We start from the raw sequence: 57,671 nt of genomic DNA on the forward strand, positions 1-57,671 counted from the left end.
AAAAATAGCAGTGATTGGGAGTCAAAGCTTTCAAATAAACTAAATGAACTTATACTAAAAAATCCTGAAAATCAATATAGCGGAGACATTTTATCTGAAATAACCGAGCAATCTATTTTACCAATTAATGAAATAGAATCTCTATTTAAAAAATTGGATTTAGAAAAACAATCGAAAAACAGTATTTGGAGAATTAAAAAAATATTATATCCTATTGAGAAAATTAATGTTGGTCAAAATATCTCGGATTTTGAATTACCAAATAATAAAGGTTTTCTAATTAACACAAACTCATTTAGAGGAAAATATTTGCTCATTGATTTTTGGGCTTCTTGGTGCATACCTTGTCGAAAACAAAATATTGAATTATTGAAAGTGTATAAAAATCATAAAAACAAAGATTTGGAAATTCTTGGTGTTTCAATAGACAATAACAAAGCCAACTGGTTAAAAGCTATTGATAAAGATTCTATCATTTGGCAAAATGTTATAGAAATAAATGGCTTTGAAAGTGATATTTTGCAAAAATATAATGTCATTTCAGCGATACCTCATAATTACCTAATTGATCCAAACGGAAAAATTATTAAAGAAAATATTTCGATTAATGAATTGGAAAAATTATTAAATGAGTAATAAAAACTGCTTACAACACCGTATAAAATTAATTGCTAGTGATAGTGTACTTACGAAAGTCCTCTCGGACTTTCTATCTGTGGTTTATTTGCTAACTTTAGTGTTTAAACCACGCAACTAATCTTATACAAGACCGTTACCCAACATTTTGAATTATGAAATTCACATATCAGTTATTAATAGTTGTCATTATTTTAGCTTACGCACCAAGTTACGCCCAAAAATCACCAGAGTTTCAAATCAAAAAACCTTGGCAAAAATTATTTTGGGGAATTACAATTAGAGATACCTCTGAAGTAAAACAGGCTCTTAAAATAGGGGCCGATATAAACCAATCCGTCAATGGATTAACACCAATAACTTTCTTTTCACTAGGGATTGGAAACAAAGACGAATTGGATGTAGAAAAAGATTTTTTTGGTTTTTTAGTAAAAAATGGAGCTCTTTTAAATATTGGATATTTAGATGCCTTAACTAACACAATTACCTTGAATGAACAAGCGTATGATGACAAATACAAAGGTCATTTTTATGCAACATTAGATAAAACAATCAACGAAGAAAATGAGATAAAATGGAGGCACCATTTAAATTATCATAAAGTGGCTCTTTTTAAGCAGTCGCTTCAACTAAATGAAGATTATCAAAGACTGTCCCCAAAGGAAAAAATGGAGCTTATGGAAGACCAGGAAATATATTATTCCTATACAGTAGAAACAAATTTTTTATTTTTTCACACAAAAGAAATAGACGATTATATCGTCAACCTTAATGCTCTTGATTTCATCTATGGGTTAAAGCTTGAGGAATATTTTGAGTTACCAGAAAAGAAAAAACAACTTCAGGAGTTGATAGTGAAAAATGATGTGCAGGGACTCAAAAAAAAATATCAACAATATAAACTTCCATTTTCCAGCAAACACAATCCTAAAGCACAATATACCCTTTTCAACTTTAGCCCCAATCAATTTGAAGTTTCTAAGGAAATTCTGGAGTTTGCGATTCAAAATGGCTTTGATGTCAACGCAGCATTTGAAGACCAATATGAAAATTTCAAATACGGTCGACTAATCGAAAGTATCTACCACTATAAAGGGAAAAATTATTTGCCAAGTGAACCAGAATTCGAGTTTTTCAAGGCTATTTATGGTATGTGTTTAGATGCTGGTTTGGATATGAACTTTACATACGAAAATGATTGGAAAATAGAGGGCTTGATTTTGGATATCATTAGTAGAGGTAATGAAGAATTGTTCGATATGATCCCCAAAGATCAATTAAAAGCCGACTATCATTTTTTAAGATTTGCCTTATCTAGTCAGAATAACCCTTTACTAGATAGAGTTTTAGAACTTCCATTCACACCTGAGCAGCTTACGGAAGGAATATTTAAAATAATAGATGATCAATTCACCTCACCAAACATGGCTACCTTAGAAAAGCTTCTTAAGAAAGGGGCTAATCTGAAAATACGAAAAGATGGTGTAGATGAAAGGAGCTATAAGAAATATACAGTTATAAATGCAATTTTAGAAAACAAGAAAATAGAGAATAAACTGGCTTATATCAAACTAATGGTAAAATATGGAGCAGATATTAATCAGCCTGACATAAAAACCTACGGTCAAAAAAAACCAAGTAGTAATCCTATGTATTACGCATTGACCAATTTGCGCAACACATCTCAGAAATTAGAGATTTTATCTTACTTCTTAGATATGGGAGCATACCCTTATTCAGATGATTATGATTCAGAAGAAGATATTTTCGAAGTTGCACTACAAGGATCTAAACAAGACTTATGGATTATGATAGATTTTTTGATTGAGCGTGATATAGTAGTAACTCCGAAAGCAATAGAAAGACTGGAAGATATCATAAAACCAAAAAATTGTAAAACTTGCAAAAAACGTCCAGAGCTGAAACCCTATTTGAATAAATTAAGGGAAAGAATCGACTAAAACGTTGGGTAACAAACACTAAAATGAATATGCGAACTGAGCTATCTGATAGGACAATGTAAACTAGGAAACTTCGGTACTTCTGGCAACAGGGGCGCATACTCATTTTAGTTAGACGTTGTGGTGCATTTGAACTAATGAAGAAGACCGACAAATTTTTGAAGATAAATAGAAAAATTAAGTGAGAAATTAGATTCTAATTTTGAGCTCAATTTACAATTTAGACATATGATCATATGCTTTCAATAGAACAGATTAAGAATGAATTCTCTTTAGTTGAGTCCATCTTTGGAAACACTATTAACTATCATAACATTTATACCTTTCCAAATCAGGAGATTCATTGTGAATTGTGGTTCTCAGCTCAAAAAAAAGAAATCACTCAAAATCAGGTTGATAGGTTTAATTCATTTGTTGAAGAATGTGTATCATATTTTAGTGAAATTGACCATTTTATTAATCATAATCTAAAGCAGAGCGAATATAGAAAAACATCTAAAATTGCACAGTCAAAAATCGAATTTGAAGTAATCCAAGTTCCACAGGGGAAACTCAAATATGACTTTGTTCTTATTTGTTCAAAGAGTTATAAGAGCCTGTTTAAAACAAAATATATTGTTATTAGAGTTGAATTTATGGATGGGAAAATAATAAGAATGAAGAGATCAAAAGATACAATGCAGGATATCAATCTTTAAATTGATGAAAACGCACCACAACACGCGGTACATGCAATGCTAGGTTTTGTGGGTAAATGAAATTTTGTACCTTTAATAAACATTGTACTGATTCGGGTGGTAGTCGCTTCGAATCCCGCATTGCACATACCGCCTTAACGTTGTGCGGCAGCTAAAACAACCAACTAAAATGAAAAAAACACTCGGACTTTTAACATCGGCTTTGTTAGTGTTTTCATCTTGTAATAACAAAACTGACAAACAGCAAAATCAACAAGAAAAAATGAGAACCTTAAAAATCGTTAGATCCTTTGACGTGGAACCAGAGAAAGTTTTTGGAGCATTTACAAATCCAGATGATATGATAGTTTGGTGGACACCTGATACTAAATTTGATATTGACCTACGAGTTGGTGGACAATACTCAATAACAAGAAAGGAAGGTGAAACAACTTATGTGATGTCAGGAAAATACTTGGAAGTAGAACAACCAAGAAAACTCAAGTACACTTGTGCAATGCTTGACTTCTCACCTATAATTGATACACTTTCCGTAGAAATTCAACCAGATGGAAAAGGCGGCTCACGGTTAACTTTTATTCAAGAAGGTGAAGGTATTAACGAAGAATTGAAACAACTACCAGAAGGAACTATTTCGGAAAGAGAAAAAGGATGGAATCTAGGGTTTGACTTGATGGCGCAATCTTGGAAAAAAATGGAAAATTAAAAAAGCCGCCCGCACAACAACGTATAAAATTAATTGCTTAGTACGAGCCTGCTTACGAAATTCCTCGCAGATTTTCTATTCGGTTTCTATTTACTAAATTCATTTGCCAAACCAAGCAACTAATCTTATACAAGACCGTTGCCAGTAATACCCAAAACACAAATCTAAACTAATATTCAACTGAATGGAATTTTCAAAAGATTATAGAGAACTTGGAGAAATAATCGTGAAAAAATTACGCGATGAAAACTTTGAATATTATATAAAAAATAGAGATTTTGGGAAATCTATGACTGTAAAAGAATACTCTGAATTACCAAGAAATCCGAATTTAGCACCTGAGTTTCAAAAACTGAAAGACGAACGATTTGAGTTTTTTAACGGACTGAATGAAAAGCAAACAGAAGCTCTAAACCGACTTATCCTTAATATTTTAAACTCTACTGCATTTAATTTCTTGAGAAAAATTGAAGAAAATTTAGACGACAACAAAAGTTTAGGTTTGACAATAAACGGAAAAAAATTGAGAATATAACGACCGAATTATTATCTGGAACTTTATTTGGAGAATACTTTTTATGGACTGAAAAGAATAGCAAATTTGGAGAGTTTCAGCAATAAAAATGAAGTACTACTGGCAACAATGCTATTTTATTCCTCAAGCTAAGGGCTGTGTTTTGTTTGCTAACTTCTGGTTTTCCTTCGGAAAATCAGTCGCACTCAAATCCGCACTATTCTTATACTAACACGTTACCCACAATATGAAAAAACCAATGTTGACATACATTTTAATCGGAATAGTTTTAATTGCAGGAATTGGAATTCTAATCAGTTGCAAAAACAAACCGAAAAAAGAAACTACTGAAAAAATACAGCAAACCGAAAAAAACGCTGAACAGAATCCTTTTATGGATATGCGAAAAATGGCATTAATAGTAACAGCTGAACAACTTGGATTTCAAATTCCAAAGGACTCTATAAAAGTTTATGGAATTGTATCTGATTTGGATATGAGTGGCGGAACAGCAACTGTTATGACTTATTTAACTGGAGATGCAAGTATATACTTAAGTTCTGGTGGTGGATTTATTGGAGCTGGGCAACACGAAAGTGTTCAAAAAGTAACTAAAGAATTTGTAGAAAACGGACATTTGATTTCTTTCAAAGGGAAAAAATTTGAGAATCCTGATTTGCCGACAAACGGAAATGCAAATTTTTACTTTTTGTCAAATATGGGACAAACTCGAATTACAGAAAGTATTTCAAAAATGGAAAGTGGAGAATCGGAATTTTCCAAACTGTTCGCTGATTTGAATAATGTAATGACTGAAATCCGACTGAAAAGCGAAAAGTAAATACTGTGGGTAACACCGTATATAAAAAATTGCTAGTTTTACCTAAACCAAAGTTTGTTGCTCGTTTACTTGCTTCTGATTTTCCTTCGGAAAATCCTCGCACTCAAACACGCAACTTTCCATATACAACAACGTTAGCTGTTATTGAAATAGAACTATAGAAAATGAACCTTTGAAATGAATTCAATAAAAAAAGACTCAATAGTCGAAATTGAAAAAGAGATTTTAGACGCAATGAAAAATTGTAATGTTGAAAAATTGAATGAATTATTGCACGAAGAATTACTTTTTAATATTCCTAATGGACAAACTATAACTAAGGCTATCGATTTAGAAACATATAATTCTGGAAATATGTTAATTAGCGAAATTTCATCTTCAGAACAAGAAATAAATCTGATTGGAGATACTGCAATTGTTTCTGTAGTTATAGAAATGAAGGGAGCATATTTTGATTATTCTTTTGATGGAAAATATAAGATTCTAAGAGTTTGGAAATTATTGAATAATCAATTGAAAGTGATAGCAGGAAGCAGTATTGGAATATAAAAACAAGAAGAAATAACTATTGCCAACAAAGTATCCTATGATCCATTACTTGTTTATCCTTTAAAAGAAAATGACTAACTTTATTTCGTGTTGAGTATATTTAATCTATAATTGACGCCACAATAGATATCCAAAAACACTTGTCATAACTAATACATAAGCCACTAAAACATAAATCCATTTTCCTGAAAATTTATTTATTGGTATTGAAGATAAATTAAGTACAGCTAGAATGATTATAACGCTATAAAGAAGTATAGAAAAAGTAGAATGCTGAAAGATGTTTTTGAATAAAAAGACAAAAGCAAGAATAAGCGCATTATTATCGACAGAGAGCCCCATATAGGTTTCACTGTCAATAAGACCATAAATATTAAAATAGCTTAAACGTATTGCACTGGCAGCAATAATTACAAATGCACCTGGTATAAACCATATTTCATAATTTCCATAGCTTAAAAGTAATATTGCAGGGTAAACGCCAAAACTAACAATATCTATCATAGAATCAAACTGTACACCAAAAACGCCTTGTTCTTTAGTCCTTCCTTTCATTTTACGAGCTATAATACCATCATACCAATCAAATAATACTGACCATAATATGGCTATAATTGAACCTAGAAACTGTCCTCCTATTGCAAAGTAAATGGCTAATACTGTGCAAAACAGCCCAACTAAAGAACAGATATTGGGTAAGTCTTTAGCAAAGCTTAACATACTTGCTTGCTTATTTTTATTCATCTTAACTCACGCTTTAAGTACATTATCTCTTTTAACGCGTCTATAAGTGTAGCGTTTTCTTCTTTAGTACGACTCGCAATCCTAATATATCTATCAGCATCTGGTTGGGTTTTTCCAACATTATGCTTTATATAAATATTGTATTTAATAAAAAGGCGCTTTGTTACTTCTGGTCCACTTAAAGCAATATCGGGTAAACGACAATAAATATAGTTTGCTTCTGGTTTAAAGACCCTCATCCCATCTATAATACATAAATTTTTATAAAAGGTATCTCTATCTGCCTTAACTAATTTACAACTATCTTCAAATTCTTGCTTGTATTGAGGTAGTATTTTAAGAAACTCTTCTGCAAAACCATTAATATTCCAAATATGAACACCATTGCGAACAGACTCGGCTAAATTTGCATTAGCCGTTAATAAATAACCAATTCTAAGACCACAAATTCCGTAGGCTTTACTCATACTTTTAAGTATAGCCATATTGGGATATTTGGCAATGTCTTTCTCCAAACTTATTTGCTCATTATTATCAGCAAAGTCAAGAAAAGATTCATCGATAATAAGCATACATTTACTTGGCTTAAGCTTTTCAGCCAATCGAATTAAATCGACTTTAGGAACTAACAACGATGTAGGATTATTAGGCGTCACCACAACAGCCATATCTGCGCCAATTTTTATGGCTTCAGCTGCAAATTTATCTACATCTAATTGAAATGAAGGAAAATCAAGAGGAAACTCTACTACGCGTCCTTCTGGTGCCGCATTAGCATATTCATTAAAAGAAGGTACAGGTACAATTAGTTTTTTAGCTAAGCTTCCAGATAATATTTTTATAATCTCTGCACCCCCATTACCTACTACAATTCTTTCTGTAGGTTGATTAATGACATTTCCAACAAGCTCTGCCAATGCACTTTGTGCCATTGGGTAATTTAAAACCAAATTGTTAATATTAGCTTTTAAATGGCTAAATACTGCCTTTGGTGGAAAGTATAAATTATACAAATAAGCATGGTCTGTAAAATGATGCCTATAATAACCTCCATGCTGTTTTGATATGTATTCGTATTTTTCTTCTTGTGTTGTATATTTACTTACCATTATAATTTTTGCTTAATTAAATTATTCCTGCTTCATTGTTTAAACCAACTATGCCAAAATGGTTTCTGGCTCTTCTACTTCAATCAATTCCTTAGGAAATAACAATTCGGCTTTGGCTAAATCTTTAAGAGTATCAATTTCAAACCATGGTTGATGATCAAATGAAACTGATTCTAAAACTAAACTCTTGCTGTGAGTCATTTCTGCAAAAATGCTCTCATAATAACAATTTACATTACCATCTAAAATATATTGATTCAACAGTTTAATGATAGATTTCCAAGATAAAAGTGAAAAACTATAAATATTTACTGTTTTATATCGGGTATCTGAATAGGCTTTATTAGTTCCTTTTTGAAACGCTGTAACTTTATTTGCTTTATCTATAGAAACCGTGGTACCGTTAAGCCAAGGCTGCATGAGTGCAACAGCCATTCTATCTGGATAAACCATATTATCTAGTAGCTTAGTATTTAACACTAAATCACTTTCAAAAAGCACAAATGGCTCATTTATGATATGACGTGCCATCCAAAGCGAATAAATATTATTGGTTGTTTTATATAGAGAACTATGAATATATTCAATAGAAATATCTCCTGATTTTTCGCCAAGATTATCCATAATACATTCTTTTAAGTGACCTGTTACAATTACAAGTCGTTTAAACCCTTGGCTTTTTAAATTCTTTAAAAGTCTATTAATAATAGATTTGTCACTTACTAACGTAAGGCACTTTGGGGAATTTTCTGTTAATGGAAAAAGGCGGCTTCCAGTACCAGCCGCAAGAAGTAATGCTGTGGTTATTCGATTTTGACCACAATCATTAACTGAATCATTATTCATAAAAAATGTATTAATGACACCAAAAAAAACTAAATATGCGTTGAAGCATCTAGTGCACTAATTATTAGCACTCTGATGTTGGACTAGTTTCCTGATAATTCAACTAAAGTATGAAGTTTGTTAATGTGATGATTATGCCCCTAGGAGTTATCAACAAAATTGATAGTGAATGATTGATACTAAAAAGATTAGTAATCCTTTTGCAAAGATACTCTAATAAACAAGAATAACTAATACTTGTATTTTTGTCCCAATCAAAAAATATAATAGAAGCTTTCTTTTTGTAAAAATAGAAGTACGAAAACCTAATAAGGAACCCTTATGAAAAGCCTTAGCCTAGTTCTTCAAATGTTAATATTTATTTTTTAATTATCTCATTTTAATAATATTTAGATGTAATGAACAAAACTTAATGAATACCTGTTTAAAAGTGCAAAAGAAAGATGAAAGAACTTAGAATTAAAGAACTAAAAAAGGAAATCGAACAATTTAAAAACTATTACTAAAAAAGGGTTTGGATGCGATGGTAAAATTAAGTTTGGAATAGACCACCTAACAACAACAGCAATCGTTGTACAAGATAAAAAACACAGAACCTAACCCAAAAGCTCCTTTTAAGGGGCTTTTATTTGTCACATTTTATAAATCCAGGAAGCTGGGTTTTCTGTTTTTGTGCCTTTAGATATTGTGAAACTTAAAATTGTTTCTCCATTTGAGGGGTTTGTAAACACCTTACCAATTACTTGCTTTGTTAATACTTTATCCCCTTTTTTCACATTAACGCTAGATAAATTTTTATATATAGTTAAATAATCTCCATGACGAATCATCACAATGGGATTTACATTTTTCATTTTAAGTATTTCACTTACTTCACCATTAAAAACAGCTCTAACTTTAGCTCCTTTTTGTGTAGCTATACGTACACCATGACTCTTAATTGTTAATGATTTATCTATAGGGTGTCTTTGCGTACCATATCCTAATCTTACAACGCCTCTTTCAACTGGCCATGGTAACTTACCTTTGTTTGCTATAAACTTAGATGCTAAAACTTTTTCTTCGGCTGTAAGCACAAAACTTTTTGAACTAGTTACTTTACCTGCTTTTCTATTAGACTTAGCTATAGCTGCTTTAATAATACGGTCTATTTCATTATCAATTCTATCGGCCTCTTTCTGTTTTCTCCTTATTTGAGATGCATATAATGATAAGTTCTTTTTTATTGATTTCATTAAAGCTTCATGCTCCTTGCGTTCTGTTTCTAATGTTTTTTGAATTACTTTATTATCAGCAATCAATCTTTTTTTATCTTCTTTTTGACCTTGTAAGCTTCTATTTATATTCTGTAATTCTAGCGTTTTGGCCTTTATCGTTTCCCCTTGTTGTTTTTGGTGATCTGAATATTGTTTTATGTACTGTAATCGTTTATAAGCTTGTTTAAAATCATTAGAGGACAACAAAAACATGATTCTACTTTGCTTATTTTTGCTTTTATAAGACTTCACTATCATAGCAGCGTAATCTTGCTTTAGCTGCTTTAATTCATCTCTAAGCGTACCTATCTTCTTTTGATTTGAATTAATTTTACGTGTTATTAAATTAGCTTGTTGATTAGTAACCTTTATAAGATTAGATAACACACTTATTTTATAATTAAAATCTTCAATTAATGATATTTGCGATTTTTCTTTAGACTTGTTCTCAGCACGTAACTCATTAATTTTCTGAATTTCTCTACGTAATTCTTGTCGTCGTGTTTCTAGTTGCTTTTGTTTATTATTCTGAGAAAAAACAAAAGATCCACATAGCAGAAACGCCAAAAAACACACTATTGTATATGTAGATTTCTTATTTAGCATTAAAGCTTTATTTCTTTAAAACCTGATGGTATTTTAAATGGAAATCGCAACTCTTCATTTAGGCTAACATTTTTGAATTCTAAATTTATAATCGTTTCTTGATTAGTCTCCAAAGCGATTACTTTTATCTTTTCTGGAAGAATTTGTTTCTCAACTTCTTGATGTGATAAATAATCTATTTGTAAATGTCTAAATTCTTTTGGTTGCGAAATTTGCTGTGACTTTACTTTAAAATGTGATGGATCTAACAAAAAGAATATTTCAAAAAGCTCACGTTGTTTTTTAGGTTGAAGGATATAGAGTTTATCATCAACAGAAGCTTTATAATTCCCTTCTTTTAAATCGAATATAGTTTCTCCCAATAATAAATTTTGAACCTTTTGAAAATCTAATTCGGTTCCCAATAAATCACTCAAATATTTATAATCACCATCAAAATAAGTATTATCTAACTTATTATAAAAACTAACTCTTTCTGGTGTAACCAATGCTTTTACTATTGAAAATGTGGCACTAATCCATAAAGCTTCATCCTTTTTAGCTCTAAAATTTACCGAATGGGTTTGCGAATCTTCTCCTTGCACATACGTTATTTTAAGAGTAGATCTAAGCGTCTTAAAGCCTGGTGCTTGTTTTGCGTTTTCTTTTATTAATTGTTTGGTAGAAAGCTTGTAATTAGCTTCTCCAGCAACAATGGTTCTTGATGATTTACAATTAAATATTAAGAACACTAAAAAGGTTAAAGTGAATTGAGAGCGTATTTTCATTAATTTGAACTTTCTAATTGTTTTGCTTTATCACTAAACGTTTTTGCCTTAGCTGTATTGTTTAATAAACTATGGGCCTTACTTAACTGATTATAAAAATCTGCTTCCATTTTAGTATCATCAATAATATAATCTAAACCTGCCTCTAAAGCTTCTATTGCTTTTTTCGGTTGATTTAATTTATTTAAAGCAACACCATTTATTAAGTAAAACAAAGGTTGAGACGGAAACTTTTGAAGTACTTCATCACTTTTTTCTTTAGCTGAATCATACTTTTGTAAATCTATATATAGTAACAGTACATTGCGTAAAACACCAAAATTATTTGCCTCTAACTTTAATGCTGCTTCAAAATATTCTAAAGCTTTTCCTTTATTCTTTTTAGCTAAATAGTACTGGCCTAATTCAATAAGTGTTTTACTATTACTGCGGTTATCAATCAGGGCAGTAGCTTCTACCAAATCGGCTTCATACTTTGGGTTCTTTCCAACAAAACTTACAAAATCTGTTAATACTTTAAGTTTTGCTTCTGGTTTTATTTCATTGCTTTTAATAACAATTTTCATAGATTCGATAGCTTTTTCAGCATCATTATCGTCTAAATAAAATTTATATAAAGCCAAATGGACTAGTTGCGAATTCGGATTAATCTTTAATAATTCTTTAGCCGTTTCAAAGGCTTTTACTTTTTCATTATTTTCACTGTAACGGAAAATTAAAGCTAGGTAATTAGATTCTTTATCAGGATGGTTTTCAACACGTTTTTCCAAATTCTTTATTTGATCTTTTTTACGCCCTGTTGCTTCATAAATTTGGTTACGCATCGCATCACGAGACAATGAAATTCCAAATTCAGAATCTAATTCGTCTAAAAGTTTTAAAGCATCATCATACTTCTTAGACCTAAGATAAAGAGAAGCCAAATCTTCTTTATAGTCTGGATGGTATTTAACAAGCTGCTTGATCGTTTTTATAGCTTTATCATAATCATTTTGCGATGCATAAAACCCATATAGTTCATCTAAAAACCATTCATTATCTGGGTCTTTACTAATAGCTTTTTTTAAAGCTTCTTCTGCTGCTCCAAAATTCTTAAGCTTTTTATAGTTCTTACCTAATTCGTAATACAAAACCGCAACAGAGTTGTCTAATTCTATACATTTTAAAAGTGCTTCAACCGACCTATCATAATTTTCAATACCTTTTTGTTTTAAGGCTTCGTAGAAAGATTCTTGAAACTTATCTTCAACGTTACCTAAATCGTCATCCGGTTTCTTGTTAAAATCTACTTGTGCATAATTCTCCTGTGGAAAGATTAATATTCCAAAGAGAATAAATAATATGTAGATTTTATACTTCATACAATGCCTGCGTAGGCAGGTATCTTTTAAATTAAACTTATTCTACATAAGCAGGAATTATTCCAAAACAGAATAATCACCAATACTTACAGATGTATAATTGCCATCATATTTAACATGGTTACCTATCATAGCTTCATCTAAATTAGCATTTTTAATGGTCGTATTTGTTTGAATTAAGCTATTCTTAACAGTTGAATTCTCAATAACACTATTGTTCCCTACAGATACATGAGGACCAACTGTACTATCCTTAAGAATAACATTTTCACCAATAAAACAAGGTTCTATGATGGTTGAATTATCCAATTTTGCTGACGCTGATACTAATCGCTCATTGCCATCTGCTTTTAAAAAGCTTAACATTCTTTGATTCGTTTCAATGGTTATCGCTTTATTTCCGCAGTCCATCCATTCATCAACAGTTCCTGTTTTAAACACTTTTCCTTCAGCCATCATTCGTTTAATACCATCATTAATTTGGTATTCTCCTCCATTCATAACATTTTCATCCAGAATTTTTTGTAGTTTTTCTTTTAAAACGGCCACATCTTTAAAATAGTAAATTCCAATAACTGCTTGGTCGCTCACAAAGGTTTCTGGTTTTTCAACCAACTCAACAATCTCGTTATTTTTGTTTAATTTAACAACACCGTAAGCTTCAGGGTTCTCTACTTGTTTTGTCCAAATAACACTATCTGCAGTTGCATCTAAATCAAATTCAGCTCTAATTAGTGTATCTGCATATGCAATAACCGCTGATCCAGACAATGATGGTTTTGCACACATAATGGCGTGACCAGTTCCTAAGGGTTGATCTTGACGATAAATAGAAGCTTTAGCGCCTAAACCTTTAGCCAAATCTTCTAAGCTTGACACGACATTATCGCCAAACCACGCTGGATCGCCTAAGACAAAGGCTATTTCTTCTATAGGTTGTTTTAAAACTTTAACTATATCTTTTACCAGCCTATGAACAATAGGTTGTCCAGCTACTGGAATTAATGGTTTTGGAACTGTTAAACTGTGTGGACGTAGACGAGACCCGCGTCCTGCCATTGGTACTATTATTTTCATATACATGCCTGCGAAAGCAGGTATCTTTTTGGTTAAACTTTATTCCTGCGAAGGCAGGAATCTCATTGTTTTATCTTAATTTATTAAAATTTAAATTCCAGTTGGTACTAAGGTCAGCCCAACTTGGATTCATTTCTTCTATCAGTTTTATTTTCCAATCTCTTTTCCATTTTTTGAATTGTCTTTCTCTTTTTTCAGCTTCACTTCCATTTTCAAACTCTTCAAAATAAATCTAGATAACCGCAATTATATTTTGCTGTAAAAGATTTTGGGTATATTTTTAATTTATGCTCTTTTACTCTTTCATCAAAATTATCTGTTACTCCTATTATATAAAACGCCGTTTGTTTTGTTTGCCATTATACAAACGTACCAATGTTTCATACATTTTTGCGATGAGATTCCTGCCTTCGCAGGAATTTATTTGACTCCCGTACTGCCAAATCCACCTTCTCCACGAGAGGTTTCAGATAATTCTTCTACAATAATCCATTCAGCTCTTTCATGTTTTGCAATTACTAATTGCGCAATACGTTCTCCGTTTTCAATAATAAAATCTTCGTTTGAAAGATTCACTAAAATCACGCCAATTTCACCTCTATAATCTGCATCAACCGTTCCTGGAGCATTTAAAACAGTAATGCCCTTTTTAGCAGCTAAACCACTCCTTGGACGTACTTGGGCTTCGTAACCAACTGGTACTTCAATAAATAAGCCCGTTCCTACAACACTTCTTTCTAAAGGTTTTAAAACTCTTGGTTCAGAAATATTTGCACGTAAATCCATACCAGCTGAGGCAATGGTTTCATAATGTGGTAAATCGTGTTTGGATTTGTTTATTATTTTTATTTGCATTCTCATCTTCCGTCTTCCCAAAGGGAAGAACTTTTATTTGTTATTTAATATTCGTTTTATTTCGTTTTTTTCTGAAAAATATACGATTCCCAAAAATACTAAAACAATTACTGTACCCATGTAATAATTGGTGTTAAATCTGTAATAAGATAATGCTGATAAAACAATTGCCAATATTAAATAGCTTCCTATTTTCAAAATATCATAGGGCACTGGATAATGTTTTTTTCCTAGGAGGTATGAAATAACCATCATACAGGAATAAGCGGTTAGCGTTGCCCATGCTGATGCCATAAAACCTATTTTTTCAATCATAAAATAATTAAAAACTATAGTAATAAATGCCCCTATAATAGAAATATACATTCCAAATCTGGTTTTATCAGTCAATTTGTACCAAATGGCTAAATTGAAATAAATACCTAAACATAAATTTGCTAACAATACTATTGGAACGATCTCAATTGCCACCCAATACGATGCATCTCTTACAATAAGTTCCTTAAAAATATTGAGATAAGCGACAATGCCCACCAGCATAAAACTTCCACAGATTACAAAATATTTCATAATAGTGGCGTACGTTGCTTTAGCATTTTTTTCTTTGGCATGATTAAAAAAGAAAGGTTCTGCACCAAGTCGGAAAGCTTGAATAAAAATAGTCATAAAAACAGCTATTTTATAACAACCGCTATAGGCACCGTTTATATCTTTTCCTAAGATATTTGGTAATAACCATTTGTCAAAATTTTCATTTATAACATACGCAAGACCAGCAATCATAATAGGCCATCCATAACTTGTCAATTGTTTAAAAATTGAGAAACTAAATTGAATTTTGGTTCTAAAAAAATAAGGAGAGAGCAGTAATAGTGTCACGATACTTGCCGCTAAATTGGATATAAAAATATACTTAACCAGATTATTATTATCATAATCTGGAAACTGGATTCCAAACTTCGGGATAGCCCAAAGGAAGAAAAAGTTTAGCAATACGTAAACAATAATGTTGGAGAGTTTTATTGCGGTAAACTTAATAGGTCTTCCTGTAGCTCTTAAATAAGCGAATGGAGCAACCACTAAAGCATCGAGCGATAAAACACCAACCAGTAAATTAAAGTAAGTTGGATCCAAGTTAACCATCGAAGCCAACTGCTCATTAAACCAAATAATTGGCAACAAAAACAACACCGTAGAAGTAACTAAGCTGATAAAAACTGTTGAAAATATTTTTCCTTTTTCATCGCTTTTGCTGAAGAACCTAAAAAAAGCCGTTTCCATACCGTAGGTTAATAATACATTAAAAAACGCGGCATAGATATAAAATGTGGTGTTATCTGAATAACTGGAAGTGTCTAGTTTATCTGTATGAAGTGGTACTAAAATAAAATTCATAAGCCTTGGCAGAACGGTTGCCAATCCATAAATAATAGTGTCTTTAAAGAACTTTTTTAATGTACCCAAGAAGATGTTTTTAATTCCGCTAAAAATACGTTTTTAGCAAATGCAAACCAAAAGATAAGTTATTGACTGTTTTGAGGTGTACTAGGATATTTTAATGACTCTTGTTTAATAATATTAGAAATCTTGTAATATTTAATTTTATGACCTTCATTATAGCGTACCACACACTCATCTTCTTTTAATTCAAAAGGTATTTTTTTAGGGATTTCAGGAACTAAATTACCATATTCGGCAATAGGATCACTGCTCATTATAATGTCTCTATTTTGATTTGCCGATAATGCATAACGTCCAATATAGAGCCTCTTATTCTTTTCTAACTTAACCGCTTTCCCTCTAAAATAAATACTGTCTAATTCTATGTTTTTAGAATTTGACAATAAAGGAATAAAAACATTAATACCTGAACCGCCTCCTTTTACGCCAGCTACCCAATTTTTATAATAAACCTGCCCTATTTCCAGTGGCGCTGAATCTTCAAGTTTAAACGTACTAGCACATTGTGAAAAACTCATCATCATTAGAGATATTAAACATAAAAATAGTATTTGTTTTAATAATTTCATGGTATTCAATTGGTATTACAAAGATACTATTTGCAAAAGAGATGCCATAATTTCTTAAATAAAAGCTTAATACCAATTAAACATTAAAATGTTGCATTTAAATCGTTTTCTCTAAATAAGCTTTTAGTGACTTATATGCTTTTGTTTTTAGTGATTTTAATGTCTCTAATTTAATCCCTAACCTTTCAGCACTAAATCTACTTCGGAAGGCTTTGTAGACCACAAAATAGAAAGTGCAAAAGGAATTTCTATAAGAGAAATAGACATGCAAACCCCAAAAACAAGTATAAGCTATAATCTTGTAAATGATAAAATAGCGTATACTACCGAAAACGTTTTAATTTCTCAAATAAAGAAATTCTTAAAACTAACTATCCCTGTAGGCAAGCTCCCAATGTCATTAAGTTAAGGAAACTTATTCTGTTTTGTCACATTGAGCATTATCAAAATATAAAATGTATTTTATATTGAAGATACCTGGCGAAGCTTAACGAAATGCTATTAAAAACTATATAGTTCAATAATGGCTTCGACTTTAGTTTATACTGAGCATAGCCGAAGTACTCAGACTGACATTTCAATCTTAACTCTTAATGACATTGGGCTGGAGGCAGAGCCATAGAGCTATCGCTGGTTTCATTTTTACCTTTTGAGTCCCAAAACTGGAATTCTGTATTTTACCTCTCCCGAAACTGCCAAAAAAGGAAGTTCTGACCTATCCAAAGCAACACTGTAATTAGAAACGCAATACATCGAGGAATTCTTTAAGTTAAAAAACATGTGTTTTCTTTAAAATGAGATTATTAGAATTTCACATAAATCCTTCTAATACAAATGCTTATCCTTTAAAAATAAATTTCATTACAGATATTTGTATTGTTAATAAACCATTCGATTATAAATGATTGCATTATTAACAAATAAAACGACTAAAAATCACATTAAAACAAACTTATATTATGATGAAATATTCTCCCTTAAAAAATTGTACCATAACAAAAAATAAGTTGATTGCCCTAGGTCTGACTTTTATTTTTGTAATAGGCTTATCTACAAAAATGTCTGCTCAAGGATCTATTGGGAATAAAACGGCATCAGTTAATGGTAATAGTATACCGTTCTTTAAAAATAATGTAACTAAAACTAGTTATGATAAAACTTATACACCTAGTACAGCTACAACTAATGGTATTAATTCTGATATTAATAATTTATTTGGAAGAGCAAATGGGGCAGTACTCTTATTTAAAAAAGGAACATATACTTTAGGGGAAATTAAATTAAAATCAAAAATTCGTATTGAAGTTGAGGCTGGCGTTACTTTTAAAATAGATAGAAGCGGTGGAAATAGTACTTTATTTAATTTTGGAAGAAACACAAGAAACAATAACAACGACAACGATGTTATAAAAGATGTTGAAATTAGAGGTATTGGGGGCAACAAAAGAAACCAATGGTTTAAAATTGACTTAAGTAATTTTAATAAAGCACAATCTGCATCACCTTTTAAGGTGGCATTTGTAAATAACTTTGCTATTTCAAACTTCTTTATAAAAGATAAATACACAAAAAACCCTTCTGTATTTATTATAGCAGATAGTAAATTTAGTGGAGGAAGTTATGATTTAACAACATTCCATAGAATTCCACAAAATGGCGTAATTCATAATGGATATGCTCAAAATATTGCAACTGGTTATGCCACAGCCCAAATTTATAGTGGTCGTAAAATTTACTTTAAAAATATTTCTGGTAAAAAAGGAATTACTATTCGTTTAGAGCCAGGTAGCGGTAAAGGATTTGATGATTTAAACAAAGTACCTAACCAAACAATAGGTAATATTGAAGATGTATTGTTAGACAACATCAATAATGACTCTGGTTTTGCATCATTATTTATCAAGCCCCACACTAAATTATGCAAGAACATTGAAGGTAAAAAAATTAAAGCTAAAAATAGTTTAAGTGCATTATATGTGGCTTCTGCTTCATTAACACCTCTAAGTAGAAGAGGAACTTTTACTAATACTAGAATTTCTAATATAGAATTAAGACAAACAAATTCTAATAACAATAATGATTATCCTGCAGATACAGGTTTAGAAGGCTTTAATTATGCACACCCAGATTTTAGAGCATTAATGCAAGGTAAAAGAAATGCAGATTCTCCTAAAAAGCCCATTTTAACTTACGTTTCTAAAGATGCTGGTGGAGAAAGATGGACACAATGGCCTATTGCTCCTGTAATTTATGCTGCTGCTTTTTCTAAAACGAAATTAAATGCACCTGGACAAAACATAAGTGGTAGATATAGAATTACTATTAATGAAGCTAATATTACTAAAGTAGGTTCAGACCTAAGTAGCCAACCCAAGGTGATATATAGAGGAGAAGCGGTAAAGCTTGTAGATGGAAATACATTTACATCATATATCAATAAATAATAACAACTTAACTTTATATTATACATTCTAATGAAAAATATTATAACAACACTATTAGCTGGATTAACTCTAACATTTACTGCTTACGCACAGGAATCTTCTGCTATAGGAAATAAAGATATCTCTAACTTAGATACAGAGGTGAACTCAAATTCAAATTATCTAGTTGGTATTAAGATTCATAATGATACTCAAAGTGAAATAAATACGATTGGTTTAGTAGGAAACAATACTAAAAGTGGTGTTCAATTATCTTTATATAGAGATAACAATGGCAAACCAGGGCAATTAATAGTAGCTTCCGAAAAGGGATATGTTGGAGATGGCGAAACCGCTTTGGCTATTAAGCCTACACAAATTGAAGCTGGAGACTATTGGATTATGGCCATTTACGAAGAAACAGGGCACCATGTTTATAGTCAGCAATATGCTGATGGTCAAGAAGTATATTATACAAACTTAGCTTATGGAAGTGATATACCAAATGATGCTAGTACCTTTGAAAACTATACAGGACATGAATTTGCTTATTACATAGAAAACGCTGTTGAGGATAGTATTAGTAAAAGTACAATTAATGTTTATCAAAACTCATCAACAGATACTATTCGTATTTTAAATTCTAAAGAAAATTACGAAGTAAAGATTTATGACTTTTCTGGAACTTTAGTAAGAAGCTTGAATGTAACTTCTAAAGAAACTGAATTGAATATTTCAGGTTTAAATCCTGGAATGTACGTTGTTTCTTTTGATGGAAAAATAGCTAAAAAAATAGCGATAAATTAAATAATAAGTTGGTTTAATCGTTATAAAGAGGCTGTCTAAAAAGTGTCATTCTGAATGGAATGAAGAATCTCTTTAAAATATATGACTCTGATTATGAGTGAAATAAGATTCTTCGCGTTGCTCTGAATGACAAGATTAACCACTTTTCAGACAGCCTCTTTATATTTTTCAATACTATATGTCTTCATTAGAAGCCATTAAAGCGAAAAACTTATCAATATTTGGTAGAATCACAATACGCGTTCTTCTGTTTCTGGCTCTACTTTTAGCAGTTTTATTATCTGTAAGTGGTTGAAAACTACTTCTACCTGCTGCTATCATTTTTTCAGGTGTTACTTTAAATTTATTTTGCAATTTTCTAACTACTGATGTTGCTCTTAAAACACTCAAATCCCAATTATCTGATACTTTTTCTGTGTTAATACTTCTTGAATCTGTATGACCTTCAACCATTACTTCTAAGCTTTCTTCTGAGTTTATAACATCAGCTATTTTTTGCAAAATCGTATTTGCTTTAGAGCTTACATGATAACTTCCACTATTAAATAGCATCTTATCTGAAATAGAAATCATAACAACAGTTTCGTTAATATTGACAGCAATATCGTCATCTTCTTTAAGACTACTTGTTTGTATCGTTTTTTCTAAGTTATAAGCTATTGCCAAATTCATAGAATCTTTAAGCGTTTTAGCTTGACTTAACTTTCCTGTATCGACATTAGCTAAGGTAGCTCGCATTTTTGCTTTAGCATCATTAGAAATTACGCTACCATTATCTGTAACATTTAGTTTAGAATTATTTTCTTTAGTAAGTGTACCGACATCTTCTTTTAAAGATGCTATTTTAGAATTATATGTATCAACTCTAGCTTGGATTTTTTCAAATTTAGCTTCTAACTCTTCTTTAGCTACTCTAGTTTTTGTTAATTCACTTGTAATTTGACCTTTTTCTTCTTCTAAAGCAATATATTTCTTCTTTGAAACACAAGAAAAAACTAGGGCTACCAATAATAACATTGAAATTTTTTTCATAATAATACTAACATTTAATTTAAAACATTTACGAGATAGACTTAATTATAGACGTTGAAACTGTTATTTATTTTGAATTATTCTGTTTTTTATCGATATCAAAACCAGCTCTATTTTAAAATTGACTCCACAAAAAAAGATTTCCCGAAAAAAGGTATGATACACCTCAATCATCATCTTAAAATGTTACATGAAAATTTAAAAAATAAAAAAGCCTCACAAACATGAGGCTTTACATTTAAGACCCTTCAACTGCAGTCAGGGTAAATGTTTACTATTTGATATTTTGTATTTTATAATTTGGCTTCGTCTAATTGTTCAACGCTTCCGATTTATTTGAACATTTGACTTCGTTCTCCTCAGCCTAATTGTTCAACGCTTCCGCTCTATTTGAACATTTGACTTCGTTCCTCTCAGCCTAATTGTTCAACGCTTCCGCTCTATTTGAACATTTGACTTCGTTCCTCTCAGCCTAATTGTTCAACGCTTCCGATTTATTTGAACATTTGACTTCGTTCCTCTCAGCCTAATTGTTCAACGCTTCCGATCTATTTGAACATTTGACTTCGTTCCTCTCAGCCTAATTGTTCAACGCTTCCGCTCCACCAACAATTTCAAGGATTTCATTAGTAATTGCTGCTTGACGTGCTTTATTATAAGTTAATTTAAGTTGGTCTCTTAATTCTGTAGCATTATCTGTTGCTTTGTGCATAGCTGTCATACGTGCTCCGTGTTCACTTGCAAAAGAATCTCTAACACCTTTATACAGTTGTGTTTTTAACGACTTAGGTATAAGTTGTTCTACAATCTCTACTTTAGATGGCTCAAAAATGTAATCTGCATTATTATTTGCATCACCCTCAACAGGAACAATTGGCAAAAACTGTTCTGTCATTACAATTTGAGTCGCTGCATTTTTAAACTTATTATAAACGATTTCAATTTTATCAAACTCGCCTGAAACAAATTTATCCATTAATAACTCAGCAATAGCTGCAACATTATCAAAAGTTAAATCTTCAAAAACATCACTTTTATTAGCTATAACTCTTCCTTGTTTAGCGAAAGCATCATTCGATTTCTTTCCTATAGCTACAACAGACACATTCTTATCTGCATAAACAGTATCTATCAAATTTTGCGTTTGTTTAATAATGTTTGAATTAAAAGCACCACATAAACCTCTATTAGAAGTGATTGGAACTATTAATACGTTTTTCACTTCGCGCTGTGTTGCATATTTACTTCCAGAATCTGCATCTAAAGTCGCACTTAAGCTTTGTAAAAGCTCCGTTAACTTATCTGCATAAGGACGCATAGCGGTAATAGCATCTTGTGCTTTCTTTAACTTCGCAGCAGACACCATTTTCATGGCACTGGTAATCTGCATCGTTGAAGATACCGATGATATTCTGTTACGTATTTCTTTTAAGTTTGCCATTGGCCACACCTAACCTCCCGAAAGGGAAGGGATTTTTATTAGTTGTATTTAATAATATTTAGATCCTCCATATAACTCCTCCTTTTGGGGAGGCTGGGAAGGGCTATCTATACTTTCCTGATAAATCTTTTGCTACAGTTGTTAATGTATCTGTAACTTCATCAGTTAATTTACCTGCTTTTAATGTACTGAGTACATCTGCATGTTTTGCTTTTAAGAATTCAATAAAATCTCTTTCGAATTCTTTTACTTTTTCAACAGGTACATCTTTTAATAAATTTTTAGAACCTGCATAAATAATAGCAACTTGATCTTCAACCGTAAATGGATCATTTTGAGCTTGTTTTAAGATCTCTACGTTACGTTTACCTTTTTCAATTACATTTAAAGTAACTGCATCTAAATCTGATCCAAACTTAGCAAATGCTTCCAATTCACGGAATTGTGCCTGATCTAATTTTAAAGTACCTGCTACTTTTTTCATTGATTTAATCTGCGCATTACCACCTACACGAGATACCGAGATACCTACGTTAATAGCTGGACGAACACCAGAGTTAAATAAATCTCCATCTAAGAAGATCTGTCCATCTGTAATAGAAATTACATTTGTTGGGATATATGCAGAAACGTCACCTGCTTGTGTTTCAATAATTGGTAAAGCTGTTAAAGAACCACCACCTTTCACTAATGGTTTTAATGAATCAGGAAGGTCGTTCATGTCTTTAGCAATATCATCATCATTGATCACTTTTGCAGAACGTTCTAATAATCTAGAGTGTAAATAGAATACATCACCTGGATACGCCTCACGTCCTGGTGGACGACGTAATAATAAAGATACCTCACGGTAAGCAACCGCTTGTTTAGATAAATCGTCATAGATAATTAAAGCAGGACGTCCAGTATCTCTAAAATACTCACCAATTGCAGCACCTGCAAACGGAGCATACACTTGCATTGGTGCAGGATCTGATGCATTTGCAGCAACTATTGTTGTATATGCTAAAGCACCTTTTTCTTCTAGTGTTTTAGCAATTAAAGCCACAGTAGATGCTTTTTGTCCAACTGCAACATATATACAAAATACAGGCTCACCTGCATCGTAAAATTCTTTTTGATTTAAGATAGTATCGATACAAACTGCTGTTTTACCAGTTTGACGGTCACCAATAACCAACTCACGTTGTCCACGACCTACAGGAATCATTGCATCAATAGATTTGATACCTGTTTGTAAAGGCTCTGTTACAGGCTCACGGAAAATAACACCAGGAGCTTTACGCTCTAAAGGCATTTCGTAAGTCTCTCCAGTTATAGATCCTTTACCATCAATAGGATTTCCTAAAGTATCTACAACACGTCCAACAATACCTTCACCAACATTAATAGAAGCAATACGTCCAGTACGTTTTACAGTAGATCCTTCTCTAACTCCTACAGAAGCACCTAATAATACGATACCTACATTATCTTCTTCAAGGTTAAGTACAATACCTTCTAATCCACCATCGAATTCTACTAACTCCCCATATTGAGCGTTAGCCAATCCGTAAGCACGTACAATACCATCACCTACTGTTAATACTGTTCCAACTTCATCTAATGAAGCCCCTGCTTCAAAACCTGAAAGTTGTTGTTTTAAGATTGCTGATATTTCAGCTGGTTTTACTTCTGCCATCTTATATTGTTTATTTTGACCCTTTGTCAAGCTCAGGGCAAGTTTAATTTAATGTAAATTCTCTTTTTAATTTGTTTAGTTGATTTGCAATACTCGCATTGTATTGTATATCTCCTATTCGTAAAATGAAACCACCTAAAATGCTTTCATCTATAATGTTTTTTACTTCAACATTTTTACCAGTAAGTTCTTTCGCTTTTGCCAGAACTTTCTTTTCTAAATCCGCTGTTAAAGCAACTGCTGTTGTAACTGTTGCAAGTTCAATGCCTTTTGATTGATCAAATAATTGATTATATTTTAAAGCAACATGCCCTAAAATATCAATTCTATTATTATTAACTAGGGTATCTATTAAGCTTAAGGTTGTTTTATCAGACTTTTTAAATACTTCTAATAAAACAGCTTTTTTTACTGAAGAACTGATTACAGGACTTTGAAGTGTTTCACTTAAGTCTTTACTTTCTGCAATAGTATCAGCAATTAACTTCATATCGTTATTTACAGCCTCAGCTGCTTTTTGATCTGATGCTAAGCTTAATACTGCCTTTGCGTAACGTATTGCTGCTCTTGCTCCTGCCATTATGCTTCTGTTAATGATTTTTCACCCAACATAGTTTCAACCAATTCTAATTGCTTGTCTTTGTTAGATAATTCTCCACGTACCACTTTTTCAGCTATTTCAATTGATAAACTTGCTACATGATTTTTAAGCTCAGCCATAGCTGCCTTCTTTTCACCTTCTATAGCGGCTTGTGCTTGTTGAACTATTTTATTTGCTTGAGCCTGAGCCTCACCTTTAGCATCTTCAATCATTTTTGTCTTAATCTCACGAGCCTCTTTAAGCAAGGTTTCACGTTCTGCACGTGCTTCTTTTAAAATACGCTCATTGTCTGCTTGAAGATTTTCCATCTCTTTACGAGCATTTTCAGCAGATGCCAAAGCATTTTTAATCCCTTCTTCTCTATCGCTTACTGCGCCAAGAATAGGTTTCCAAGCAAACTTTTTTAAGATTAATAGTAAAAATATAAAAGTTAATGCTGTCCAAAAAATTAAACCAAAACCAGGAGTAACTAAATCCATTTCTATATTGTTATTTAATTAATTTTTAATGAAAAAATAAAAGTGCAACCAACCGTTACACTTTTATTCTTTTTTACTTAAGGAATGATACAACCACCGCGAATAATGCAACCGCCTCAACGAACGCTGCAAGAATTAACGCAGAAGACTGAATCTTTCCGTGCATTTCTGGTTGACGCGCCATAGCTTCCATAGCTGACCCACCAATTTTACCAATACCTACACCAGCTCCGATTGCTGCTAAACCGGCTCCAATCGCTGCAATTGATCCTAAATCTAATGCCGCTGCTTCCTGTAATAGTGCTAAACTCATAGTTATAAAAATTAAATTAATTAATGATGCGCTTCTTCAGTTGCCATACCAAAATAAAGAGCAGACAACACTGTAAATATATATGCTTGTATTGCTGTAACAATAATTTCAATAACGCCAATGAATAATGAAAAGGCAACTGAAACTGGAGCTACTCCAATAGATTTAAAAACAAAAATTAAAGACATTAATGCCAATACAATAATATGTCCTGCGGTAATATTTGCAAACAAACGAATCATTAATGAGATTGGTTTTACAAACATACCTATAACTTCTATTGGTGCTAAAAATATTTTCATTGGCACAGGAACTCCTGGCATCCAAAAAATATGCTTCCAATAGTTTTTGTTCCCACTAAATGTTGTGATAATAAAAGTGAACATAGCTAAAGTAAATGTAAAAGCAATATTTCCACTAAGGTTGGCACCATTTAAAATGGGTATTAACCCAAAAATATTATTAATCCAAATAAAGAAAAATATTGTTAAAAGATAAGGCATGTATTTTTTATACTTATGCTCACCTATCATAGGCTTTCCTATTTCGTCTCTAACAAATACCACTAAAGGCTCTATAAAACCTGCAATACCTGTTGGTACATTGTCTTCAGATTTTTTATATCGTCTTGCTGCTGTAATAAATATCAGTAATAAAATAATTACTGAAACCCACATCATAAATACATTTCTGGTTATGGATATATCTATAGGTGTTGAAGCATTTACTGGATGATGTTCTGCATCAAATGAAACAGAATGAGCATCTTCATTTAATTGATATATCTTTTCGTGAAGCTTTACAAATTTCCCTCCGTTTTTTTCAACTACATGATGACCTGTATCATCGTGATGAAATTCACTAGACATGAAAGTTGTTAATCCGTTATCTGTCCACAAAATAATTGGTAATGGAAGCGACACTGCATGCCCTTTCCAATCCCAAAGATGAAACCCATGAGCATCTTTTACATGATGCATAATCATTTCTTTTGGGTCAAAATCTTTATCCTCTTTATTTTCTTCGTTCTCTGAAGCAAATCCTACCATTGTAGTGCTTAAAAATATGATCGAAAATAATACGCTTTTAAAGGTGTTTATTGTCATTCTGTGCTTATTAAAAATGCCCTGCTTTAAATTCCGTGCAAATGTACACACATTATATTAAATGACAAACAATATTTATATGATTATTTAGTGTTTGTTCTTAGAAGAATAACTACTACGCTTTCTATTATTTTTTCTGAAGAAATGCCGTTAACGAGTAGACTTCGAAAAACAGATATAAAAAATAAGGAATAAAAAAATTAAAGACGTCTGCTTGCTTGTTTTCTTGATTTGACATTAAAAGAGGTAGCAAAAAAACTATGGCTAAAATCATTTTTAAAAACGTACTCACCATGAAAATATTAAATATCTCTGTTTTTCCATTTGAAAATTTATAATTGACAACCGAATACAATAGGAATGTTATTACAAGAAGAAATATATATACTTGCCATAAAGGGAAAAAGAAAATTACATCACTTGCAAAATGATATAGTAAATAACTATGTATTGCATATAACAGTACGCTAATTATAGTTAACTGTATAAAAAAAGCTATTTGTCGTTTTTTAAAAACCTCATTCATATTATTAGTTATTTTTTGAGGCTGCAATAATACGTCTTATTACAAATATTATAGCAAAAATAACTGAAGTTAATGACATAAAAATGGTGTAAAGATTATTTTCGTTTGGAAATTTTTCGTCAAGTTTTACTCCTGAAAATGTCCCAACACCAATAATAGCAAACATTTGTATTGCTATTCCAGAAAAACGCGCATAATTACTAAGCTGTTTTTTCGGTTTCTGGTCTTTTTTGCTGTTGTTGTCCACCTTTATTCATTTCTTTTACGGTACCTTTCATGATACAGGTTACGTTAAATGTGGCTCCAGGCTCAACAGCTAATTTTCCAACAACAACCTCTCCTTCAATATGAGCAGATGCTTTTAATGTTAATGTACCTGACAGAGCTAATTTTCCAGAAAATTTACCTTCAAAATAGGCATCTGTGCCTTGTAACGTTCCTTTAATCAAACCTGATTTACCTACAACTACTTTTCCTGAAGTTTTAATATTTCCTTCTATGATTCCATCAATTCTAAAATCACCTTCGCTATTAAAATCACCAACCATTTTGGTGCCTTGTGATATGATGTTTTGACTTGGTTTTGCCTCTACCATTTGTTTTTCTTTTTTATTATCGGAGAACATAATGAATGCTATTAATTTAATTATTATTTATATTCAAATAGGCATCTAAATTTTTATGTATTTGAACAATTTGATAATTTTCAGATGCTATTGCAAAATAGGGTTCTTTTATTTTATTTTTATCTTCTTCAATTATTAATTGACGGAATGCTTTTGCTACTTCTGCATTTTTCAGCCCATGAACAACAACAAAGACCGTACTCGAATTATAAACATCTACAGAAGATTTTAAATCATAATATCTTATATTTTTTAAAACTTCATCTAAGATTTTTTGAAAGTCATAAACGTTCTCCATGTCTGGATTTTCAAACTTAAAAATAATTTTATAATTAGTAGTTACATTATCGTCAGAAATAAAATCTTTGTTCATAAGTTTAGGCAAAATACTAGCTTCAATATTTTGAGCCTGTATGCCTTCTTGTGTATTTGCATAAGTAAGGGCTACATAATTGACTGCTTCTTTGTAAGCTTCGTACCCACGCAACCTTCCTATAGCTGTAGCCTTTAATAATTCTAATTTCGGCACGATTGCATTTCCATCAAACATGCTAATATATTTTTCACTTTTAGAAATCACCTTAGCATATTCCTGATTTCCATGTTGTTTATAAAGTGCTTCATACAAACTTTCAGGACTGTTTTCGTCTCGACCAGATGCCAATTCTGGATTACTTAAAATAGTAGCATATCTAGAATCTGGATATTTTGAAATAATCTCATTCTTAGCAATTTCTGCCTCACCATTTTCGCCTAAAATCTCATAAATCTTATATAGATTATATTTAGATGGCAATATTAATCGCTCTTCCGGATTACTTTCAAGTAAATTTTGAAATTTACTCTTCGCTAATTCGTATTCTTTGAACTTCTCTTTATAAATTAATCCCAATTGATAATAAGCATAGTTACGGTCTTTAGATATGCTATCAATTTCTTTTTTATCAGAAGGAATTTTAGAGATATAAAATTGAGGGTCAAATAATTCTTCTTCTGTAGCCAAAGCCAAAATGTCAACATTATTTGTATCGTTATAAATATCTCCAGAATTTACTTTACTAGACCATCTCCAATCGTCTTCTAAATTTCTATCTCCCCAAATTTTTATAAATTCATTTTTACCATACGCCACCGTAGTCGGGTTATAAAAATAAAACACAGGTGCTTGATTAGGCGTACCTCTTTGAGGGTTTTGACCTACAAATGTATTATTAACTGTAGCTAAACCCGTATTTCGTTTTGCTGCTTCTTCTCTTTTCTTTTTCTCTTCTTCTTCCTTCGCTTTAATCTTTAGCTTTTCAACTAATGACTCAAAGTAAGTCAACCTCTCTGCTTCAGATAAATTAACAAGCCTTAAAACACTATCATTGACCTGTGCTTTAGCTTCATAATAGATAACGTCTTCCAGGTTATCTCGTTTGCGTTTAATAATACGATACGGTTTAGAATTTAAAACTAAAGTTCCTAATGTACTATCGTAATATTCTCCAGCGGCTTTATAAATGGACTTGTCAAAATTCATATCTCCAAGAATTTCATAATTTCTGGCCTTCAATATTTTATCTCTAGAGTTCGTGCGCAATGATTTATTGTAATAAACTGTAGCTAAAGAGTCCGATTGATTATTTAAATGATATTCTGCAATTTGGTGATAAATTTTATCTAGAAAAGGTCTGTTTTCTCTATTCTCTTGAAGTTCTGTTAGTAATTCTGTTACTTCTAATTTATTACCATTCTCATAATCGAAATTTTTAATTTTTTCAATATGAGCCCCTATCATGTAAATTCTAGGTGTTTTACGGTTTAGCTCAATCACTTTATCAAATGCTATGTTTGCACTATCCTTCTTACCTAGCTTATTATACAATTGCCCTTGAATAAAGCGATAACGCCCGCGCTCATCATTACTCTTTGTAGCATTTGATGCTATTTCTAATTGTGTTATAGCACTATCAATAGATTTTGTATTTAAATATGCTTGTGCCAACATAGATGTAGCATCTGCCAAATCCTGACCTTTTAATTCTTCTTGAAACAAGAGGCGTTTCAGGTTTTCAATGGCTAAATCATCATTATTTAAACGAATATTCGTTTTTTCACGCCAAACTTTTGCTTGATTTATCTTATCGCTTGCTGGATATTTGTAAAGGATATAATTAAAGGCCTCTAAGGCAGGTATAAAACGTTGGTCAAAATATCTGGATTTTCCTAATAATAAATAAGCTTCATCCATTTGTGGGTTTTTTTCTTTCCCATCAATATTCATACTGTGCTTCTGAATAGCTTTGACTGCCTTCTCTTCTGCTCTGGTAAAACTTTCATTTTTAGATTGCCCAGGAAGTACAACCTCATCGAATATTTGCATCCGTTCAATAGGAAGGATATCCCAATAGTTATCGGTATAATTTTCATTAAGACTCAGCCTTCCTTCTTCTAAAGCATTATAGCCATTATAAAGCGTATTAAACTCTGCTGTTAGAGCATGGAAGTTTCGAGTTATAAATTTGTCCTTTTTTCTGGAGCAACTTACAACCAACAAAGTGGCACATAGAATAATTAATATCGCTTTAGAAGATCTTTTCAATGCTGGTATTTTTTAGTCTAACTAAATAACTGTAAACTCACACATATATTATGCAAGTAGGTAAAAATAAACATCTTTTTTGATTAACCTATAAAATCAAACGACTTTTGAACTATAAAAGCGCCCCATTAAGTTGTGATATTAAAAATTGCCACTAATTCACGAATATTTTTATACAAAACGGGTATTCTCGCGAAGGCGCTGAGACGCAAAGAGGCTTAGACATTACGGTAGGAAGTTTGTTAGAAAAACTACATACTGAATACCGTTTAATGCTTACTGATCACTTGAACTTATAAATATTCTTGCTAATAGAAATCTCTCGTAAAGGTGCAAAGAAGTTAAGGTATTATTTTACAGTAAATTTGTTAGAAGAACAGCCTACTGATCACTGTTTACTTCATACTGAATACTACCAATCTATACTTAATCCATCAATACTTTTAACAGTAAACTTGGGCCCACTTCTATGCAATCAGAATCTAAGACTGTGTACTGCTTACTGAACACTAAAAACCTGTTCCAGCAAAATGCACTTCAAGCTCTTTTAATGTAGCTTCGCTAGTTTTTAAATCTTTTACAACCTCTCCTTTTTCAAGTACAACAATACGCTCACAAACATCGGTGACATGCATTAAATCGTGGCTGGATATTAAAACAGTTGTACCTTGTTTTTCTGCTAAATCCTTAATAATCCCTTTAAGGCGAATTTGAGTAGTTGGATCTAAGTTTGCAAAAGGTTCATCCAGAATAATAACTTCTGGGTTTCCAATTAAGGCAGCTACAATCCCTGCTTTTTTCTGATTTCCTTTACTTAAATCGCGTAAATATTTTTTCTGTCCTAGTATCTCACCGTGAAAAAAGTCTTCAAACTGAGCTACTAGCTTATCTACATCTGCTTTATTCTGTCCTCGCAATTCACCAATAAAATAAAAGTACTCCTCGGCAGTTAGATAACCAATTAAAAAGCTTTCATCAATAAATGCAGAAGTAAATGGCTTCCAATCTTCACTTTCATTTACTTGAATATCATTACTTTTTATAAATCCTGTTGATGGCTTTATTAAGTCTAGAAGCAAACTAAAATAAGTGGTTTTTCCCGCACCATTATTTCCCACCAAGCCAAAACTTTGTCCTTTAGGAATGTCTAATGATTCTATATTTAAAACTTCGTTTCCACTGTATGTCTTTGACAAGTTTGAAGTTGTTATCATAATACTGTTTTTTTAGTTGTTTTGATCGAAGGCATCAATCATTTTATATTTTGACTCTAAATATTTCTTAGTAATTGTTTTCATTAATCTTTGATGAAAAACAACACCTGTTATACCAAGTGTCGCTAATATAATACAGGCTATTTCGAAACCTATTAAAAAGTAAAACAGTGCAAATATTCCCATAGGTATTAGTAACAACGGAATCCCAATAAGCCATTGTACCGCTCCTGTACCTTGATAATTGAAAGCTGCTTTCTGATTCAAATTAATCTTCTTACGATTAAAAGAACCACCATATAAAATAACATGTGTATTAACACCAAGGTTGTAAATGGCTGCTGCAAAATGGGCCAATAATATTTTCCATCCAAAGTAAACATAAGGAATGCTTAGTACAAATAATATAATAATACTTAAAGCCATTAACGTGAATTTCGATTTTAAATACTGTTCATATTTAATATTCTGACTCATAAGGAGTTTATAATAACCACTATCCCAAGCTGGAATAAACTGCCCAAAATTCATTAAAAAGATACCTGTAACAAAAACACCAATAAAGGCAAAAAACCATGGCATCTCTTGATACATTGGTTGTGGATAAAAAAACAGCCCGTAGAACAGCCCTAAAGCCAACATCCAAACAGAAGATTTGGTACGTTTATTACGCCAAAGCAGCTTTAAATCTAATCGCATAAAAGGGGCTATGTCTCCAAAGTTTTTTGTCCATTCTAAGTTAGATGCATGTACTTCTTTAACTTCTTTTTTTAATCCGCTATCTAAAAATAAATTTTGTTTTAAAATTTTAAAGTTAAAAAGATAAAGCCCCACTAAAACAAGTATTGGGATACCTATTAAAACAGGTGTTTCGTAAACAGCATTAATTCCATTTGCAACTATTTCAGTAAAAGAAACTACATTGAAATGGTTTAACACAAACAATCCACCAGTAAATACAATTATGGGTAAAAAAGACAGTTCTTTTTCTGCCGAAAAACTTTCTATAATAAAATTTAAAAAGTTAATGCAAAGTGTTGCTATAATAAGGGTTAACATCCAAACCAATACAGAATTTACCGGATAATCTTTTACAATTAAAGTAACCCCAAATGGTATAATAGCAAAAAGAGATAAGTAATTAAAAAATGATATTGCTGATTTACCTAAAACATAATTAACTATTTTGCTTCTTTTTACAGGAAGTGTTAGCAATGGCTTAACACTCATTACAGGTAATTTCTGAAAGAAAAACCTAAAAATAAGATCGCCTAATATCCAATAAAAAAGATAATTATTTACTATAACTAATGGGTCTTGATCTGGAAAAGTATCTTTAAGCCCAGGATACATTATCAAGCCCATTCCTAAAAACATAGCCATAAAATATAGAGCAAAAAAGCCCATTAATATTTTTACAGCAAGTCCTTTACCAAAATTAGCAGACCTTATAAAAGATTTCCATTCAAAACTTAAAAAGTTTTTAATCATGATTGGCTAGTTATATTTTTGGGCAATCCCTTGTACTTCCATACCCCAAGATTGTCCAAATATCATCGCTTTCTGGGTTAAACCTAATTGTTTTTCTGATAATTTTTTACCTAGGTCCGTTTTATAAAAAGCGACCAATTCTTTAATCTCATCTATTGTAAATTCAGCCATATAAATATCGGCCATTTTAATATATAAAGGCTCTAAAGTCTTATTCGCTTCTTTGTTGGCTTCTGAAACTCCAGCTCCAATTTGTCCGATAGCATTTTCGAATGCTGCACCCGCACCTGTAAGTTTTATAAATTTTACCGTGACATCTTTAAATTCAGTATTTTCTTGAGCTTTAACAGTTATCGTTAACATAAGCATGCATACAAATAGTATTTTTTTCATTTTTAGAGACTTTATTAGTTAATGTTTAAATTTATGATTATTAATTTATACGTATTAGTAACTTTTTTAATGGAATTGTTACAGTCAAAGTTAAAATTTGCAAATCAACTTTATTACTTTTGTCAAAAACATTATACATGTCATCATTTCACAAACTTACGGTTGCTGCAATAAAAAGAGAAACCAACGAATCTATTAGTATTGCTTTTGATATTCCTGAAAATTTAAAAGACACATTTACTTTTATAGCTGGTCAGTATATAACTCTAAAAACTGTAATTAAAGGACATGAAATAAGAAGAGATTATTCACTATGTATATCTCCTAAAAGTGGTGAATTAAAAGTGGCTGTGAAGGCAGTAAAAGATGGTACCTTTTCATCTTATGCCAACAATGAATTGAAGGTTGGAGATACTCTGGAAGTAGCTCCTCCAAAAGGACGTTTTGTTTTTGAACCTAACGACTCTAAAACAAAAAACATTGCTGCGTTTGCTGCAGGTAGTGGTATTACCCCCATTTTAAGTATTATTAAATGTGCTTTAGAAGAAGAAGTTTACAGTAAAGTTATTTTGGTTTATGGTAACAAAACAACCAAAGACACTATGTTTTTTAATGAACTTTTAGAACTGCAACATACCTATAAAGACCGTTTTTCAATACAGTTTGTATTTAGCCAACAAGATGAAGATGATTCTATTTTTGGACGTATTGAAAAAAGTACCGTTAATTACGTGATGAAAAACAAGCACAAACATGTAGAGGTTGATGCTTTTTATCTTTGTGGACCTGAAGCCATGATTCATACTGTAAAAGACGTTTTAACAAACCATGGTATTGACGAAAAACGCATTCACTTTGAGCTTTTTAAAGCTGCAAAGCCTTCAGAAATAAAAGAAGAGGTTGTAACAAATGGTAAAACAAAAACAACAGTTATTGTTGATGATGAGGAATTTTCATTTGAAATGCCTCAAAAACAAACTGTTCTTGAAGCTGCTTTAGATGAAGATATTGATGCACCTTATTCTTGTCAAGGCGGTATATGTAGTAGCTGTTTGGCTCGAATAAAAGAGGGTGAAGCAACTATGATACAAAATAATATCTTAACCGAAAATGAAGTTGCCGAAGGCTTAATTTTAACATGTCAAGCGCATCCTACTACACCAACTCTTGTTGTAGATTATGATGATGTTTAATCGCTCTAACCTATCCAAAAGGAAAAGGTGATGAAATTTTATTTAACGTCAGTTTCTATGTTAAAAATCAACAAATTACGTTCTTCGTGTCAGGAGCGCAGTCGAAAAGCTCAAGGCGACAAGCGACGACATTAGTAGATTTAATGCTTAAAATGAGCTTGTAGTTACGTTGAACCCACATTATTTAGAAATATACTTGATTTTTCTATTCTATAGTTTTAGTAGTTACCACTCTTAAATTTTAATATTTAACTAATACCATTCACTTAAAATAAAACTATTAAGCCACACCGCTTTTTGTTCTGGGCTACTAAATATAATACTTATGGGATTTATCCCATCAGATTCAATATAAATTTCGGTACTTTTAAAACCATCCTTTTGCATATCTTTCCCTTCTGTAACCTTTATATTTTGTTTTATTGATGTTTTATTGACATCATTAATAAGAATGTCCAAACTTTTAGAGTAAGGGATTTTATAGACTTGATATGTCGTCATTTTTTCTTGATTAGGATCCATACCATCTGTATTTGTTCTTGGAGCATGATGTGTAGTGTTTAATTTGTACTTTCCTTTTTTAAGTCCAAAAAACTCTAGTTTTAATCCTTCTTTTGATGTTCCTAAGACTCCATCTCCATTAGCAAATCCGTATTTTCCAATAACATTTATTTCGCCCAACCAACGGGTATGAGAGGCGTGACCTCCAATACCCTCAATTGATGCTGAAAACCCTCCAAACTCAGTAAAATCTTTACTAGAGTTGCTATTGTCTTTACTATTCCAGGCTCTCCATCCAAACTGAACCAATTGTTGGTGTTCACCTAAATCGACCTTGACCTTTTCAAAATCAAAAATGGGTTCAGCATGTAATTGAATCATATCATTATTGCCTTTTTTTGTAATAACCTTTGCGTGTCCTGATTTTAGACCTTTTGCCTTTGCAGATATTAAAATTTCTCCTGGAGCATTTCCTGATTTTATTAAAACTGCTGCAACACCGTATTCTGTATTCATTGGGTTAGAACCAATACCTTCTTTATCACCAACAATTTCAGCAGGTCCTTTTAACGAAAACTCTATTTCCATATTGGCATCACGAATAATGGTTCCGTTTTTGTCAACAACTTTTGCATAACCCACTAAAATATCAGAACCATCTGCAATAAACTCTCTACCAGATTGATCTAATTCTAGAACAATTTTATAAGGCTCTTCGGGTGTAAAAGCACTTTGTGTTGTGACAATTTTTCCATCGGTTATTCCATTTGCTATAATTTTTCCTGATTCATAATTAGATGTTGAAAATATAAAAGGGGCATGTTTTAAATATCGGTATTCATCTTTTTTAGAAGGTTCTTGAATAGCCATAGTTTTTCCATTTACAATTAATTCTACTTTTTCAGAATTACTAAAGACAACGACTTCGTTTGTTCCTTCTTTCCAATCTGTTTCTATATATAGGTAAGGGGCATTCGTTAATTCGGCTTTATACCAAGCAAGGCCAGGTTTGGGATATCTAAAAATGGTCATGAAACCACTACGACTTCGATCCTTTGGGTTTTCTGAAGGATGAAATGTATAATATGCATGAGCCGTCCAAGAAATTAACCCTAGCTTCATTGGGTTATCTAAATAGTCATTAACCGCTTCAGGGCCTCGACGTCCCTCCATTGCTAAGATTGGTTCGTCTTTGCTCCAATAATAAGGCCCGTAAACCATTTGTCCATATATATCAGTTAACCCTGAGGTTTGCCAACCTGTCCATCGACTACTCTGTGACGCAGTGAAACGGAATGGGTCTTCCTGCTTAATTACATTATGCGCCCTAGGGACATAACCCCGATGATTAATGCCTGCGCCCCAGATAAAAACTGAAGGATGGTTTCTATGATTTCTAACCATAGTTCTTGCGGCTTTTTCGTAATTATTAAACCAATCTTCATTACCAATAGACATCCAAGTTGGGGCTTCTTCATAAACCAACATACCAAGCTTATCGCAAGCTTCTATAATGGCATTATCGTGCGGATAATGAGCCGTTCTTAAAACATTCATCCCCAATTCTTTTAGTTGTAATACATCTTTGTAATGCAATGCATTTGGAACTGCATCACCAATAAAACCATAGTGTTGATGCCTGTTAGTCCCTATTAACTTAATTGGTTTTCCGTTAAGTAATACCCCTTCTTTATTACTAATTTCAATTTTTCTGAAACCAATCTTGCTTTCTTTTTGATCTACTGGTTTACCATTATCTAGAACTAGCGTATGTACACGATATAAATACGGATTATCAATTGACCAAAGATGAAAATCGTCTTCTATACTTCCTATTTGATTAAAAACAACATCACTACCCGATGCAATAATTTTTGTTTGTGATAATTTAAGTACTACAATTCCTTTACGATTTATTAATCTACTTATCACTGTGGTTTTCTTGATTGAATCAGTCTCGTTCCTGACTGCTGTTTTTATATTTACTGTTCCATTCATATTAACAGGATCTACAGTTGGTGTTGTAATATATTGCCCTGTCATTTCTCCCTCCCAATTAAATGTAATATGTAATGGGTTAGTTTCAACTAGATAAACATCCCTGTACATACCCGCAAATTTTATATAATCCATTGGTCCTGGATCTGGCGGAACATCATTTTTTTTTCGGTTATCAGCTAAGACAGTAACTAGATTGGTTGTTCCAAAATTTACATATTCTGTAATGTCAAAATGAAATGGTGTATACCCTCCAACACCATATTCTCCAACATGCTTACCATTTACCCATACATTTGTTACCTGATGTACCCCTTCAAACTCCAGAAATACTTTTTTGTTTTTGTTTGAGGATACTTCAATCTCTTTTCTGTACCATCCTACTTTTCTCATAAAGGTTTCTTGATATTTATCATCCATGCATCCATTTAAACCCATAGAGGTTAGCTCTAAACCATGAGGGACATTTACTGTTTTCCATTTAGAATCGTCAAAAGAAGGCATAAAGTAATTAGCATCTGGTTCACCTAAATGAAATTTCCATCCATTATTTATTTTTAATTTGGATCGATCTGTTGAAGGGTATCCTCCAGGAAAGCTTTTGCTTTGGGCCAAAACGAGGGAGGACATTATCATTAAAATTAAAGCAAACCTGTGGTTATTCATCTTTTAAATATTTATTTCTGACTTGTAAAATTATTTAAGCCTGTATAGTTTCTAATAAATATATTAAATAGCATTAAAAACCAGATAAACTGATGTTCAAATGATTATAACATATGTTTAATTAAACCTTAAATTATAATGTTTTTTAGAAGGAAAGATATTATTGTTTTAAAGTTATTCTAATAACTTTTTCGATCACTGTTTCAGGTGTAATACTACCAGCTGCATTTTTATAACTTTCTGGGTATTTGCTTCCATAAACGGAAGTAGGGATTTCTGGAAACCGATTCCTATCTGATAATAAAGCATAATCCTTAGCCTGATTAAAAGGTGCAAATCCAGCATAAGGATGTGTAACTCCCCATATAGTTACCACCTTTATACCTAACATCGCCGCTATATGTGCATTGCCAGAATCCATAGAAAGCATCACATCAAGATTAGATATAACATCCAATTCTTCGTCTAGCAATAATTTTCCAGCAATATTGATAGTGTTTTCAAAAGAAGCTTCAAAATTATTTAAAATAGCTACTTCTTTTTCTCCACCACCAAATAAAATTACTTTATAATCTTTTGAAAGCGTTTCTATAACTCTTTCCATCAAACCTAACGGATACATTTTTCCTTCATGTGCCGCAAAAGGAGCAATGCCAATCATTTTCTTAGAATTTTGACCGATAATTGCTAAAGTCTTTTCATTTAGAATAGATTTATTTGGAAATGTTGGGTTTGATAAATCTAACTTAAAACCTAAAGCATCAAACACATCAACATACCTTTGATGCGTAGTCTTTAATTGCTGAAATATTTTACCAGAAACCAAAGCTTTCTTTTCCGTTCTCCCTTTATCTATCTGAATGAACTGTGTTCCAAAGAACAAAAACTTTAAAATTTTACTGCGCAGAACATTATGTAAATCTGCTACCACATCAATCTCTAGCTTTTTTAATGCTTTAGAAAGTTTAAAAAGTCCTGATAGACCTTTATGCTTTCCTTTAACATCAGCAGGAAAAACAGTAACATTTTTTAAGTCTCGGAAAAAGGGAGAAAAAAGGGCGCGTGTTAAAATCGTTATTTTTAGTTCAGGGTGCTGATGTGTAAGTGCACGTAAAACAGGAATAGTCATAGCTACGTCTCCCATGGCTGAGAGGCGAATAACCAAAATGTGTGTTGATGGTTTAGTTAGCAATTTACACTATTTAGGATAAATTTTTGGACATTTTTGGACATTTTAAATATCTGATATTCAAGTGATTAATAGATATTATTGACAAAAATCTTGTTTTGTTAACATTTTTTTGGACATTTTTTGGACGTTTAATTTTCTTTGTTTTTAGTTTTTCTAACCATATCAATGGCTTGTGAAATCACTTCCATTTCTTTAATATAACTTTCTCCTAATATATACTTAGTCCCTTTACCACTTCCAACTTGCTCAATCATTTTATCACTCACAAATTTATCTACTCTAGCCCTTACTTGTCTCCTAGATAATTTTCCTTCAAATAGATTTGCTAGATCTCCCATTTTAACATATTTTTCTTTATTTAAAAACTGAATGATTTTAGATAAAACTTCATTATCATCAGGTTCAAGTAAATTATAATATTTAGTTTTTTCATCAGTAAACTCATAATAGTCCTTCGAAAGTATGTAAAAAATAGCATTTGTTTTACCTCTTCTTTCAATAAGCTTTTTATCAATAAGTTTATTTAATTGTTCTAAATCGAGATCCTTCTTAGGCGTTCTTTTTTTTATTTTGTTTAATGTAATAACTTCTAAAACTGATAACTTTTTATGTTCGGGAAGTTCCTTTTGAATGGAATCAATAAATAAAGCAAATGCCCTATCTTTTATTACTGCTGATAGTTTTAATGTAACTTGAAAATAATCAGATTTTGAATAATCTGGCTCTGACTTCCCTTCCGAAAGAGTTTTGTAAAATATTTTATCTACGCCTTGACCTGAACGTTCGACGATTCCTGTTTTTTGTAAAACATTTGCTAAAAGTCTATTCCTCGGTGTACTTGGAGTATTTAATAAATTATTTAATGTTACTCCCATAGGAAATCCTCCAGCATTAATAATGTCTAACCTTTGAGGATATTGTTTAATTACAATCTCAGACGACCTTCTATAATCTCTATGAGTAATGGCGTTATTTAAAGCTTCTCTTATTACTTCCTCATTAAAATATGGAACATTAAAGATGTAAGGCCCTTCTTGAATTGGAAAACTTCCATTTCTCAAATTAATAGTATTCCATAAATCATCTATTAACTTGAAAAAAGGCTGTGAAAACTTCAACCTATTGTCAAATGGTATTTGGTTTTCAAGACCTCTATATTCTAACATTATCGTCGCCTGTGGAAGTTTTTCGACGAGAATATCTTCTTTTGCTAATAAAATTAATGCAGCATTTGTTAGTTTATTACCCTTAAGTAACTCTAAATCTGAAAGTACCTGATGGTTAGGCAACAACATAAATTGTTTGTTATTTTGTGCTATTGAATATTTCTCTTTTAAAATTTCAATAGCCTCAATATCTAAGTCTGATATTTTCAACCCATCACAAAATAACTCTGAAAAATCAGGTTCTTGTTCTTGAATAATTTTCAAATGCCTCTCATCAGACATTGGCTTCAACTCTTCTCCAACCCTCATTAATGGCACATCTTCAAATTTAAAAACTTTCCCTGCTGGACGTGATGGAACTTCAATTACCAAAACTCTCTTGTCTTTTTCAAATAATTCATAAACCTCAGGTCTTATCAGGGTATCTCTATAAATTTTAGCTTCTAAATCTCCAATTGAATTTTTATTCTGTGAAGTACCTACAACCTGATGAGGATAATTGTCACTCATTCCTATTACTAAATACCCTCCCCCTTCATTACATAGCGCAGTAACATATCCTAATATACACCTTCTTCTATCTGATGGTTTCAACTTAGAACCTCCATCATAAGAAACATTTCCTCTTTCGCCTCTTTTAAATTCAACCTTGTCTTCAGATTCCTTAAGATTTTTTAATTCTTCAATTGTAATCATAAACAAGTATTATACAAATTCTATTTCTGCCCTCTCAATACTGGGTTTAATTCATCATCATTGTACATTTTCATTTGTTTGTAAACTTTCATGTACTTATCCCCTTTTCCAATATCACTAAGTAAGGTATCAATAGCTGTAGATAAATCTACACGTTGCTCCAATAAAACATTTAATTTTTTCTGGCAAGCCTCTCTATGGGCACCTGAAGCATCTGTTCTTGTAGCCTCTTCGTTCATATGATAAACTTTTAATGCCAAAATAGATAATCTATCGACTCCCCAAGCTGGGCTTTCAGTATTAATAGTCGCATCTGCTTTTACTGAAACATCTTTATACTTTTCAAGAAAATAACTATCAATATATTCAACCATATCTGTTCTGTCTTGGTTTGAAGCATCAATTTGTCGCTTCAATGTTAAAGCAGCAACAGGATTTATTTGAGGATCTCTAATAATATCTTCATAATGCCATTGTACAGTATCGATCCAACATTTTCTATATAACAAATGCTCTAATAAATCACTTTTATCATATGCATTTTGAAAAGGTTGGTCTACGGTATTTATTATATGATACTTTTCAATAACATCTTGAAATATTTTGTTGGCTTTTTCTGTAAACATGTTGTCTTAATTTTAAAGTGTAAATATACTTCATATTTAATTAACTTTACTACTCAAAAAACGATATAAACACCATGAATATTCACAATATATCTAAAGAAAATTCCATATTAAATACTTTCATTTCTGAAATTAGAAATACTCATATTCAAAAAGACAGTATGCGCTTTCGAAGAAATATTGAACGTATTGGAGAAATTTTGGGTTATGAAATGAGTAAATCTTTAAATTATATAGCTTCAACTGTTGAGACTCCTTTAGGAAATTGCAACATTAATTTATTAAATAATGATATTGTTTTATGTTCTATCCTAAGAGCTGGTGTACCATTACACAATGGATTGCTTAATTATTTTGATACCGCTGAAAATGCTTTTATATCTGCTTACAGACACCATAAACATAATCCCGAAAGTTTTGAAATCATCGTAGAGTATTTGGCTTGCCCTGATTTAGAAGACAAAACACTTATTCTTGCAGATCCCATGCTAGCGACTGGACAATCCATGGTGGCTACTTCCGAGGCCTTAAAGCCATTTGGAACACCTAAAGAAGTCCACTTAATTAGTGTTATAGGAGCTCCAGAAGGCGTTAACTTTGTTAAAAATAATTTTGATGACAAAACACATTTATGGATTGCGGCTATTGATGATAAACTAAATGATAAAGGTTATATTATTCCAGGCCTTGGAGATGCAGGCGACTTAGCTTTTGGAGAAAAACTATAACAATAGTGTTATAAATGGAACTATAATAAGTAGGGACAGAAATACTTCTTTAAACCATTTTTCCTGAATAATCTCAATGTAATTTGTAATAATTATAGTTAGTGGTGCAAACATAAATAAAAATTCACTTCCGTTTTTTTCGGGGGCTTGAATCACTATCAGAAATGTAATTACAACCGCAATCATAATAATTTTAAAAGAGGCTCTAAAGGCTTTTTTCTTCTTTTTAATATTCTGTAAATAAAATATGGATGACCAAATTCCGAAAGACAATAACAAAGTAATAGCAACTAAAAACTTTATTGAATTATAGTTACTAAAATCATAACTAATTTTTGGTGAGATATTAAATATTTCGAAAAAATTATCATACACAATTATAGAGGTACTTATAGAAATCACAAAAACAGTAACGACTCCTACAAAGGGCATAATCCAATGTCTCAATTTGTTATCTGTATATAAAATTAGAGTAACCAGTATTAAGGCAAAAAATAAAATAGTCCAAAAATAAAATAGCGATGCAATAGCTACCCAAAAAGCAGCATCAAATAATTTCTTTTTTACATTTTTTGGGGATCGCAAACTCATTGTACGTCTTAAACCTAGTAAAACAAAAAAGTTAGAAAGAATTATTTCTGTACTCATGGTAGTTTGTACAATTAACAATAAAAACAAACTAAATAGTAAAATTTCATAGTTGTTCTTCTTTGTTAAATTATTTTTACTAACGATAAAATCTAAAAGCAAAACAGAGATGTAACAAACTAAAAGTAAAAGAATTTGCTTCAATATAAACCCTAATGTTATTGGTTCGTTTATTAATTTTACCCTAGCTATTATAAAAGCTAAAAGCATAATAAAAAAAACAATGATGAAATTTATTGATTTAGATTTACTAAAAATGCTTGTTATCATTAACTCTTTTTGTATTTTTGCTACGTAAATATACTAACTAAAATTAGTTAAAAACAATAAATATAACCCATGAAAGATTTCTTTTACGCTATACAGGATTTATTTGTCAACGTTCTTTTCGCACCATATGATGCTTTAAGAGCTCTTGAGCTAGAAAATTGGTTTGCTGCAAATACCGTTTCTTGGATTTTCCTTATTATAGGTTTTGTTGCTATGATTTATTGGATGAAGCAACTTAAAATGTTTAACGATAATAATGAAGAAGACAAGAGTGTTTCTTCACACTCGTTTTTGTAAAATTACTTTCATTATAAAATTAGTTTAAATCGAATCCTATATCCTTACGATAATTCATCTTATCAAAATGTAGTTTTTCTATGTTTTGGTAAGATTTTTTTATGGCTTCTTGGTATGTGTTCCCATACGATGTAATAGCCATAACACGACCTCCAGAAGTAATCACTTTACCACTATGTAATGTAGCTCCAGCATGAAATGGTATAGAATCGTGAATATTTTCTATTCCTGTGATTTCTTTTCCTTTTTCATAGGCTTCTGGATAGCCTCCAGAGACTAACATTATTGTTGTTGCTGCCCGTTCGTCTATTTCAATATTAATTTTATCTAATGTACCATTGGACATTGCTTCAAGTATGTCAACAAAGTCATTTTTTAATCTAGGCAATACTACTTCGGTTTCTGGATCCCCCATACGTACATTGTATTCTATTACTTTTGGGTCGTCTCCAACTTTAATGAGTCCTATGAATACAAATCCAACATAAGGTAAATTATCCTTTTTAAACCCACTAATAGTTGGTTTTACAATACGCTCTTCAATTTTATTAAGGAATTCATCTGTTGCAAAAGGAACAGGAGAAACAGCTCCCATACCGCCTGTATTTAATCCTGTATCACCTTCTCCTATGCGCTTATAATCCTTTGCTGTTGGTAAAATTTTATAATTCGTACCATCTGTTAACACAAAACAGCTCAATTCTATACCATCTAAAAACTCTTCAATAACTACCTTGGTACTTGCTTCACCAAATTTAGCATCAACCAACATACTTTTTAATTCAGCTTTAGCCGCTTCTAAATCATTTAAAATAACAACCCCTTTACCAGCTGCTAATCCATCTGCTTTTAAAACATAAGGCGCTTTTAAGGTTTCTAAAAACGCATACCCTTTTTCCACAGTTTCTTTTGTAAAACTCTCATAAGCTGCTGTTGGAATATGATGTCTATATAAAAATTCTTTAGCAAATTCCTTACTGCCTTCCAATTCTGCTGCTACTTTTTGAGGACCAATAACAGACACATGCTTAATAGCTTCTTCATTTAAAAAATAATCATGAACGCCATTAACCAAAGGGTCTTCAGGACCAACAACAACCATATCAATTCCTTCGTTTAAAACAAGTTCTTTAATGGCATCAAAATCATTTACTCCAATATTTACATTAGTAGCTATCTGAGCTGTTCCGGAATTTCCCGGAGCAACAAATAGCTGTTTGCATTTTGCGCTTTGAGCAATTTTCCAAGCAAATGTATGTTCTCTTCCTCCAGAGCCAAGAATTAAGATATTCATTGTATTGTGTTTTTAGATTCCCATTTCCATGGGAATGACCATTTATTGTTTTTTTAATGCTTTGCATTAAAAAGTGTTTTCTCGAATGCAAAAATAAAACTAATGCCACGAATACACGAATATTTTTTATTTACTTTACAAAACAATTTTATCTTCATTTATTTTGAATTTATTCGATCTTTCTTTAAAACTTAAAGGCTTTCCCATACGAAAAGCTAAACTTGCTTTGAAAGCTATTCAAAAGAAAAGTGATACTGAGTTCAACACTTATGTTGAAACCAAAAAGCAAGATATTGTCGACTATCATTTAAAGCATAACCCGTTTTACAAATCGTTTGCAAAAAATACTAATCCATTAGACTGGAATTCCGTTCCTGTTATGTCGAAAAAAGATTTGCAACAACCATTAGAAACACTTTTATCTGATGGGTTTTCAACAAAAAACATTTATATAGATAAGACTTCTGGTGCGTCTGGTCAGCCATTTATTTTCTCTAAAGATAAGTTTACGCATGCATTAACTTGGAGTGTTATAATGGATCGGTTTTCTTGGTTTAATCTTAATTTTAATACCACAAAACAGGCGCGGTTTTATGGAATTCCTTTAGATAAAAAAGGGTATTACACTGAAAAACTAAAAGACTTTATCAGTAATAGGTATCGGTTTAATGTATTCGATTTAAGTGATAAGGCTCTCGAAAATTGGTTGATAGACTTTAAAAGAAAGCCCTTCTATTATATGAATGGTTACACAAGTCCTATTGTTCAATTCGCAAAATATCTTCAGCGTAAAAACATCATACTTCAAACTATTTGCCCTACTTTAAAAGCCTGTGTAGTAACGTCTGAAATGCTTTTTGAAGATGACAAAAAACTCATGGAAAAACAATTTGGAGTTCCAATAATTAATGAATATGGAGCTTCCGAATTAGATTTAATTGCTTTTGAAAACATAAAAGGAGAATGGATTGCTAACAGGGAAACGCTATTTATAGAAGTTCTAGACGAGAATAATCATGTTTTACCTCAGGGAGAAGAAGGTCGTTTAGTGATTACTTCTTTATATAATAAAGCGCAGCCATTCATAAGATATGATATTGGGGATATAGGTGTTCTTTCAAAAGAAAGCACTCCCAAAAAACCTATCTTGGAAAAACTAACAGGTAGAACAAACGATATGGCTATTTTGCCCAGTGGGAAAAAAGCGGCTGGCTTAACGTTTTATTACATTACAAAAAGTATTATTGAAGAGGATGGTAGCGTTAAAGAGTTTATTATTGAACAATTAAAGCTCGATACTTTTAAAATTTACTATGTTAGCGACAGTGATATGTCTCCAAACAAAAAGGAAATGATAAAGAATGAAATGGGAAATTATCTAGAAAGTGGACTTACCATCCTATTTGAAAGGCAAACAACTTTAAAACGCTCGAAAAGTGGTAAATTGAAACAATTTTCATCATTAATACACTAACCCTAATGAATATTACTATAGTTGCTGGTGCCCGGCCAAACTTTATGAAAATTGCCCCTATTATTGAAGCTATAAAGAATAAAAAAAAGGATGGGGTTCATATTCATTATAGACTTGTACACACTGGACAACACTACGACAAAAACTTAAGCGATACGTTCTTTGAAGAATTAAATATTCCTTTCCCAGATAACAACCTTGAAGTTAAAAGCGGTACGCAAGCTGAACAAACTGCAGCCATTATGATTGGTTTTGAAAAAGAATTAGAACAAAACCCATGTGATTTGGTTATGGTTGTTGGTGATGTTACCTCAACTATGGCTTGTACTATTGTTGCTAAAAAAGCAAATACGAAAGTGGCACATATTGAAGCTGGGATTCGTTCTGGTGATATGAAAATGCCCGAAGAAATTAATAGAATTGTAACCGATAGTTTAACCGATTACTTTTTTACGACTTCAAACTACGCTAACGAAAATTTAATAAAACTCGGTATTTCAAAATCGAATATCTTTTTTGTTGGTAACGTCATGATTGATACACTCCTAAAAAATGAAGCTAGATTAAAAAGACCTGCACTTTGGAAAGATTTGAATTTATCAAATAAAAAGTATTTTGTTATGACGCTACATAGACCTAGCAATGTAGATGAAGAAGACCTTCTAAAAAAACTCGTCACTCAAATTGTAACATTAGCCAAGGACTACCCTATAATTTTCCCGTTACACCCCAGAACCAAAAAGCTTCTAAGTGGTTTGGATTTAAATTTTAATAACCTTCATTATGTAAATCCATTAGGCTACTTAGAATTTAATTATTTAGTAAAAAATGCTTTTGCTGTATTAACAGACTCTGGAGGTATAACCGAAGAGACTACTGTTATGAATGTGCCTTGTATTACGCTTAGAGATTCTACAGAACGCCCCGAAACTTGTGATATAGGAACCAATATTTTAGTCGGAAATGATCTTGAAAAGATTGAAAATGCTTTTAAGTTATTGTTTTCGAAATCTTGGAAACAAGGAAGTATTCCAGAATTATGGGATGGATCTGCTGCAAAGAGAATTATTAATCATTTAGTAGATATTTATAAGTTATAATGACCGATATCCTCATCATAACGAATTATTTTCCTCCAGAAACTGGAGCCGCTTCAAACCGCATCTTCCATTTAGCTAATGGCCTGCAAAAACATAATTTTAACGTATCTGTTTTAACGCCTTTACCTAATTATCCAACAGGTCAAATTTTTGAAGACTATAAAGGAAAGTTTAAAAGCTCTTCCATAGAAAACAATATTATTATTCATCGTTTATGGATATATGCTAGTAACTCTAAAAATAAGCTGTTGCGCTTAATAGCTATGCTTTCCTATAGCTTTAGTTTATGCTGGTTTTTTGCTTGGAATAAAATCCCGAAAACGGTTATCATACAATCTCCTCCTTTACTGGTTGCATTTACCTCAATGCTATTTCTTCGTTCCAAAAAACGAAAGCTTATTTTAAATGTAAGCGACTTATGGCCCATTGCAGGGTTAGAGTTAGGAGCTTTTAAAAAGAATTTCAGCTATAAATTACTCGAAAAAATTGAACGTTTTAATTATAAACATACTGATTTAGTTTTAGGGCAGAGCAATGAAATTATAAATCACGTAAAATCTTTGTTTCCAGAAAAGGATACTTTTTTATATCGTAATTATCCAGATTTTATCGCACCTGAAATTCCTGAAAGAGCAGAGTCAAAAGGAAAATTAAAAATGGTATATGCTGGTTTGTTAGGCATAGCACAAGGGATTTATAAGTTGTGTCAAGAATTAGATTATACTCATGTTCAACTTCATATTTATGGTACTGGTGCTGAACGAGAAAAAATTCAAGCTCTTATTTCTAACAATTCAGAATTAGATGTTATATATCATGGTGAGGTCTCAAGAGATAAGTTACATGAAGCACTTATAGGATATGATTTAACCATTATCCCGCTATTAAATAGGATTTATGGGTCTGTACCTTCAAAAATATTTGAATATGCCAGATTAGGCTTGCCTATGATTTATTTTGGTGGTGGTGAGGGAGAAGAAATAATTGAACAATATAATTTAGGTTGGATTGCGGAAGCAGGTAATTATAATAATTTGAATACTATTATTTCTAAAATTAAATCTTTAGATTTAGAATTAAAAAATAGAGAACAAATAATAAAAACAGCTATTGAATATTTTGATTTTAGTAAGCAATTAGATTTGTTAATTGAAAAGATTTAATAAGCTTTTTCTTCGCCTTTAATGGCATTTAAAAATGTTTGTAGCATAATCTTTAAATCTAACAACAAGGACCAGTTTTCGATATAAAAAATATCATATTTCACACGATTAATAATATCTTTTTCTTCTTCTATTTCTCCTCTAAACCCACTTATTTGAGCCAAGCCTGTAATACCTGGTTTTACAAAATGACGCACCATAAATTTATCTACTCGCTGCGCATACATATTTGTATGACTTACCATATGAGGGCGAGGACCGACAACAGACATATTACCAAATAATACATTAAAAAACTGAGGCAGTTCATCTATACTAGTTTTTCGAATAAATGCTCCTATTTTTGTAATTCGTTGATCTCCTTTTGTTGCCTGATGCAAATGAGCATTTTCATTTGGGGTCATGGATCTAAACTTATAACAATCAAATTCTTCATAGTTAAACCCATTCCTTGATTGTTTAAAAAATACAGGACCTTTAGATTCTATCTTTATCAATATGGCTAAAATTGGGGTCAACCATGACAACACAAATACAATAATGAATGAAGAAAATAGAATATCAAATAAACGTTTAAGAAATTTGTTTAGCGATTCTTGCAATGGTATTTCTCTTATAGATAAAATCGGAATATAATCATAATATTCATATTTAAGTTTTCTTGAAAATATATCTTTATTGTCTGGAATAAATTTTAGTTCTCTTAAATTGTTATCAGCAAAATCAATCAGTTGATTAATTTGTTTATTAGACAATGCAGATACAGAAAAATATATTTCATCTATATCATTATCTATGATATACCTCAAACACTTCTCTAAAGAAAAGTCCCTCTCATTAACACTAAAATCACCTTTAAACTTGTACCCAAAGTCTAATCTTCTATTAAATGTCTTTATTAGTTGTCTTGTTTTTTCATTCTCACCAATAACTATAATATTTCTGGTATTACCACTTAATACCGATCTATATTTTTTTAATAAAACAAGTGTTAAAACCTTAAATATGGATATTAATAAAAAAATCAGCATTAAATAATTTGCCAATCCTAATCTACTAATATTAGGTTGTTTAAAAAACCCTATATAGGCATAAATAATAATTACAAAAAATACCATTTGCCTTAATAAAAGTGTTATGATTTGAATTATCCGAGTATGTCTTTGAATTTCATAAAAATGATTTATAAAAGATATAGTTATCCACATTAATGAAATATATATACTGAACATATAGACATTCATCAAGTTTATTTCAAATAAAAAGACGGCACCGTTTATAATCCCTAAATCAATTAAGTATGAAATAGGCTTTAAAAATCCCGAATATCTTCCCTTTTTATAACTCAAAACTATCTCTTTATATGATCTTTAAAATCTTTATGATCTCTTTTATGCAGATCTTCCTTAGACATGCTTTTAAAATAGTTATATGTTTTTAACATCCCTTCATCCCTTTCAATTTTTGGCTCCCAACCTAATATCTTTTTTGCTAAACTAATATTAGGTTGTCTTTGAAGGGGATCATCTTGTGGTAATTTCTTGTATATTATTTTTTGATTCGTCCCTGTTAATTTAATGATCTCTTCAGCAAAGTCTTTAATAGTTATTTCGTATGGATTCCCAATATTAACAGGATAGGAATAATCACTTAACAATAATCTATAAATACCTTCCACTTGATCATCTACATAACAAAAAGAACGTGTTTGAGATCCATCACCAAATATAGTTAAATCTTCGCCTCTTAGTGCTTGCCCCATAAATGCAGGAATTACACGTCCATCATTAAGCCGCATTTTTGGTCCATAGGTATTAAATATACGAACAATACGAGTCTCTAGGCCATGAAATCTATGGTATGCCATGGTTATAGACTCTTGAAAACGCTTAGCTTCATCATAAACACCTCTAGGGCCAATAGTATTTACATTACCATAATAATCTTCTGTTTGGGGGTGAACTAATGGATCTCCATAAACTTCAGATGTTGAGGCTATAAGTATTCTAGCTTTTTTAGCTTTTGCTAGCCCTAATAAATTGTGAGTTCCTAAAGAACCTACTTTTAATGTTTGAATAGGGATCTTTAGATAATCTATTGGGCTTGCAGGTGAAGCAAAATGAAGTATATAATCTAAACCTCCTTCAATACTTATAAACTCAGTAACATCGTGCTCTATAAACTCAAAATTCGGATTTCCTTCTAAATGAGAAAGATTTTTTTTATCTCCTGTTATAAAGTTGTCCATCCCAATGACATGGTAGCCTTCTTTAATAAATCGATCACATAAGTGTGAGCCTAAAAAACCTGCTGCTCCTGTAATCAAGACTCTTCTCATAACAATTTAATTTCCCGTTCCTATATTATAATAAATAAATCCTATTTCTTTTAACTCTTCTTTGTTCAAAAGGCCTCTCCCATCAAACACAAAAGCAGGTTTTTGCATGTTTTTATAAATACTTTTCCAGTCATAATTTTTAAACTCATCCCATTCAGTTAATATAGCTATGGCATGAGAATCTTTACAAGCTTTATAAGGATCATTATTTATAGTTAATAAACTTTTATTCTCATCAGATGAACGCGTATTTAGGTAATCTAAATCGGTATATATTCTTTCTTCAGGAACTTTAGGATCATAAACTGATACTTGAGCTTGCTCATTTAATAAATTATCAGCAACCTTAATAGCCGCAGACTCACGAGTATCGTTAGTGTCCTTTTTAAATGCCCATCCTAAAAAAGTGATTTTTTTACCGGAAACGGTATTATATAAAGTACTAACGATATTGTCTGAAAAACGATTCTTTTGATGTTCGTTCATAAGGATTACCTGCTCCCAATAGTCTGCAACTTCATTTAAACCGTAGCTTTTAGCAATATATACTAAATTTAAAATATCTTTCTGGAAACAAGATCCTCCGAAACCAACAGATGCATTCAAAAATTTAGGACCAATTCTGGAATCCATGCCAATAGCTTTTGAAACTTCTTTAACATCCGCTCCAGTTTTTTCACATATTTCGGACATTGCATTTATAGAAGATACTCGCTGTGCTAGAAATGCATTAGCAGTGAGTTTGGATAGTTCTGAAGACCAAACATTGGTAGTCAAGATTCTTTCTTTAGATATCCAATTTGCATAAATATCTACCAAAGCCTTCATCGCTAGCTCTCCTTCTTTAGAAGAAGTATCTCCCCCAATTAATACCCTATCTGGTTTTAATAAATCTTGGACAGCTGTTCCCTCAGCTAAAAACTCAGGATTCGATAAGATTTGAAATTGGACACCATTACCTGTATTATCCAAAATACTTTTAATAGCTGATGCTGTCCTTACAGGTAGCGTAGATTTTTCAACGACTATTTTATCTTGTTTAGCAACTTTAGCTATTTGCCTTGCGCAAAGCTCAATGTATTTTAAATCGGCAGCCATTCCTTTACCTTTTCCGTATGTCTTAGTGGGTGTATTTACAGAAATAAAAATCATATCTGCTTCGTCAATGGCTTTGTCAACATTTGTTGAGAAAAAGAGATTTCTTCCTCTCACCTCTTTTACAATACCATCCAAGCCTGGTTCAAAAACAGGAAGCTTATTTAAATCTGTAGAATTCCATGCAGCTATTCTAGATTCATTAATGTCTACAATAGTGATTTTTATGTATGGGCATTGTTTAGCTACAACGGCCATTGTAGGACTACCTACATAGCCAGCGCCGATACAACATATATTTTTTACTTTCATTTAAACTATTTTAAACTGTAAATTTATACAATTAATTATCGCTTTAAGCATAAATAACTCTCATTGTTTTAAAGCTTACTAATGAATTTATTTAATACTTTATCTTTGGAAAATTTCTCTTCAACATAGGCTTTAGCATTTAATCCTAATTTATAACATAACGCCTTATCTTCTTTTAAAAGCATAATTTGTTTTATAATCTGATTAATTGATTTACCATCAAAATAAAAGCCTCCATTTGAATCATCAAAAACCTTAGCAACTTCACTCATAATATTCCCTGTAACTATTGAAGGTCTTGCACTTGCCATCATTCCTAATATTTTTGATGGCATTACAGTATCTATAACATCACTTTTCTGAAATAAAATGTGTAAGTCTGCGCTAGAAAGTAATGATGGTAATTCATTATAAGGAACTAAATTAAAATGTTTTACGAATTTATAATCTTTTATTTCTTGTAATACATTTTCTTTTTCGGCTCCTTCACCAACCACAACAACTTCTATATCTGTTAATTTTTCCAAACCCTTCAGGACCTTTAAAAAAAAGATCCAATCTTGTTTTGCTCCTATATTTCCCGAATACAATATTTTGAATGCTTCCGATTTTAAGTATCTATGTTTCTCTATTTCATTATTAGTAAACTTTTCTATATCGATCCAATTGGTCAAATAATAAGTTTTTGTCTTTGTTTTTTCTTTTAACTTATTAATCATACCATAACTTATTGTGGATACTACATCTGCTTTTTTTAGAACAAATTTTTCAATATGCAGCAAAAGTTTTATAACAAATTTTTTATTACCATTTAACAATCCTGAGTCGATGGCCGCATCAAACTCAAAATCTTGAATGTGTACCCAAAGCTTCGATTTGTATTTTGCTTTTAAAAACCAACCTAATAATGCAGATGTTGTAAATGGAATAATTGAAATAACAATATCTGGGCTCTTAACTTTAAAAAGGTTAATAAAATTCCCAAAAGTAAAGCTCATCAAATGAATTATTCGTTTTATGAAAGTAGGGTTTTTAGGAACATATTGCCTGCTTCTATATACTTTAACACCATTTATAACTTCTTTAATTAAGTAGCCCTTAGTTTTATAATCTTGTCTTATCTCCCATTGTGGATAGTAAGGGAATCCTGTAATTACAGAAACCTCAAATCCCTTAGAAGCTAAATACTCAGCTTTTTGAGTTGTGTACAGACCAATAGCACTGTCTTCTGGGTGGTAATTTATTCCAATGATTACTATTTTTTTTTTCCTTGTTTCGATTTTCATTAAATAACAATGATATTATAGTTATTAATTTTTTAAAAAAAATAATAACTTTTTAAAAAAAACATCCTCAGACCCAACCGATTGAATAAATTGATAGTTCACTAAAGCGGAATTTTTAAGATATTCTTTATCTTTAAAATATTTCGTTATTTTAGTATAAATATCATCCGAAGATTTCTTATCAATATAAATTAAATCAGTTTCATCTTTTATATCTTCAAGTGACGGATGTTTTGTTGTGAAAATTATATTACCACAAGCCATATTTTCTAAAATGGACAAGGGCAATCCTTCAGACAAAAACGAAGGGAAAACAAAAATATTACCCCATTTTAATAAATCTCGTTTCTCTTTTCCTCTAACTATACCTTTGTATTCTACATCAACTGATTTTAGTTCCAATTTCACTTTTTCTTCTATGGTTTTATCAATGTTCCCTGCTAATTTTGCTTCATATGAAATTCCGTTTTTTGACATCAATTTAAACGCATCAAGTAAATAAAATATGCCTTTCTGAGTCATTAAATTACTTAGATATACTATTCTTATTTTATCGTACTTTTTACTAATAATCTCACCTTTTGAAAGTAAAAAATCGTTTTCGACAAAATTAAAAAGTACTTCTATTTTTTTTCTAGGTAAAAAAGGAGTCAAGTTTCTTATCAATGATTCGGAAAGCACAATCCCTCTAGAGGCTTTTGAAATAACAAACTTCATTATGTTTTTTTTTACTCTATTGCTTTCATTATAGCTATTTATTAGGATATCGCTGTGAATATGTAAAATAGTTTTTTTTTTTAATAACCTTCCCATTAATATAAACGAAGAGTACTTTATAATTCCTAAAAAAGTATGTCCTGGAGTAATGTAGATAACTTTATTGTTAAAAATCTTATAAAACAAAAAATAAAGCCTTAAATAATAAAAAAGCTTTTTAATTGATATTTTTCCCACATTTTCATCAAATCTATCTAGAGAGGTATTTATGTAAGTTACATTATATTTGTTCTCTTTAAATTTTTTTAAAATCAAATCATTACAAACTGACACTCCTGTTATTGGTTTTTCAAATGGTCCAACCATTAAAATCTTATCATTCATACTATGTCTCTATTTTACTTTTGTTATATACTTGTAATAAGGAAACAAAAAAAGAATAAAAAATAACACCATCCTGTCTTTCAAGAATATTTTCAGTAAACATTTCTAATAAATAAAAAGAAAAAACCATTAAAAAAAGATAGTTTGAGTTTTTAATTCCTTTGCTAAAAAGGAAAAAAAATGAAGCTAATATTAATATAAGTCCTATTAAACCTATCCGTAATAAAAAGCTTAAATATTGATTGTGGCTATTATACCTATCATAAAACAGTTTTGAGGATATATCTTTATAGCTTTTTATTAATTCATTATTCGCGTCTCCTACTCCATAACCCAAAAGAGGTTCTTTTTTAAAAAGATCGAAACTACATTTATAAATTGTATATCTTATATTTGATGAAGTTATTTCTCCTTTTCTAATATCTTTGACGTTTAAAATTTCATAAAAATGATCTTTGCTTGTTTGGCTAGAAAAAATCACAAAGAAAAAGACAACCATAGATAAAAGAAAAAAGATCTTATATTTCATTTCTGTCTTTATAAAAAAATACACTACAGTAACTAATGCTAAAGATATTATAGGTCCTTTTTTGCTTAAAATAAAAAGAAAGAAAAACAAAACCCCTAATATTAAAATCAATAAGGAAGTAAATTTCGCAGATGTTTTGTTTGTTATCAAATACATGCAAAATATTATAGCTAAACAGACATCTATAGACATGTATATCGGATGAATATTATAATTATTTAAAATATTATTGTCAATTAAAAAAACATAATGCTTTATCACATTTTTAAATGCAGCTTCTTCACCTAACCAAATCATTAAAAAGAAAGTTATATTTAATAAAGCTACAGACAAAATAAAATAAAATAAAAATCGATCAATATTTTTATATATTTTCAAAGGAAATCTGGATAAGAAAGAAAAAAGAAAAGGAAAAATAAGTAAAGAAGCCATTGATTCAAACTTTTTAAAAGAATAAGCAATGTCATCAGTATAAATCAAGCTTAAGATAAGCAATAAATATATCGCCCCATTTATAATGAAATATTTTACATCAAATTTCAATCTTTCAAAATAAATGAAATTTATCACAATAACAGCAAAGAACCCAATAACTAATGGTTTTATATTAGAAGGAAATAATAATAATATAAACATCAAAAAAAACGCCAATTTTAAAAGGCTCTCCTTATACTTCTGAAAAATCATTTTTTAAAAATTTTTATTATTAAATTGGGTATAATTACGACCCCTATAAAAGTTCCAATGAAGTATACAAAACCATTTGTAAAATCACCTCTTAATAAAAACATTAAATGAATTGCAAAATAAAATGCAATAATTTCTTTTAAAGAATTTCCTGAATTTAACCACCTAATAAATTTAACAATAAAATATGCAAGGAATATTGCCATTAATAAAACCCCAAAGAGCCCAAAATTTATATAACCTTCTGATATAATTGGATTTGATAAATTATTATATCCAAAATGATGTTCTTCTATCAAATAATTTCCAATCAATTCTCCAGTTGAAAGAGGTTTCGAAACCCATATGCTTCTAGGAATAAAAAAAAGAAAAGCACTCAACAATTGAAATCCGAAGGAATATCCCTGATTAGACACGAATTCAACTGTAGCCATAATATTTGCAAAAGCATCGTAATGTAATGTATTAAAGGTATTAACAATTCCTCCGTGTTTAACGAAAGAAAGATACAGCTCTATAGGATTTGACATTATTTCTGCAAAACTGATATTAACATGAGTAATTGCTGAAATTAATGGAAACACCAAGATCATAGATACAAACAAAAATAAAAACAATTTAGCATTACTGTTAATTAACTTTGGATAAAACAGATAAATTAAGGTTATATAGATAGGGCCTAGCGCATTTCTTTTTTCTGTAAAAGGATTTTTAAATATGAACAATAAAATTAATAAAGCAACTAACACTAAAAATAAAATAATTGTATTTGAATTTATTTTTCTCTTTTCTATCAAATATTTATACGTGATTACAATACTCCCCAATGGGATTAAAAAGAGAACTTTTTTTCTTAATAAAACCCCTCCTTTCGATAAATTAAACTCTTGCATATTTGCTTTGCTAAATACACTCATTAAATAATCATAGTTATAGATGAAAATAAAAAGAGAAAAAATAAAAAGTATTAATATTATAAGTGGAGTAAAAAAAGTACTTTCTTTTCTTATAATTTCAACTCTCGGTTTTAATGTTCTTTTCTTAAAAAAAATATAACTTAAAAAAAATATAAGATTAAAAATTAAAATTAAAATATTAGTATAAATAACATCCCAGTAATCAAAAGGGTAATAATTCGGAAATAAAAACTCATTGGATTCAATTGATGATATTTGAATTAAGGGGGCAACAATAAAAAATAAAAAATAAAAAATAATATAAGACGTCAAAAATGGAGAATAACTCTTTTCTTTATTCAAATGATAATATGCAATAACTGTTATTAGAAGATAGTTTATAAAAAATGAAATCCAAATAATTAATTCTACATTAATAAACAGAAACAATGCAGCGCTCGTAACTAAATATAAAAAAGTTATAACTGTTTTAAGTTTCATATTTACGATTCATAAAATTCATTTTCGCATAAAAATAAGAGAATAAGCCTTTGAAGAAGTGAATAGCTATCAAAAACCAAATATAATTTTGATATTCAAAGTATGAACACATCAAAATTAAAAAGCCCCATACTAAATATGTAATTATGTTAACTAAATTATAATCTTTAAACTTATTCAAAATTAAATAAAATGGCTGTGAAACCCAATTAAAGGCGTTAAAGATGTATATTAATAAAACATAAGGAACTACATTTATTATGGCTTTACTTTTTTGATTAAGATTGAATTCTGAAAATAGTATGTAAACTAAAAAGAACAAAACACCAACCGATAAATATACTATGAACACTCTAGATTTTATTTTAAGTGCTTTATTAAGTGCTTTTTGCATTAAATGATTTCTAATAATAGGACCATAGATAGAATTTACTCCAACACTAAATAGTAAGAAAACATTAAATACGTTTAAAATATAGCCTATTTCGGCAAGTTCATTAGTATTTGAATATTGCTTAGCTAAGTTCATAAACCCCAATCCAGATAGCCAACCTAGAACGCTTACCGAAAATAAATTCAATATTTGTTTAATTTCGTTCCAATTTAAATAGTCCAATTTAAATTGGAATTTTTGTAAATTA

General features: G+C 31.0%; 53 protein-coding genes (2 of these 53 running past the window's edge). 16 read left to right on the plus strand and 37 right to left on the minus strand.

The genetic code is table 11. The features are described from left to right. From EM932_RS05105 to EM932_RS05135, 7 genes are all read left to right on the plus strand, one after another. A protein-coding gene (locus tag EM932_RS05105) for a TlpA disulfide reductase family protein (protein WP_135876098.1) crosses the window boundary here: on the plus strand, positions 1–636 show its 3' portion. Its footprint begins 399 nt before the window's first position; the window shows 636 of its 1,035 coding nt (coding positions 400–1,035); the start codon falls outside the window, past its left edge; its stop codon occupies positions 634–636. Positions 637–791: 155 nt separating this feature from the next. Continuing rightward, positions 792–2,597 carry an ankyrin repeat domain-containing protein gene (locus EM932_RS05110; RefSeq protein ID WP_135876099.1) on the plus strand — a complete coding sequence of 602 codons (1,806 nt, stop codon included), beginning with the start codon at positions 792–794 and terminating at the stop codon, positions 2,595–2,597. 236 nt (positions 2,598–2,833) lie between these two features. Continuing rightward, positions 2,834–3,295, plus strand: coding sequence for a hypothetical protein (locus EM932_RS05115; protein ID WP_135876100.1), 462 nt, complete (start codon positions 2,834–2,836; stop codon positions 3,293–3,295). A 169-nt stretch (positions 3,296–3,464) separates the two neighbouring features. Continuing rightward, positions 3,465–4,001 (plus strand): SRPBCC family protein, encoded by a 537-nt coding sequence (locus tag EM932_RS05120; RefSeq protein ID WP_135876101.1) that lies wholly within the window; start codon positions 3,465–3,467, stop codon positions 3,999–4,001. Positions 4,002–4,185: 184 nt separating this feature from the next. Then, positions 4,186–4,536, plus strand: a complete 351-nt coding sequence (locus EM932_RS05125; RefSeq protein WP_135876102.1) for a hypothetical protein — start codon at positions 4,186–4,188, stop codon at positions 4,534–4,536. Between the two features lie 226 nt (positions 4,537–4,762). Further along, positions 4,763–5,356 (plus strand): hypothetical protein, encoded by a 594-nt coding sequence (locus tag EM932_RS05130; RefSeq protein WP_135876103.1) that lies wholly within the window; start codon positions 4,763–4,765, stop codon positions 5,354–5,356. Positions 5,357–5,533: 177 nt separating this feature from the next. Continuing rightward, complete coding sequence (locus tag EM932_RS05135; RefSeq protein WP_135876104.1) at positions 5,534–5,905, plus strand: nuclear transport factor 2 family protein; 372 nt, start codon at positions 5,534–5,536, stop codon at positions 5,903–5,905. Positions 5,906–6,010: 105 nt separating this feature from the next. On the opposite strand, the gene EM932_RS05140 is transcribed toward EM932_RS05135, so the two are convergent. The 10 genes from EM932_RS05140 to EM932_RS05190 form a co-directional block, all read right to left on the minus strand. Then, complete coding sequence (locus tag EM932_RS05140) at positions 6,011–6,649, minus strand: CDP-alcohol phosphatidyltransferase family protein (protein ID WP_135876105.1); 639 nt, start codon at positions 6,647–6,649, stop codon at positions 6,011–6,013. Beyond that, a complete protein-coding gene (locus tag EM932_RS05145) occupies positions 6,646–7,758 on the minus strand; it encodes a pyridoxal phosphate-dependent aminotransferase (protein WP_135876106.1) in 1,113 nt (370 codons plus the stop codon). Before EM932_RS05145 ends, EM932_RS05140 begins: the two co-directional genes overlap by 4 nt. A 48-nt stretch (positions 7,759–7,806) precedes the next feature. Further along, complete coding sequence (locus tag EM932_RS05150; RefSeq protein ID WP_135876107.1) at positions 7,807–8,604, minus strand: phosphocholine cytidylyltransferase family protein; 798 nt, start codon at positions 8,602–8,604, stop codon at positions 7,807–7,809. A 632-nt stretch (positions 8,605–9,236) separates the two neighbouring features. After that, entirely contained in the window at positions 9,237–10,466 is a 1,230-nt protein-coding gene (locus EM932_RS05155) for a murein hydrolase activator EnvC family protein (protein WP_135876108.1), read from the minus strand. Beyond that, positions 10,466–11,233 (minus strand): DUF4292 domain-containing protein, encoded by a 768-nt coding sequence (locus tag EM932_RS05160; protein WP_135876109.1) that lies wholly within the window; start codon positions 11,231–11,233, stop codon positions 10,466–10,468. Before EM932_RS05160 ends, EM932_RS05155 begins: the two co-directional genes overlap by 1 nt. Next, complete coding sequence (locus EM932_RS05165) at positions 11,233–12,594, minus strand: tetratricopeptide repeat protein (protein ID WP_135876110.1); 1,362 nt, start codon at positions 12,592–12,594, stop codon at positions 11,233–11,235. Before EM932_RS05165 ends, EM932_RS05160 begins: the two co-directional genes overlap by 1 nt. Before the next feature lie 57 nt (positions 12,595–12,651). Further along, a complete protein-coding gene (locus tag EM932_RS05170) occupies positions 12,652–13,671 on the minus strand; it encodes a sugar phosphate nucleotidyltransferase (protein ID WP_135876111.1) in 1,020 nt (339 codons plus the stop codon). A 420-nt stretch (positions 13,672–14,091) separates the two neighbouring features. Continuing rightward, on the minus strand, positions 14,092–14,526 hold the full coding sequence (gene dut / locus EM932_RS05180) for a dUTP diphosphatase (protein ID WP_135876112.1): 435 nt from the start codon (positions 14,524–14,526) through the stop codon (positions 14,092–14,094). Between the two features lie 33 nt (positions 14,527–14,559). Next, positions 14,560–15,990, minus strand: a complete 1,431-nt coding sequence (locus tag EM932_RS05185; RefSeq protein ID WP_135876113.1) for an oligosaccharide flippase family protein — start codon at positions 15,988–15,990, stop codon at positions 14,560–14,562. Positions 15,991–16,049: 59 nt separating this feature from the next. Next, positions 16,050–16,556, minus strand: a complete 507-nt coding sequence (locus EM932_RS05190) for a hypothetical protein (RefSeq protein WP_135876114.1) — start codon at positions 16,554–16,556, stop codon at positions 16,050–16,052. A 265-nt stretch (positions 16,557–16,821) separates the two neighbouring features. Between EM932_RS05190 and EM932_RS20840 the strand changes: the two genes are divergently transcribed. The 3 genes from EM932_RS20840 to EM932_RS05200 all read left to right on the plus strand — a co-directional run bounded on the left by EM932_RS20840 (position 16,822) and on the right by EM932_RS05200 (position 19,786). Continuing rightward, the gene (locus EM932_RS20840; protein WP_170179730.1) at positions 16,822–16,965 is read left to right on the plus strand and encodes a hypothetical protein; all 144 of its coding nucleotides are present in this window, start codon (positions 16,822–16,824) and stop codon (positions 16,963–16,965) included. 550 nt (positions 16,966–17,515) lie between these two features. Beyond that, complete coding sequence (locus tag EM932_RS05195) at positions 17,516–19,000, plus strand: hypothetical protein (RefSeq protein ID WP_135876115.1); 1,485 nt, start codon at positions 17,516–17,518, stop codon at positions 18,998–19,000. 30 nt (positions 19,001–19,030) lie between these two features. Further along, positions 19,031–19,786, plus strand: coding sequence for a T9SS type A sorting domain-containing protein (locus EM932_RS05200; RefSeq protein WP_135876116.1), 756 nt, complete (start codon positions 19,031–19,033; stop codon positions 19,784–19,786). Between the two features lie 174 nt (positions 19,787–19,960). On the opposite strand, the gene EM932_RS05205 is transcribed toward EM932_RS05200, so the two are convergent. The 13 genes from EM932_RS05205 to EM932_RS05270 form a co-directional block, all read right to left on the minus strand. Then, a complete protein-coding gene (locus tag EM932_RS05205) occupies positions 19,961–20,818 on the minus strand; it encodes an OmpA family protein (protein WP_135876117.1) in 858 nt (285 codons plus the stop codon). Positions 20,819–21,398: 580 nt separating this feature from the next. Continuing rightward, on the minus strand, positions 21,399–22,259 hold the full coding sequence (atpG, locus tag EM932_RS05210) for an ATP synthase F1 subunit gamma (RefSeq protein ID WP_135876118.1): 861 nt from the start codon (positions 22,257–22,259) through the stop codon (positions 21,399–21,401). Positions 22,260–22,362: 103 nt separating this feature from the next. Next, a complete protein-coding gene (gene atpA, locus EM932_RS05215) occupies positions 22,363–23,940 on the minus strand; it encodes a F0F1 ATP synthase subunit alpha (RefSeq protein ID WP_135876119.1) in 1,578 nt (525 codons plus the stop codon). A 43-nt stretch (positions 23,941–23,983) separates the two neighbouring features. Beyond that, entirely contained in the window at positions 23,984–24,520 is a 537-nt protein-coding gene (atpH, locus tag EM932_RS05220; protein WP_135876120.1) for an ATP synthase F1 subunit delta, read from the minus strand. Beyond that, entirely contained in the window at positions 24,520–25,020 is a 501-nt protein-coding gene (locus EM932_RS05225) for a F0F1 ATP synthase subunit B (protein ID WP_135876121.1), read from the minus strand. Before EM932_RS05225 ends, atpH begins: the two co-directional genes overlap by 1 nt. Before the next feature lie 73 nt (positions 25,021–25,093). Then, the gene (gene atpE / locus EM932_RS05230; RefSeq protein WP_135876122.1) at positions 25,094–25,333 is read right to left on the minus strand and encodes an ATP synthase F0 subunit C; all 240 of its coding nucleotides are present in this window, start codon (positions 25,331–25,333) and stop codon (positions 25,094–25,096) included. A 20-nt stretch (positions 25,334–25,353) separates the two neighbouring features. Then, the gene (gene atpB, locus EM932_RS05235; protein ID WP_135876123.1) at positions 25,354–26,439 is read right to left on the minus strand and encodes a F0F1 ATP synthase subunit A; all 1,086 of its coding nucleotides are present in this window, start codon (positions 26,437–26,439) and stop codon (positions 25,354–25,356) included. A 530-nt stretch (positions 26,440–26,969) separates the two neighbouring features. Continuing rightward, entirely contained in the window at positions 26,970–27,212 is a 243-nt protein-coding gene (locus tag EM932_RS05245) for an AtpZ/AtpI family protein (RefSeq protein WP_135876125.1), read from the minus strand. Then, positions 27,166–27,591 carry a bactofilin family protein gene (locus EM932_RS05250; protein WP_135876126.1) on the minus strand — a complete coding sequence of 142 codons (426 nt, stop codon included), beginning with the start codon at positions 27,589–27,591 and terminating at the stop codon, positions 27,166–27,168. Before EM932_RS05250 ends, EM932_RS05245 begins: the two co-directional genes overlap by 47 nt. A gap of 16 nt (positions 27,592–27,607) precedes the next feature. After that, positions 27,608–30,175 (minus strand): type IX secretion system periplasmic lipoprotein PorW/SprE, encoded by a 2,568-nt coding sequence (gene porW / locus EM932_RS05255; protein ID WP_135876127.1) that lies wholly within the window; start codon positions 30,173–30,175, stop codon positions 27,608–27,610. A gap of 509 nt (positions 30,176–30,684) precedes the next feature. Next, positions 30,685–31,389 (minus strand): ABC transporter ATP-binding protein, encoded by a 705-nt coding sequence (locus tag EM932_RS05260; RefSeq protein WP_135876128.1) that lies wholly within the window; start codon positions 31,387–31,389, stop codon positions 30,685–30,687. 12 nt (positions 31,390–31,401) lie between these two features. Beyond that, complete coding sequence (locus EM932_RS05265) at positions 31,402–32,880, minus strand: DUF5687 family protein (RefSeq protein ID WP_135876129.1); 1,479 nt, start codon at positions 32,878–32,880, stop codon at positions 31,402–31,404. 6 nt (positions 32,881–32,886) lie between these two features. Beyond that, positions 32,887–33,273, minus strand: coding sequence for a DUF2059 domain-containing protein (locus EM932_RS05270; RefSeq protein ID WP_135876130.1), 387 nt, complete (start codon positions 33,271–33,273; stop codon positions 32,887–32,889). Between the two features lie 137 nt (positions 33,274–33,410). Between EM932_RS05270 and EM932_RS05275 the strand changes: the two genes are divergently transcribed. Then, a complete protein-coding gene (locus EM932_RS05275) occupies positions 33,411–34,466 on the plus strand; it encodes a ferredoxin--NADP reductase (protein WP_135876131.1) in 1,056 nt (351 codons plus the stop codon). A 252-nt stretch (positions 34,467–34,718) separates the two neighbouring features. On the opposite strand, the gene EM932_RS05280 is transcribed toward EM932_RS05275, so the two are convergent. From EM932_RS05280 to EM932_RS05295, 4 genes are all read right to left on the minus strand, one after another. Further along, complete coding sequence (locus EM932_RS05280; protein ID WP_246040910.1) at positions 34,719–37,595, minus strand: glycoside hydrolase family 2 protein; 2,877 nt, start codon at positions 37,593–37,595, stop codon at positions 34,719–34,721. Between the two features lie 196 nt (positions 37,596–37,791). Continuing rightward, entirely contained in the window at positions 37,792–38,775 is a 984-nt protein-coding gene (locus EM932_RS05285) for a glycosyltransferase family 9 protein (protein ID WP_135876181.1), read from the minus strand. A 176-nt stretch (positions 38,776–38,951) separates the two neighbouring features. Then, positions 38,952–40,685 carry an ATP-binding protein gene (locus tag EM932_RS05290; RefSeq protein WP_211344258.1) on the minus strand — a complete coding sequence of 578 codons (1,734 nt, stop codon included), beginning with the start codon at positions 40,683–40,685 and terminating at the stop codon, positions 38,952–38,954. Between the two features lie 20 nt (positions 40,686–40,705). Further along, positions 40,706–41,311: a DUF4254 domain-containing protein gene (locus EM932_RS05295; protein ID WP_135876133.1), complete on the minus strand. Its 606-nt coding sequence runs from the start codon at positions 41,309–41,311 to the stop codon at positions 40,706–40,708. Positions 41,312–41,385: 74 nt separating this feature from the next. Here EM932_RS05295 and upp point away from each other — a divergent pair, with 74 nt between their 5' ends. Beyond that, on the plus strand, positions 41,386–42,039 hold the full coding sequence (gene upp, locus EM932_RS05300) for a uracil phosphoribosyltransferase (protein WP_135876134.1): 654 nt from the start codon (positions 41,386–41,388) through the stop codon (positions 42,037–42,039). On the opposite strand, the gene EM932_RS05305 is transcribed toward upp, so the two are convergent. Then, positions 42,034–42,957, minus strand: coding sequence for a DUF6427 family protein (locus EM932_RS05305; RefSeq protein WP_262709938.1), 924 nt, complete (start codon positions 42,955–42,957; stop codon positions 42,034–42,036). The genes upp and EM932_RS05305 overlap by 6 nt on opposite strands. Before the next feature lie 69 nt (positions 42,958–43,026). On the opposite strand from EM932_RS05305, the gene EM932_RS05310 reads away from it, so the two are divergent. Then, a complete protein-coding gene (locus EM932_RS05310; RefSeq protein ID WP_135876136.1) occupies positions 43,027–43,254 on the plus strand; it encodes a DUF6341 family protein in 228 nt (75 codons plus the stop codon). Positions 43,255–43,273: 19 nt separating this feature from the next. Here the strand turns inward: EM932_RS05310 and purD are convergent, their stop codons facing one another. Continuing rightward, entirely contained in the window at positions 43,274–44,548 is a 1,275-nt protein-coding gene (gene purD, locus EM932_RS05315; RefSeq protein WP_135876137.1) for a phosphoribosylamine--glycine ligase, read from the minus strand. Positions 44,549–44,711: 163 nt separating this feature from the next. Between purD and EM932_RS05320 the strand changes: the two genes are divergently transcribed. Genes EM932_RS05320 through EM932_RS05330 form a run of 3 tightly spaced genes read left to right on the plus strand, consistent with a single transcriptional unit; the run spans position 44,712 to position 48,285 of the window. Beyond that, on the plus strand, positions 44,712–46,022 hold the full coding sequence (locus EM932_RS05320) for a phenylacetate--CoA ligase family protein (protein ID WP_135876138.1): 1,311 nt from the start codon (positions 44,712–44,714) through the stop codon (positions 46,020–46,022). A 5-nt stretch (positions 46,023–46,027) separates the two neighbouring features. Then, complete coding sequence (gene wecB / locus EM932_RS05325) at positions 46,028–47,122, plus strand: non-hydrolyzing UDP-N-acetylglucosamine 2-epimerase (RefSeq protein ID WP_135876139.1); 1,095 nt, start codon at positions 46,028–46,030, stop codon at positions 47,120–47,122. After that, on the plus strand, positions 47,122–48,285 hold the full coding sequence (locus tag EM932_RS05330) for a glycosyltransferase family 4 protein (protein ID WP_135876140.1): 1,164 nt from the start codon (positions 47,122–47,124) through the stop codon (positions 48,283–48,285). Before wecB ends, EM932_RS05330 begins: the two co-directional genes overlap by 1 nt. On the opposite strand, the gene EM932_RS05335 is transcribed toward EM932_RS05330, so the two are convergent. The 8 genes from EM932_RS05335 to EM932_RS05370 all read right to left on the minus strand — a co-directional run. Next, positions 48,282–49,634: an undecaprenyl-phosphate glucose phosphotransferase gene (locus tag EM932_RS05335; protein WP_135876141.1), complete on the minus strand. Its 1,353-nt coding sequence runs from the start codon at positions 49,632–49,634 to the stop codon at positions 48,282–48,284. The genes EM932_RS05330 and EM932_RS05335 overlap by 4 nt on opposite strands. A gap of 2 nt (positions 49,635–49,636) precedes the next feature. After that, on the minus strand, positions 49,637–50,623 hold the full coding sequence (locus tag EM932_RS05340) for a UDP-glucuronic acid decarboxylase family protein (RefSeq protein WP_135876142.1): 987 nt from the start codon (positions 50,621–50,623) through the stop codon (positions 49,637–49,639). Between the two features lie 6 nt (positions 50,624–50,629). Beyond that, the gene (locus tag EM932_RS05345) at positions 50,630–52,030 is read right to left on the minus strand and encodes a UDP-glucose 6-dehydrogenase (RefSeq protein ID WP_135876143.1); all 1,401 of its coding nucleotides are present in this window, start codon (positions 52,028–52,030) and stop codon (positions 50,630–50,632) included. 68 nt (positions 52,031–52,098) lie between these two features. Beyond that, positions 52,099–53,316: a WcaI family glycosyltransferase gene (locus EM932_RS05350; protein WP_135876144.1), complete on the minus strand. Its 1,218-nt coding sequence runs from the start codon at positions 53,314–53,316 to the stop codon at positions 52,099–52,101. A gap of 24 nt (positions 53,317–53,340) precedes the next feature. Then, on the minus strand, positions 53,341–54,417 hold the full coding sequence (locus tag EM932_RS05355) for a glycosyltransferase family 4 protein (protein WP_135876145.1): 1,077 nt from the start codon (positions 54,415–54,417) through the stop codon (positions 53,341–53,343). A gap of 1 nt (position 54,418) precedes the next feature. Further along, positions 54,419–55,243 carry an O-antigen ligase family protein gene (locus tag EM932_RS05360; RefSeq protein ID WP_170179732.1) on the minus strand — a complete coding sequence of 275 codons (825 nt, stop codon included), beginning with the start codon at positions 55,241–55,243 and terminating at the stop codon, positions 54,419–54,421. Positions 55,244–55,629: 386 nt separating this feature from the next. After that, the gene (locus EM932_RS05365) at positions 55,630–56,550 is read right to left on the minus strand and encodes a hypothetical protein (RefSeq protein WP_135876147.1); all 921 of its coding nucleotides are present in this window, start codon (positions 56,548–56,550) and stop codon (positions 55,630–55,632) included. Positions 56,551–57,019: 469 nt separating this feature from the next. After that, positions 57,020–57,671, minus strand: the 3' portion of a protein-coding gene (locus EM932_RS05370) for a hypothetical protein (protein WP_135876148.1). The gene runs 188 nt beyond the window's last position; 652 of the gene's 840 nt are visible here — the last part of the coding sequence; its start codon lies off the right edge, out of view — the gene reads right to left on this strand; it ends in the stop codon at positions 57,020–57,022.

Source organism: Flavivirga rizhaonensis, from assembly GCF_004791695.1.
Classification (GTDB): domain Bacteria; phylum Bacteroidota; class Bacteroidia; order Flavobacteriales; family Flavobacteriaceae; genus Flavivirga; species Flavivirga rizhaonensis.

Excerpts from the sequence above, each read along its gene's own strand:
- EM932_RS05290 (WP_211344258.1), bottom strand. The coding sequence starts at position 40,685 with ATGATTACAATTGAAGAATTAAAAAATCTTAAGGAATCTGAAGACAAG.
- dut (WP_135876112.1), bottom strand. The coding sequence starts at position 14,526 with ATGCAAATAAAAATAATAAACAAATCCAAACACGATTTACCACATTAT.
- EM932_RS05305 (WP_262709938.1), bottom strand. The coding sequence starts at position 42,957 with ATGATAACAAGCATTTTTAGTAAATCTAAATCAATAAATTTCATCATT.
- EM932_RS05110 (WP_135876099.1), top strand. The coding sequence starts at position 792 with ATGAAATTCACATATCAGTTATTAATAGTTGTCATTATTTTAGCTTAC.
- EM932_RS05280 (WP_246040910.1), bottom strand. The coding sequence starts at position 37,595 with ATGTCCTCCCTCGTTTTGGCCCAAAGCAAAAGCTTTCCTGGAGGATAC.
- EM932_RS05145 (WP_135876106.1), bottom strand. The coding sequence starts at position 7,758 with ATGGTAAGTAAATATACAACACAAGAAGAAAAATACGAATACATATCA.
- EM932_RS05330 (WP_135876140.1), top strand. The coding sequence starts at position 47,122 with ATGACCGATATCCTCATCATAACGAATTATTTTCCTCCAGAAACTGGA.
- wecB (WP_135876139.1), top strand. The coding sequence starts at position 46,028 with ATGAATATTACTATAGTTGCTGGTGCCCGGCCAAACTTTATGAAAATT.
- EM932_RS05120 (WP_135876101.1), top strand. The coding sequence starts at position 3,465 with ATGAAAAAAACACTCGGACTTTTAACATCGGCTTTGTTAGTGTTTTCA.
- EM932_RS05265 (WP_135876129.1), bottom strand. The coding sequence starts at position 32,880 with ATGATTAAAAACTTTTTAAGTTTTGAATGGAAATCTTTTATAAGGTCT.
- EM932_RS05140 (WP_135876105.1), bottom strand. The coding sequence starts at position 6,649 with ATGAATAAAAATAAGCAAGCAAGTATGTTAAGCTTTGCTAAAGACTTA.
- EM932_RS05165 (WP_135876110.1), bottom strand. The coding sequence starts at position 12,594 with ATGAAGTATAAAATCTACATATTATTTATTCTCTTTGGAATATTAATC.
- atpE (WP_135876122.1), bottom strand. The coding sequence starts at position 25,333 with ATGAGTTTAGCACTATTACAGGAAGCAGCGGCATTAGATTTAGGATCA.
- EM932_RS05340 (WP_135876142.1), bottom strand. The coding sequence starts at position 50,623 with ATGAGAAGAGTCTTGATTACAGGAGCAGCAGGTTTTTTAGGCTCACAC.
- EM932_RS05200 (WP_135876116.1), top strand. The coding sequence starts at position 19,031 with ATGAAAAATATTATAACAACACTATTAGCTGGATTAACTCTAACATTT.
- EM932_RS05310 (WP_135876136.1), top strand. The coding sequence starts at position 43,027 with ATGAAAGATTTCTTTTACGCTATACAGGATTTATTTGTCAACGTTCTT.
- upp (WP_135876134.1), top strand. The coding sequence starts at position 41,386 with ATGAATATTCACAATATATCTAAAGAAAATTCCATATTAAATACTTTC.
- EM932_RS05365 (WP_135876147.1), bottom strand. The coding sequence starts at position 56,550 with ATGAGTGTATTTAGCAAAGCAAATATGCAAGAGTTTAATTTATCGAAA.
- EM932_RS05160 (WP_135876109.1), bottom strand. The coding sequence starts at position 11,233 with ATGAAAATACGCTCTCAATTCACTTTAACCTTTTTAGTGTTCTTAATA.
- EM932_RS05115 (WP_135876100.1), top strand. The coding sequence starts at position 2,834 with ATGCTTTCAATAGAACAGATTAAGAATGAATTCTCTTTAGTTGAGTCC.
- atpH (WP_135876120.1), bottom strand. The coding sequence starts at position 24,520 with ATGGCAGGAGCAAGAGCAGCAATACGTTACGCAAAGGCAGTATTAAGC.
- purD (WP_135876137.1), bottom strand. The coding sequence starts at position 44,548 with ATGAATATCTTAATTCTTGGCTCTGGAGGAAGAGAACATACATTTGCT.
- EM932_RS05225 (WP_135876121.1), bottom strand. The coding sequence starts at position 25,020 with ATGGATTTAGTTACTCCTGGTTTTGGTTTAATTTTTTGGACAGCATTA.
- EM932_RS05260 (WP_135876128.1), bottom strand. The coding sequence starts at position 31,389 with ATGATAACAACTTCAAACTTGTCAAAGACATACAGTGGAAACGAAGTT.
- atpG (WP_135876118.1), bottom strand. The coding sequence starts at position 22,259 with ATGGCAAACTTAAAAGAAATACGTAACAGAATATCATCGGTATCTTCA.
- EM932_RS05270 (WP_135876130.1), bottom strand. The coding sequence starts at position 33,273 with ATGAAAAAAATACTATTTGTATGCATGCTTATGTTAACGATAACTGTT.
- EM932_RS05275 (WP_135876131.1), top strand. The coding sequence starts at position 33,411 with ATGTCATCATTTCACAAACTTACGGTTGCTGCAATAAAAAGAGAAACC.
- EM932_RS05135 (WP_135876104.1), top strand. The coding sequence starts at position 5,534 with ATGAATTCAATAAAAAAAGACTCAATAGTCGAAATTGAAAAAGAGATT.
- EM932_RS05195 (WP_135876115.1), top strand. The coding sequence starts at position 17,516 with ATGATGAAATATTCTCCCTTAAAAAATTGTACCATAACAAAAAATAAG.
- EM932_RS05355 (WP_135876145.1), bottom strand. The coding sequence starts at position 54,417 with ATGAATGATAAGATTTTAATGGTTGGACCATTTGAAAAACCAATAACA.
- EM932_RS05150 (WP_135876107.1), bottom strand. The coding sequence starts at position 8,604 with ATGAATAATGATTCAGTTAATGATTGTGGTCAAAATCGAATAACCACA.
- EM932_RS05170 (WP_135876111.1), bottom strand. The coding sequence starts at position 13,671 with ATGAAAATAATAGTACCAATGGCAGGACGCGGGTCTCGTCTACGTCCA.
- EM932_RS05345 (WP_135876143.1), bottom strand. The coding sequence starts at position 52,030 with ATGAAAGTAAAAAATATATGTTGTATCGGCGCTGGCTATGTAGGTAGT.
- EM932_RS05350 (WP_135876144.1), bottom strand. The coding sequence starts at position 53,316 with ATGAAAATCGAAACAAGGAAAAAAAAAATAGTAATCATTGGAATAAAT.
- EM932_RS05250 (WP_135876126.1), bottom strand. The coding sequence starts at position 27,591 with ATGTTCTCCGATAATAAAAAAGAAAAACAAATGGTAGAGGCAAAACCA.
- EM932_RS05205 (WP_135876117.1), bottom strand. The coding sequence starts at position 20,818 with ATGAAAAAAATTTCAATGTTATTATTGGTAGCCCTAGTTTTTTCTTGT.
- EM932_RS05130 (WP_135876103.1), top strand. The coding sequence starts at position 4,763 with ATGAAAAAACCAATGTTGACATACATTTTAATCGGAATAGTTTTAATT.
- EM932_RS20840 (WP_170179730.1), top strand. The coding sequence starts at position 16,822 with ATGCAAACCCCAAAAACAAGTATAAGCTATAATCTTGTAAATGATAAA.
- atpA (WP_135876119.1), bottom strand. The coding sequence starts at position 23,940 with ATGGCAGAAGTAAAACCAGCTGAAATATCAGCAATCTTAAAACAACAA.
- atpB (WP_135876123.1), bottom strand. The coding sequence starts at position 26,439 with ATGACAATAAACACCTTTAAAAGCGTATTATTTTCGATCATATTTTTA.
- EM932_RS05190 (WP_135876114.1), bottom strand. The coding sequence starts at position 16,556 with ATGAAATTATTAAAACAAATACTATTTTTATGTTTAATATCTCTAATG.
- EM932_RS05295 (WP_135876133.1), bottom strand. The coding sequence starts at position 41,311 with ATGTTTACAGAAAAAGCCAACAAAATATTTCAAGATGTTATTGAAAAG.
- EM932_RS05155 (WP_135876108.1), bottom strand. The coding sequence starts at position 10,466 with ATGCTAAATAAGAAATCTACATATACAATAGTGTGTTTTTTGGCGTTT.
- EM932_RS05360 (WP_170179732.1), bottom strand. The coding sequence starts at position 55,243 with ATGATTTGGTTAGGTGAAGAAGCTGCATTTAAAAATGTGATAAAGCAT.
- EM932_RS05125 (WP_135876102.1), top strand. The coding sequence starts at position 4,186 with ATGGAATTTTCAAAAGATTATAGAGAACTTGGAGAAATAATCGTGAAA.
- EM932_RS05285 (WP_135876181.1), bottom strand. The coding sequence starts at position 38,775 with ATGGGAGACGTAGCTATGACTATTCCTGTTTTACGTGCACTTACACAT.